General features: G+C 60.9%; 47 protein-coding genes and 2 rRNA genes (2 of these 49 cut by a window edge). 23 read left to right on the top strand and 26 right to left on the bottom strand.

What is annotated here, in order from left to right; genetic code table 11:
* The 5 genes from ACA065_RS10615 to ACA065_RS10595 all read right to left on the bottom strand — a co-directional run.
* Positions 1-1,800, bottom strand: partial view of a lipase family protein gene (locus tag ACA065_RS10615; RefSeq protein ID WP_497694455.1) — the 5' portion only. Its footprint begins 357 nt before the window's first position; only the first 1,800 of its 2,157 coding nucleotides appear in the window; the start codon lies at positions 1,798-1,800; its stop codon lies beyond the left edge, outside the window.
* A gap of 14 nt (positions 1,801-1,814) precedes the next feature.
* Entirely contained in the window at positions 1,815-2,597 is a 783-nt protein-coding gene (locus ACA065_RS10610) for a hypothetical protein (protein ID WP_497694454.1), read from the bottom strand.
* Positions 2,590-3,426, bottom strand: coding sequence for a DUF4123 domain-containing protein (locus ACA065_RS10605; protein ID WP_497694453.1), 837 nt, complete (start codon positions 3,424-3,426; stop codon positions 2,590-2,592). Before ACA065_RS10605 ends, ACA065_RS10610 begins: the two co-directional genes overlap by 8 nt.
* Positions 3,426-5,459, bottom strand: a complete 2,034-nt coding sequence (locus ACA065_RS10600; protein ID WP_497694452.1) for a type VI secretion system Vgr family protein — start codon at positions 5,457-5,459, stop codon at positions 3,426-3,428. Before ACA065_RS10600 ends, ACA065_RS10605 begins: the two co-directional genes overlap by 1 nt.
* Positions 5,460-5,760: 301 nt before the next feature.
* Entirely contained in the window at positions 5,761-6,735 is a 975-nt protein-coding gene (locus ACA065_RS10595; RefSeq protein ID WP_497694451.1) for a diaminopimelate epimerase, read from the bottom strand.
* A 207-nt stretch (positions 6,736-6,942) separates the two neighbouring features.
* Between ACA065_RS10595 and ACA065_RS10590 the strand changes: the two genes are divergently transcribed.
* Together ACA065_RS10590 and ACA065_RS10585 are read left to right on the top strand one after the other, a co-directional pair.
* Positions 6,943-7,605, top strand: coding sequence for a carboxymuconolactone decarboxylase family protein (locus tag ACA065_RS10590; RefSeq protein WP_497694450.1), 663 nt, complete (start codon positions 6,943-6,945; stop codon positions 7,603-7,605).
* Between the two features lie 279 nt (positions 7,606-7,884).
* Positions 7,885-9,036, top strand: coding sequence for an MFS transporter (locus tag ACA065_RS10585; RefSeq protein ID WP_497694449.1), 1,152 nt, complete (start codon positions 7,885-7,887; stop codon positions 9,034-9,036).
* Positions 9,037-9,061: 25 nt separating this feature from the next.
* Here ACA065_RS10585 and ACA065_RS10580 read toward each other — a convergent pair whose 3' ends face one another.
* The 10 genes from ACA065_RS10580 to ACA065_RS10535 all read right to left on the bottom strand — a co-directional run bounded on the left by ACA065_RS10580 (position 9,062) and on the right by ACA065_RS10535 (position 20,803).
* Positions 9,062-9,610 (bottom strand): type III secretion effector protein, encoded by a 549-nt coding sequence (locus tag ACA065_RS10580; RefSeq protein ID WP_497694448.1) that lies wholly within the window; start codon positions 9,608-9,610, stop codon positions 9,062-9,064.
* Between the two features lies 1 nt (position 9,611).
* A complete protein-coding gene (locus tag ACA065_RS10575; protein ID WP_497694447.1) occupies positions 9,612-9,968 on the bottom strand; it encodes a hypothetical protein in 357 nt (118 codons plus the stop codon).
* 670 nt (positions 9,969-10,638) lie between these two features.
* On the bottom strand, positions 10,639-11,592 hold the full coding sequence (locus tag ACA065_RS10570; RefSeq protein ID WP_497694446.1) for a hypothetical protein: 954 nt from the start codon (positions 11,590-11,592) through the stop codon (positions 10,639-10,641).
* Positions 11,593-11,789: 197 nt separating this feature from the next.
* Complete coding sequence (locus ACA065_RS10565) at positions 11,790-14,195, bottom strand: TonB-dependent siderophore receptor (protein ID WP_497694445.1); 2,406 nt, start codon at positions 14,193-14,195, stop codon at positions 11,790-11,792.
* A gap of 97 nt (positions 14,196-14,292) precedes the next feature.
* On the bottom strand, positions 14,293-15,246 hold the full coding sequence (locus ACA065_RS10560; protein WP_497694444.1) for a FecR family protein: 954 nt from the start codon (positions 15,244-15,246) through the stop codon (positions 14,293-14,295).
* A gap of 26 nt (positions 15,247-15,272) precedes the next feature.
* A complete protein-coding gene (locus ACA065_RS10555; RefSeq protein ID WP_497694443.1) occupies positions 15,273-15,773 on the bottom strand; it encodes a sigma-70 family RNA polymerase sigma factor in 501 nt (166 codons plus the stop codon).
* An 86-nt stretch (positions 15,774-15,859) separates the two neighbouring features.
* Positions 15,860-17,380, bottom strand: coding sequence for an MDR family MFS transporter (locus ACA065_RS10550; protein ID WP_497694442.1), 1,521 nt, complete (start codon positions 17,378-17,380; stop codon positions 15,860-15,862).
* Entirely contained in the window at positions 17,370-18,497 is a 1,128-nt protein-coding gene (locus ACA065_RS10545) for an HlyD family secretion protein (protein ID WP_497694441.1), read from the bottom strand. The genes ACA065_RS10550 and ACA065_RS10545 overlap by 11 nt, the downstream gene beginning before the upstream one ends.
* Positions 18,494-19,945: an efflux transporter outer membrane subunit gene (locus ACA065_RS10540; RefSeq protein ID WP_497694440.1), complete on the bottom strand. Its 1,452-nt coding sequence runs from the start codon at positions 19,943-19,945 to the stop codon at positions 18,494-18,496. Before ACA065_RS10540 ends, ACA065_RS10545 begins: the two co-directional genes overlap by 4 nt.
* Positions 19,946-20,053: 108 nt before the next feature.
* A complete protein-coding gene (locus ACA065_RS10535; RefSeq protein ID WP_497694439.1) occupies positions 20,054-20,803 on the bottom strand; it encodes an AraC family transcriptional regulator in 750 nt (249 codons plus the stop codon).
* A 157-nt stretch (positions 20,804-20,960) separates the two neighbouring features.
* Between ACA065_RS10535 and ACA065_RS10530 the strand changes: the two genes are divergently transcribed.
* The 5 genes from ACA065_RS10530 (at position 20,961) to ACA065_RS10510 (ending at position 25,850) form a co-directional block, all read left to right on the top strand.
* Complete coding sequence (locus ACA065_RS10530) at positions 20,961-21,761, top strand: glucose 1-dehydrogenase (protein ID WP_497694438.1); 801 nt, start codon at positions 20,961-20,963, stop codon at positions 21,759-21,761.
* Positions 21,754-23,580: a glycoside hydrolase family 15 protein gene (locus ACA065_RS10525; protein WP_497694437.1), complete on the top strand. Its 1,827-nt coding sequence runs from the start codon at positions 21,754-21,756 to the stop codon at positions 23,578-23,580. The genes ACA065_RS10530 and ACA065_RS10525 overlap by 8 nt, the downstream gene beginning before the upstream one ends.
* Positions 23,581-23,832: 252 nt before the next feature.
* Entirely contained in the window at positions 23,833-24,312 is a 480-nt protein-coding gene (locus ACA065_RS10520; RefSeq protein WP_497694436.1) for a cysteine hydrolase family protein, read from the top strand.
* Entirely contained in the window at positions 24,309-24,860 is a 552-nt protein-coding gene (locus ACA065_RS10515; RefSeq protein ID WP_497694435.1) for a GNAT family N-acetyltransferase, read from the top strand. Before ACA065_RS10520 ends, ACA065_RS10515 begins: the two co-directional genes overlap by 4 nt.
* A gap of 84 nt (positions 24,861-24,944) precedes the next feature.
* Positions 24,945-25,850, top strand: a complete 906-nt coding sequence (locus tag ACA065_RS10510) for an alpha/beta fold hydrolase (protein WP_497694434.1) — start codon at positions 24,945-24,947, stop codon at positions 25,848-25,850.
* 49 nt (positions 25,851-25,899) lie between these two features.
* Here ACA065_RS10510 and ACA065_RS10505 read toward each other — a convergent pair whose 3' ends face one another.
* Complete coding sequence (locus ACA065_RS10505) at positions 25,900-26,868, bottom strand: GlxA family transcriptional regulator (RefSeq protein ID WP_497694433.1); 969 nt, start codon at positions 26,866-26,868, stop codon at positions 25,900-25,902.
* 90 nt (positions 26,869-26,958) lie between these two features.
* Between ACA065_RS10505 and inhA the strand changes: the two genes are divergently transcribed.
* Positions 26,959-27,642: an isonitrile hydratase gene (gene inhA / locus ACA065_RS10500; protein WP_497694432.1), complete on the top strand. Its 684-nt coding sequence runs from the start codon at positions 26,959-26,961 to the stop codon at positions 27,640-27,642.
* 54 nt (positions 27,643-27,696) lie between these two features.
* Here inhA and ACA065_RS10495 read toward each other — a convergent pair whose 3' ends face one another.
* Positions 27,697-28,326: a LysE family translocator gene (locus ACA065_RS10495; protein ID WP_497694431.1), complete on the bottom strand. Its 630-nt coding sequence runs from the start codon at positions 28,324-28,326 to the stop codon at positions 27,697-27,699.
* A gap of 508 nt (positions 28,327-28,834) precedes the next feature.
* On the opposite strand from ACA065_RS10495, the gene ACA065_RS10490 reads away from it, so the two are divergent.
* From ACA065_RS10490 to ACA065_RS10435, 12 genes are read left to right on the top strand one after another with little or no spacing between them, the layout of a single operon-like run.
* Positions 28,835-30,274, top strand: coding sequence for an undecaprenyl-phosphate glucose phosphotransferase (locus ACA065_RS10490; protein ID WP_497694430.1), 1,440 nt, complete (start codon positions 28,835-28,837; stop codon positions 30,272-30,274).
* Positions 30,274-31,737, top strand: coding sequence for a mannose-1-phosphate guanylyltransferase/mannose-6-phosphate isomerase (locus ACA065_RS10485; RefSeq protein WP_497694429.1), 1,464 nt, complete (start codon positions 30,274-30,276; stop codon positions 31,735-31,737). The genes ACA065_RS10490 and ACA065_RS10485 overlap by 1 nt, the downstream gene beginning before the upstream one ends.
* Position 31,738: 1 nt before the next feature.
* Positions 31,739-32,650 (top strand): glycosyltransferase family 2 protein, encoded by a 912-nt coding sequence (locus ACA065_RS10480; RefSeq protein WP_497694428.1) that lies wholly within the window; start codon positions 31,739-31,741, stop codon positions 32,648-32,650.
* A gap of 29 nt (positions 32,651-32,679) precedes the next feature.
* Positions 32,680-33,456, top strand: a complete 777-nt coding sequence (locus ACA065_RS10475) for a polysaccharide biosynthesis/export family protein (protein ID WP_497694427.1) — start codon at positions 32,680-32,682, stop codon at positions 33,454-33,456.
* 14 nt (positions 33,457-33,470) lie between these two features.
* Positions 33,471-35,462 (top strand): GumC family protein, encoded by a 1,992-nt coding sequence (locus ACA065_RS10470; protein ID WP_497694426.1) that lies wholly within the window; start codon positions 33,471-33,473, stop codon positions 35,460-35,462.
* Positions 35,462-36,652, top strand: coding sequence for a glycosyltransferase (locus tag ACA065_RS10465; protein WP_497694425.1), 1,191 nt, complete (start codon positions 35,462-35,464; stop codon positions 36,650-36,652). The genes ACA065_RS10470 and ACA065_RS10465 overlap by 1 nt, the downstream gene beginning before the upstream one ends.
* Entirely contained in the window at positions 36,642-37,970 is a 1,329-nt protein-coding gene (locus ACA065_RS10460; RefSeq protein WP_497694424.1) for a GH39 family glycosyl hydrolase, read from the top strand. Before ACA065_RS10465 ends, ACA065_RS10460 begins: the two co-directional genes overlap by 11 nt.
* A gap of 8 nt (positions 37,971-37,978) precedes the next feature.
* The gene (locus ACA065_RS10455; protein WP_497694423.1) at positions 37,979-39,196 is read left to right on the top strand and encodes a glycosyltransferase family 4 protein; all 1,218 of its coding nucleotides are present in this window, start codon (positions 37,979-37,981) and stop codon (positions 39,194-39,196) included.
* Complete coding sequence (locus ACA065_RS10450; protein WP_497694422.1) at positions 39,187-40,290, top strand: glycosyltransferase family 4 protein; 1,104 nt, start codon at positions 39,187-39,189, stop codon at positions 40,288-40,290. The genes ACA065_RS10455 and ACA065_RS10450 overlap by 10 nt, the downstream gene beginning before the upstream one ends.
* The gene (locus ACA065_RS10445; RefSeq protein ID WP_497694421.1) at positions 40,287-41,720 is read left to right on the top strand and encodes an O-antigen ligase family protein; all 1,434 of its coding nucleotides are present in this window, start codon (positions 40,287-40,289) and stop codon (positions 41,718-41,720) included. Before ACA065_RS10450 ends, ACA065_RS10445 begins: the two co-directional genes overlap by 4 nt.
* A 2-nt stretch (positions 41,721-41,722) precedes the next feature.
* Positions 41,723-43,132 carry a lipid II flippase MurJ gene (locus tag ACA065_RS10440; protein ID WP_497694420.1) on the top strand — a complete coding sequence of 470 codons (1,410 nt, stop codon included), beginning with the start codon at positions 41,723-41,725 and terminating at the stop codon, positions 43,130-43,132.
* A 22-nt stretch (positions 43,133-43,154) separates the two neighbouring features.
* Positions 43,155-44,210: an acyltransferase family protein gene (locus tag ACA065_RS10435; protein ID WP_497694419.1), complete on the top strand. Its 1,056-nt coding sequence runs from the start codon at positions 43,155-43,157 to the stop codon at positions 44,208-44,210.
* Between the two features lie 166 nt (positions 44,211-44,376).
* On the opposite strand, the gene ACA065_RS10430 is transcribed toward ACA065_RS10435, so the two are convergent.
* The 4 genes from ACA065_RS10430 to ACA065_RS10415 all read right to left on the bottom strand — a co-directional run bounded on the left by ACA065_RS10430 (position 44,377) and on the right by ACA065_RS10415 (position 48,775).
* Entirely contained in the window at positions 44,377-44,955 is a 579-nt protein-coding gene (locus ACA065_RS10430; RefSeq protein ID WP_497694418.1) for a DUF4174 domain-containing protein, read from the bottom strand.
* 164 nt (positions 44,956-45,119) lie between these two features.
* A complete protein-coding gene (locus ACA065_RS10425) occupies positions 45,120-45,752 on the bottom strand; it encodes a glutathione S-transferase N-terminal domain-containing protein (protein ID WP_497694417.1) in 633 nt (210 codons plus the stop codon).
* Positions 45,753-45,765: 13 nt separating this feature from the next.
* Entirely contained in the window at positions 45,766-46,344 is a 579-nt protein-coding gene (locus ACA065_RS10420) for a GNAT family N-acetyltransferase (RefSeq protein ID WP_497694416.1), read from the bottom strand.
* 73 nt (positions 46,345-46,417) lie between these two features.
* A complete protein-coding gene (locus ACA065_RS10415; protein ID WP_497694415.1) occupies positions 46,418-48,775 on the bottom strand; it encodes a DNA polymerase II in 2,358 nt (785 codons plus the stop codon).
* 217 nt (positions 48,776-48,992) lie between these two features.
* Between ACA065_RS10415 and ACA065_RS10410 the strand changes: the two genes are divergently transcribed.
* Complete coding sequence (locus tag ACA065_RS10410) at positions 48,993-51,227, top strand: TonB-dependent receptor (protein WP_497694414.1); 2,235 nt, start codon at positions 48,993-48,995, stop codon at positions 51,225-51,227.
* A gap of 69 nt (positions 51,228-51,296) precedes the next feature.
* On the opposite strand, the gene ACA065_RS10405 is transcribed toward ACA065_RS10410, so the two are convergent.
* Positions 51,297-51,764, bottom strand: a complete 468-nt coding sequence (locus tag ACA065_RS10405) for an SRPBCC family protein (RefSeq protein ID WP_497694413.1) — start codon at positions 51,762-51,764, stop codon at positions 51,297-51,299.
* Between the two features lie 96 nt (positions 51,765-51,860).
* On the opposite strand from ACA065_RS10405, the gene ACA065_RS10400 reads away from it, so the two are divergent.
* Positions 51,861-52,262: a GFA family protein gene (locus tag ACA065_RS10400; protein WP_497694412.1), complete on the top strand. Its 402-nt coding sequence runs from the start codon at positions 51,861-51,863 to the stop codon at positions 52,260-52,262.
* 1 nt (position 52,263) lies between these two features.
* Here the strand turns inward: ACA065_RS10400 and mrdA are convergent, their stop codons facing one another.
* Positions 52,264-54,156, bottom strand: a complete 1,893-nt coding sequence (gene mrdA / locus ACA065_RS10395) for a penicillin-binding protein 2 (protein ID WP_497694411.1) — start codon at positions 54,154-54,156, stop codon at positions 52,264-52,266.
* Positions 54,157-54,290: 134 nt separating this feature from the next.
* Entirely contained in the window at positions 54,291-55,706 is a 1,416-nt protein-coding gene (locus ACA065_RS10390) for an aldehyde dehydrogenase family protein (RefSeq protein ID WP_497694410.1), read from the bottom strand.
* A gap of 102 nt (positions 55,707-55,808) precedes the next feature.
* Here ACA065_RS10390 and ACA065_RS10385 point away from each other — a divergent pair, with 102 nt between their 5' ends.
* On the top strand, positions 55,809-56,699 hold the full coding sequence (locus tag ACA065_RS10385) for a LysR family transcriptional regulator (RefSeq protein ID WP_497694409.1): 891 nt from the start codon (positions 55,809-55,811) through the stop codon (positions 56,697-56,699).
* A 125-nt stretch (positions 56,700-56,824) separates the two neighbouring features.
* On the opposite strand, the gene rrf is transcribed toward ACA065_RS10385, so the two are convergent.
* Together rrf and ACA065_RS10375 are read right to left on the bottom strand one after the other, a co-directional pair.
* Positions 56,825-56,940, bottom strand: a 5S ribosomal RNA gene (rrf, locus tag ACA065_RS10380).
* Between the two features lie 154 nt (positions 56,941-57,094).
* A 23S ribosomal RNA gene (locus tag ACA065_RS10375) occupies positions 57,095-57,671 on the bottom strand; it runs 2,315 nt beyond the window's last position.

The following is a 57,671-nucleotide window of genomic DNA, read 5'->3' as shown; positions in this document are numbered from 1 at the left end:
CTCAAACTCCCTTGGCGTGACCAAAGGCCCTTGGCTATCGACGGTCTGTTGCCAACGACGCAACGTGGCCCACGCCGCCGGGATGTAGCTGGCGGTCATGAAGTGCTGGTTGGCCTGGAACAGTTGCTTCAGCAGGTTGGCGCGGTCGGGCATATCACCATGGAGTTGCAGCGCGCGGTTGCATCCGGCCTCGAGGATGGACTCACAACCGGGCTGCCATAAAACCGAGGACAGTGCGCCGTCCGGGAGCTTGATCGGCATGAAGTGCTGTTGCTCACCGTGATGCCGGTAAGGATTGCCACCGACGCGCACCAGGCCGGCGGCGAATAACAAGCCACCCGGAGCAGGCGCGCTGAATAACACTACAGCCCCCGGAACCCAGAGTTTGGCGGTGGTATTCATCCACGGGGCGGGAACGCTGGGCACCGGGTCGTTGTGATTGACGATGCGGTGGTGGACCAGAGACGCGGCACCTTCAGTGAACTCGGAATCGGCGGCGCGCGGGGCACCGTAGGTGTAAAGGAGGATGTTGTAGTCGGCACCGGGGACTCGGCGCAGCCCTTCTGCCAGAAGCAAGGCGATGGCGCCGCCGAGACTGTGGCCGCAAATCACAATGCGCTGACCGTCGTGGAATTGACCGAGGTACTGCAGAACGAAATCGCGCATCGCTCGATACGCCTTATAAAAGCCCTCGTGGGCTTTACCTACGCCGCCGTCAAAGGGCACCTGATGGGCATTGGCGTCGCGCAGTGCATCGGCACCACTGGCGGTGCCTCGCACCGCAATCAGGATGATTTGATCATGATGAGTGATAAACGCCTGCGTATCAGTGCCGAACTGTTCATCGTCGAAAAAGTGCACACGCGCAGGATGCTCCTGCTCATCTCCAAGCTCTGAACGGTTCTGCGGATACAACTCAGGATCGAAGGGCACAATTTCAAAGCGCTGGGAGTAGGGAACGTCCTCATAGAGCGGGTAAAAGCGTTGAACCTGATCACGGTCGACCTTCCAGGCTTCCTGGTACCCCGAAAGTTTTTCGGCGAACACATTCCCTACGCTTGGATCCAGGGGGAAGCTGACTTTATCCACGGGTCGCGTCGGAGGTTCCTGGCCAAAGTCGCAGTAACTCAATGTGGACATCAACGCCAGTTGATACAGGTTCAAGGCACAAAACCGATCATCGCCGCAGAGCATCGGGCGCAGAGCACGCAACGGTCGTACTTCGAGTACCGTGTGCAGATTAGGAAACAACACAACGCCGGACAACGCCGGCTGAGGCGGGCCGAACCCCAGCTCAGCCATCATTCTTAGCGCGTGCCGTTGAGGTTGATACGCCCGAGGCGCCAAGGGCGGCAAGTGAGCAACATGTCGGACCAGGTCGCGTACTTCTACCTGATAAAAACGGTCCGCCTGGTGCTGGGCAGCATACCCTTCAAGACGTTGACCCTCTGCGGTAGAAAAGCGGGTTTTTTCTGCGCGAACTTGAAGGTCGGTGATAGGTAACTTGTAAGTCCGGCGCTTTCTTAATCCGAAATACGGCTCCTCACTACCAGAATACAAAGCTTCCAATGTTAGAACGACGGGACCGCAGTAAAACCCTTGTAGCTTGGCGAATCCCTCTCCATTCAACCTTCCGGTGTATTGATGCCCCGTACTGTCGTGAATGGTGTACGTAAGCCCACCGTACGCCTCCCCACTGCCTGTTTCATCAACCAGACAAAAGCTCGCCCAATGCCCTTTCAACGCGCAAGCAGGCATCTTGCTACTGAAAAAAGGTTGCTTCCATGCTTCCTGCTTCATGATTCAGCTCCTTGTTATTTGCACGTGGGATAGACATCACACACGCGCCCATCCGGCATCGTGATAGGTTTAAAGTCTGTGGTATTGCTGCCGCAAGCTCCCTGTAGATCTTCAAAGCTTTTACCGAAGCAGCGCTTCCAACCGCCAGGCACAGCTATCCAACTTTCGTAAAAAGCCGGTTCCTCCTCATCGGTAAGTGCCAGCACCAGCCTGAGTGTCTTTCCAGGCAGCAGATCTCTTTGTGCAACCCCACCCGCTCGCACTTTTTGCCGCTTCCCCGTCGCGTCCAACGCCTTGCATTCCAGAAGTTTCCTGATCGTATGTGCCGACCCGACCGTCCGAAACAACCACATACATTGGCCAGGTAATTCCTGAACACCCGAATCTGGCATCCCCGCTACACCCTCAGACTCAATAGGATCTGTAAAGTAGATACCCCCACGATCCCCACCGACATCAGTGTCGCGCTCGCCCCACTTCGCATAAAAGTCGAACGCCACACTGCGCAGTACCGTAGGGCAGCCTTCAATGGTTTCAGTCAACGGCAGGTCATAGCTCACCCGCCCGGCTACGGGCTTGTAATCAGCAATAATTATTTTTCGTTCAGGCCTTTTGCCGCGTCGCCGCGGCAACTTGCAGAGTTGTTCTCTGGCGGGACTGTAATTAGCCGCGCCAACAAATCGAAATTGCGCCGGCAAATCCACCTCCAACGTAAAGTGGTCAGTCGGCCCTACCGTACACCCCGAAAGCCACCCCAACCCAAGCACAACTAAAGCGCCACGCATGCACCTATTCATGCTTTTCCCCCAATCTTCGCCACTGCTCCAGCACCCGTTCAAAATGATCGCCGGGCGCTTCCTCTTGCATCGGTTGCCATCGAATCACGCTGGCTTGCGTCGCCTCCTCCAACCTGCGTACCACCAGGAATTCGAGTTGCTGCGGCCCACGCCATCGCCAGGCTCGGGCTTGTTCCAACACCTGGGTCAGCCAGATCCTGGGGTCTTGAAACTCGACTAAAGCGGCGAGGCCTTCGCTGTGTTCGCTCAGCAGGTAGCGCAGGATGTTGGCGTGCAGGATGGCGTCGGCCTGGGGGTTGGGTGTGTTCAGCCAAGGTGCCGGCACAGGCAGCGGATACTCGCCAGGGGCTGGGTTTTCGCCCTCGCACCAGCGGCCCTCATACCAGTAGTACACGCTGATCAGCGGGCCGAGAAAGACCGGCCAGTGATCGATCGACAGGTGAGCCAACGCGCGAGCCAGGGTACGGTTATCGTGAATGCGATACAGCGCCTGGCTGCCTGCCGGCCCTACCAACAGACGCTCGCGCCAGTGCCGAGCCAGGCCTTCCAGATCGTCGTCGGGCAGGCTGCCCAACCAGCCCCAGTTCGTCTGCGGGTGTTGCAGCAACTCGACCAGCGCGGGTTCCCCTATCTGGTCCAGTAGCAGGATCATCGGGCCGGCAGTTGCCAGCTCGGCCACGGCAGTCTCAGCGTAGAGAAAGCAATACTGCGGCAGGTGGCGGACCTTCAACAACGGCTCCCGGGCAACATGATTTCCATCAAGAATCAAACACAGTCGGCGTCCCGCCTGATGTTGTCGAGCCATCCAGCGGCCGGGCATACTCGCCATCAAGCAGCCCTCCCCGCGATGTTGCACAGGCCTTCGCGACATTGCTCACACACCGGGCAGTAGTCAGCACCCAACTGGCGGGCAACACCCATGATGGCGACCTGCGTCGCTGCTATGTTCGGGGCGCTCATAGCAGAAAAAGAGCCCGTCGACCTGCGTGCAGGCGGTAAGCCACCCACCGTAATTGGTCGGCTGCTGAAAATACCACCCGCCTGGATCAGCAAATGCTCTCCGCCAGCCTGGAGGCTCAGCTGCGCGCCCGCATCAATGACCAGGCTGGCACCGGCCTTGAGGTAGAGTTGTTGCCCCGCCTCGATGACTACAGTTTGACGAACATGGGTCTCGCTGCTGCCTTGCACATCGAGGCGATCGTTGGCTTTGAGCAAGACGTTGCGGTCACCCGTAGTGTGACGGTGTTCTGTGCTTTCCAGATGTACCGTGCTTGAACCCCGAATGATTTCCTGGCGCTCCCCGGCGACCTCCAAACGACTGTCGCGACCCACCTGTTGTTCCAGGTCCCGTTGGGCGCGCAGATAGATGAGTTCTTCGCCGCCGCGGTCTTCAATGTGCAGTTCGTTGGCCCCGCCGCCGCCCATGGAACTGCGGCTGCGCAATACACTGCGCGTCTTGTGGTGCGGCAAAGGATAAGCAGGCATGTGCAGTGCATTGGGCAGGCAGCCATTGATCAAGGGCTGGTCGGGGTCACCTTCCAGAAACGTCACCAGCACTTCCATGCCCACCCGAGGAATCAGCATCGCGCCAAAGCCATCGCCCGCCCAACCGGACGCCACGCGCACCCAGCAACTGCTTGTGTCATCGGTTGTGTCCAGGCGGTCCCAGTGAAAACGAACTTTCACCCGACCGTAGGCATCGCAATGCACCTCTTCGCCCGCTGGCCCCGTCACCGTGGCGGTCTGGCTGCCATTGATGGTTGGCTTGGGGTGTTTGAGGGGCGGCCGATGCGCTGCGCGCCATGGCGTTGCGGTGAATCGGTTGCGATAGCCCTGCAATACATCTGCCTCAAACCCCGCCTCCTCCAGCACTTGCGGTTGATACCCCTCATGACGCACGGATTTGATCAACCATAGGTCGTTGCAGGCTGGATCCGGGTGATCACGCAGTTCTAGAAAATGGCCGCTGCTTAACGCCGGCTGATCACTTTTACCCAATGCACGAAGACAATCGCTTTGGTGGCGTTCCAAGCCCCGGCGCGCCAATTGCTTGCCGCGTGCGGCGTGGCTGAAACCGGCGGGGTAGCAATAATCTTCAAAGTGTTGAACGGATGAGGCACTGGCCTTTTCTTGCAGGCGCAGCGAAGGGTGTTCGAAGTCATGATCGCGGTGCACGGTTTGCCGGCTGCGGATTTGCAGGCGCACGTCGAAACGCCGGATCGCTCTCGTATCAGCCGCCAGGTCCCCCACCGCGCGGTAACGCTGCGCAGGCAAGCGTCGAAACACCGTCTGGTCATCACCAAATACGAGTAGGTGATTATCTGGGCTGTGGCGAAAGTGATAGTGAATCCCCTCCTCCTCACACAGCCGTTGAATAAAGTGCAGGTCGCTTTCTGCGTACTGCACGCAGAACGCACGTGGCGGATAGACCACAGGGCCAAGTTCAAAGGCATAGGCGTCGCCAAGAATGCCATGCTGTGCAAGTACTGCAGCGATGATCTGCGGCACGCTGCGCCGCTGGAAAATCCGCTGGTCACGCCGATGGGCAAGGCATGCCAGGCGGGGGGCCAGGGTGAGATGATAGCGAGTGAGCCGACCACCTGGGTCATCCCGGCCAATGGCGTAGACCTGCCCATGCAGGCCCGCATCCGCTTCGCCAAAATCCAGATAGGCTGGCTGGTGCAGCAATGCCTCCAGATCCAGGGAGGGGTTTTCACTGACTAACTGCAGGTGAATGAAGTAAGGCTGATCAAGACACTCGCTGCCTTTGAAAGCCAGCACCTGAAAGTCTCGGGTTAACTCTGAAAAAGTTGATTCGCAAAACATCAACTTGAAACGCGGCAAAACAAAAACGCCAACCATCCGTAGTTACCCGTCATCAATTATTTGACTGAAAGGCTTTCTCCCGCCGGACGTTGATTGAGCTGCCGGGATAAAGCGCCTGAACCCACTGAAGCTTAGCGATTTCAGGCGAAATTCGGGCCTTCAAAAATAATAAAGAAGATTCGTACGGCGTGGCCGGAAGTGTCTTTTACAAAACAAGACAAGGCATTATTTTTATAATGAACAACAACAAGAAAAGTCCTACGTTAATCTGACAAGCATAATTACTCGATAAAGAATCGGCTGACACTTATTCAGGATACCAGCCGCATTCACATGTTCAGGTTTGCGGTCGTGCAGCCCCGAATAAACTGACGCTCAGCAATACTTCGCCCTGAGCCTGCAACCGTACCGGCGCCGTGCCACCTGGCATGACCACGGCCACTTCTCCAGCCTCAACCCAACCTGCCCGCCACGCCGCGCATGCCACTGCACTGGCGCTGGTCCCGGAGGACGCGGTAGGGCCTTCGCCCCGCTCAAACACCCGCGCGATAACCCGATTACCCGAAAAGCGGGCAGCCCATTGCAGATTGACCCCGGCAATGCAGGGTTGGCCGCGCCCTAGAGGTGGCGCAAAGGCGATTGCCTGCAACGCCTCGAACAGGGCGCGCTGGTGCATCGACTGATTGTCAGGTAATGCCCAGGCTTGCTCGACGAGCGTCACGCAGTGCGGATTGCCGACACGGACAAACTGGCTGTGCGCCCATTGCGGGTTGATCGCAGCCAGGGAAGGTATGTGACTGAAGTGACGCCCCTCATCAACGCCTTCAGCGCCAACCGCTGAAGGCCCGAACGCTGGTCGCCCCAAGGCCAGCCAGAACCCCGCCGCCTGTTCGTAGACTGCAGGTTCCACGGGCGTTGCAACGGGCGACGCGGTATCGGCTTTGTTGTGATGTACCCGCAACTCACAGCCTTGAGTCATCAGCCCCTGATCGGTCAGCGCCTGAGCAAAGATCGTCAAACCGTTGCCGCTGCGTTCGGCGAGTGAGCCATCTGTATTGACGATCAGCAGGTCAAACGGCGGCGCGCGCTCGAACGGCCCGACCAACAAACCATCGCAGCGGTGCGCCTTCGCACCCGCCGGACGCGGCAATGTGCCCCACCCACATTCGGATGCAATTGCCGACGATGCCCAGGCCTGTGCAGTACTCGCGGCCTGGGCGGCGTTGTCCGGTACGTCAATGCCCTTGCGCCTTAACAAGGCCGGGCTGATCACGCCATAGATATTGCCGCGGGCATCGTAGAACTGGGTCATGGGGTCATCCACATCCGGTGTCGCTGAGCGTCAAAAAGAAAAACACTGTGCGATTGTGTGGGATAGCGTCGCTTGAAACCACCCACTAGCCATAGCGAAATCCGTGGCGCGCCCTACACTCCTATTTCCCTTGGATGACGTTTTCATCAGGCCGAAGTCCGTGCGCAGTCGAGCTAACGCCGTCCTCTCTCCATGGAGGATGCAATCATGAAGACACTCGTGCCGCAAAACCCCATTGAAACGCTGTACCGCAAAGGCCGTAAGACGTTTATTGAATTGGTGCCTGATGGTGGCGCACGCCTGGATGCGTTGTTCCACACGGCGCCAGCCCTGGGTGAATTGGCGGTTGGCGTCGTGTATGGCTACCTGCATGATCGGCCCGGTCTGGACCCGCGCCTGCAAGAGGCGGCGATCTTTGCCGCCATTGTCGCCGCAGGTATGGTCGGACCGCCGTTGAGCGTGCATTTCAAGACCAGCCTGGCGGAAGGCCTGGCGCCGGGGGAGCTGACCGAGTTGTTGTTGGTCGCATCGGCGTTTACCGGTTTTCCGCGTGCGGTGGCCACAGCCGACCAGCTCAACCAGTTATTCAGCAGTGCCGGTCTGCCCTCGCCCCCGCCTCCGACGCCTCGAGCCGTGGCCATAACGTTCTGCGACAGTGTGCGCAGAGGCCAGCCGTCATTTCAGGTCGACGCTAATAGCGAAAAGCTCCTGCGCGCACCTCATCGGTTATCACTGCATGCCACTGCGGCGGACCGGGTGATTGTCGAGAGTTACATCGGCAAGGAAACGACGCCTCGCGGTGTGGTGCTGGTTCGAGTAAAGGACGCCGATGTGATCGACGTGCGGGCCTATTTGCCGACGTCAACCTGAGGGTTGCTCAGAAGTGGCCTGGAAAGTGAGCAATCCACCGCAAGAAGCCCGGGGTTCACCAGTTCTCACGGGGACAGCTCACTTTCCAGAACACCTCCAGCAAACACGACAATGTCTATGTGGCCACCCAGCGCCAGCACGTTCCGTGTTTGTAAAATAAAATGCCCGACCTGCACGCGAGTTCCCATTACCCAGGGAACCCAACTCGCTCGACAGGGCCTGATGTGCAAGGATGTCGCATCGGACATCGTTCGTTGAACGCTAAACCAAGGATTTTTGATGACTGCCATCTCCACCCCAGCGCCCGTGGTTCCCGGGCGGCTGGAACAAATGTCGACCCGTATCGCTTTTTTCATCGCCGGTTTCGGTATCGCAGCCTGGGCACCGCTGGTGCCGTACGCTAAAGCTCGCGCGCAACTCAATGAGGGCACGCTCGGCCTGTTGCTGTTGTGCCTGGGGGTGGGCTCGATGATTGCCATGCCTGTGGCCGGGGCATTGGCGTCACGTTATGGCTGCCGCCGTGTACTGACGGCCGGCACGATCATGATCTGCCTGGCCTTGCCGATGCTCGCCACGGTCAGTTCGATTCCGTTGCTGATGGCTGGGTTGTTCCTGTTTGGCGCAGGCCTGGGCACCGTGGATTCGACGGTTAACCTGCAAGCGGTGATTGTGGAGCGCGCCAGTGGCAAAACCATGATGTCGGGCTTTCATGGTTTGTTCAGCCTGGGCGGCATCGTCGGCGCGGCAGGTGTTGCCGGGCTGCTGGGGCTGGGCTTGTCGCCGTTGCAGGCGACCCTGGTGGTGATTGTCATCATGGCCGCGGCGCTGCTCAAGGCCGGGCCACACCTGTTGCCCTACGGCAGTGAAAGCTCGGGCCCGGCGTTTGCCGTGCCTCACGGCGTGGTGCTGTTTATTGGCTGCCTGTGCTGCATCGTGTTTCTGGCTGAAGGTGCCGTGCTGGATTGGAGCGCGGTGTTCCTGAGTGCCGAGCGTGGCCTCGACGAGGCTTACGCCGGCCTTGGCTACGCAGCGTTCGCCCTGACCATGACCGCTGGCCGCCTGACAGGCGATGCCATTGTCCGTCGCCTGGGCGCTACCCGGGTTATCGTGATCGGTGGCGCACTGGCCACCGCCGGCATGTTGCTCGCTACCCTGTTCCCAGCCTGGGAAACCGCACTGCTTGGGTATGCATTGGTAGGGGCCGGTTGTTCGAATATCGTGCCGGTGCTGTACACCGCCGTGGGTAAGCAAACGGTTATGCCGGAACATATCGCGGTGCCCGCCATCACTACCCTGGGTTATGCCGGCATTCTTGCAGGGCCCGCAGTGATCGGTTTTATCGCCCACGGCAGCAGTTTGAGCACCGCCTTTGTACTGATTGCGATATTGCTGGCCGGTGTGGCCATCAGCGGCAAAATTCTCAAAGTGTAAACCGCTCATCTCGTAGGCCAGGGCATTACCTGGCTTTGTGCATCTCGTGCTGTTCCAGCCAGCGCTCCAGGCTTCTATTACATAGCCACCCCTCGTGCTTGGGGCGCCCAAGCAGGCGCGAGTTATTCGCACGCTCTAATGCGCGTAGTAAACCGGGGCGCTCAATAATGTTTTTTGCCGTGTATACGCAGTGCTCAGCGTACTGCTTCCTGGGTAACCCAGTGGTGGGCTCCAGAATCGGCATGCCCTGTGAGTCGGCGGCGTCGGGGTCACTCATCACGGTTTTAAGCAGCGCTATCTCCACGTACTCAAGTGCTCCAAAAAAAACCGTGCGATCCTTGGGCTTATCCCTCAATTGCTTGAAATAACCTTGCAGGGCCTGAACGACTTCGGCATTGCCCTGACCATGAAAGGGGTCCTGGCTGAAGGCGCCGGGGGAGCTGTTACCCCGCAAGGTTGATGCGGCTGCGCCCAGGCTGTCGCGGGTTATATACCCTTCGCCATCGATGATCGAATCGTTCAGTAGCGGGCGCTTGAGAATCTCCCTGGCCACCCGAATGATACGGTCCCGCACGTTACTCTTCCCCCAACGCTTGTGCCGCAATTAGCCGCAGGGACGACTGCGTCAAGCGACCGTCCTTGACGAACGCGTGCAGCTCGCCAAAGTTTTTCTGCAATTCGTCAGCCAATTGGCTGTCGGTGGAGTTAGGGCCCGGCGGTGTCGTGTTCGCACGCGCAGTCGGCGCGTTCTGCAATGTCTGGTAGCGCAACGACGTTCCGCGCAGCAGAGCGGACCGCCGCGGCGCAGCATCCGGCGGGGCAAATGGGTCATCGCGAGGCGTCGCAACATTGGGTGCAGGCGCAGCCCAACGTGCCTCTGTCGCGCCCATCGCCGTTGGTTGTCCATGCGGTACTACACGCTCAATTTTCATGTGTCATCTCCCACCTTTTCCAGATCTACGCTTGCCTGACAGCTACCACCGAGGCACCCCGGATCTTCGAATCGATGCCAGGGCGGCAAGCATCCGATATGTGGTCAACTGAACGCAGTAGTTCCGGACAACCGTTGAATACCAATGACAGCATGTAAAAAAGTGCGGCGCCGGTTCAAACAGACCTGTGCCCACGCCACCTGGCTGTAAGGCCATTGATCAATGCGGCCCACACGCCATGGGAGCGTCTCGGTGACGGGGTGTGCGTGTCGCCGGCATGACCTGGGGCAAGCATGCCACGGGCGAAATCATCGGCAACCGGCGCCTGGAATTTACGCTGGCCAGCAAAGGCTTTCATTCGCTGCGTGTCTGCGGCGTATCCGTTCGACAGGGCTGCATAGAAGACGTTATTCGATGCATCTTCGCCTTTTACCGATGCTGAGCGATCAGCCTCAGGGCCGGTGGGAAAGCCATCACGGCTGCGGGTTTGGCAGGATTGAAACGAAGTTGAAGTCATGTCTTGGCCCTGATTCAGTGTCTGAAAAGGCGACCGGCTCCGGTAAAGCCGCTGGATGTGTATGCCCTGAGTGGCAAATGTGTGGAAATAGTTCCTTGCACAATTCGACGCACGAGGCGCCGCAAGGTGTTCGCGGCACCTGATTGCTCTGCGTTACGCCATCATGTAGGACGCCAACATCAGCCCCGCCTGGCTGATTCGGTTGTCTTCGGACTTACTCGCAACGTTATCCAGTATGTCCAGCAAATCCTGGCGATTGGTGGCCGTTTTACTCACATTAAGTAAGTGGTCCAGTGAAGAGATCCCCGTCTGTTGCAGACCGGCCAAATATTCAAGGTCGCGGATATTGATTTGGCGGCCACCGAAGTACTCGGTGAGTTGATCGAAATGGCTGTTCAGCTCCTGAACTACTTGCTTATCAGTGCTGTATTTCAAGGGGTTTTGGTCGCGATTGAACGCACTGAAATTGCTGATTGAGACCTGATTGCCAATCGCACCTGTACCCGGCTGCCGGAAGATGGCATCCATTACCTCGCGACGCCTCGTAAGCTCGCCGGCCAGCCGAATGTTTTGATTCATCAGAGGGTTTCGACCTGGTTTTTGTTGCGCCATGTCTTCAATAGCGCGCTTGCTGATAGTTGAACGGTTACCCGGTGTGGTAAACGCGCGGGCGTTTCTCAGCAGATCGTTCGCCAGTTGATCGTTGCTTTTTTTCGCGTAAATCGGGTCTGGTTTACCCAGCGTGATCGGGTACGGGCCATGCGCGTTAATGGGTGGGTTGGGTCTGCCTATCCAAGGGTTCCCCCATTGCTGGGGCTGCTGCGTGCCCCCGTGGTGTGAGGCATGGTGCATCATCGTAGAAAAATCTTGGGAATTGCCTGGGGGATTGAAGTAACTGTGATGACTCGCTGCCTGCGGTTGCTGGCCAAACACCGGCCCACCCTGACTTTGCGCTGCATGAAAATTCACGCTTCCGGTGTTGTGGCTGTGGTACGACGCCGTCGTCGATGCCGCAACACTGGCCTGGGCTCCGAAGTTGGAATTAACCTGCGTAGTGTCCGCGTTGGATGAAACAGATACAGATACAGTGGTAGTCGAAACCGACATAAGTGCCTCCAGGGCAAGGGGTGCGATGATCAACCTGTCGCTGCACGCTCACGTAATAAGTCGACCAGGTCTGCCCCCTATGTGGCTTAACTGTCGGAATAGGTTCCTCGTCAAGCAGAACGTTACGTGAAAGGCCGTAGGAAACAGGCAAAAAAAATCGCAGCCCTTGGGCTGCGATTTTTCTTATCAACGACCGGTCAGAACCCGACGCTTGCTTGTACGAAGAACGTACGTGGTTCCCCCAGATACAACCCGGCATTATTGTCACTGGAGCGCGTGTAGTGTTGTTGGTCAAAGACGTTTTTCACCCCCACACCCAGTTTCAGATTCGACAGTTGCGCACCGAAGTCATACCCGCTGCGCACGTTGACCGAGACATAACCGGGAATATCACCGTACTGGCCGTCGGCAGTGCCTTGGGTGATGTAGGTAGTGCCAGTGCCTGGCGCACGCTGGCCGGATTGGGCATAGACATCCAGGTTATGGGTCCAGTGGTTGATGTCGTAACGCAGGCCCGCCGTCGCCACTTCACGGGAGTACAGCGGCAAGTCACGGCCCTTGAACGGCACATCGCCTTCTGAGGTGGCTTTGGTGTAGGTGAAACCGGCACTGGCGGTCAGGCCATCAAGGCGTGGGTCGAGGTTCGACAGGTCATAGTGGGCCGAGGCCTCGATACCCTGGTGCTTGGTAGCGCCCAGGTTGGTCCAGCCCACGTCGTTGCTCAAATATTGCAACTCATCCGAGAAGTCGATGTAGAACAACGTCACTTCGCCGCCCCAGACGCTGTCGTTGTAGCGCGTACCGACCTCGTAGGTCTTGGCTTTTTCCGGGTTCAGGCCGTTGGCCGTCTGGTCGCCGTTACCGCCCTGACCGAGTTGGAAATACTGCAGGCTGCCGAAAGATGTTTCGTAGTTGGCGAACACTTTCCAGGCATCCGAGACGTGGTACATCACGCTCAGGGCCGGCAGCGGCTCGTTGTTGTTGACCTCGCGGCGCTTCTCCTGGGTACGGGTGCCGTTCAGGGCCACAACCGGGCGGTCGTGCCATTGGGTGCGAATGTCTTCAAAGCGAATGCCCGGGGTGACGGTCCACTTGCCGATATCAATCTTGTTATCGATATAGAAGGCATTGGCCTCAGTACCACCGGTACGGTCCTGGTAGACGTGACCGTCGCTCTGGCCGCCCGGCGTTGGCACGTTGTTGACCAGGTTCAGGCTGGTGGCCTGCTCATGCATGCCTTCCTTGAGGTAGCGGTAACCGAGGCTGACCTCCTGAGTGCTCGGGCCCACGTCAAACACATGCGACACCCGCGGCTCGATGCCGAAGGTGTAGTAGGTGCGCGGGTAGGAGCCGAGGGTTTTCAGGTCACGGTTAGCGATGTTGCTGCCGCGGAAACTGTCGGAATAATAGGTCAGCACTTCGGCCTGGGTACGGTCGTCGATCTGGCGGATGTACTTGAAGGACACGTCCTTGCGGCGCCCACTGAAATTGTCCCAGTCACGTACCGATTGGTACGGGTTGGCGCTGAACTGCTTCTGAGTCAGGCCGCCGGGCATATCCGCGCTGGCGTCGTAGTAGTGGAAGTTCAGCGAGAAGTCGTCTTGATCGGTCGGCGCCCAGTGGGTCTTGAAGATCACGTCGTCAATGTCGTTGGAGTTGTTGCTGTTGCGATAACCATCGCCCTTGACCCCGGAATACAGCAACGCCGCGCCGATACCGTTATCCGCCGTGCCGCCGACAAAGGCGTTTTCGATGTGTTTCCAACCGCCGTGGGCGGAGGTTTGCAGGGTAGTGCCGACCTCACCGGAAAATTTCTCGGGGATGGCGCGGGTCACGAAGTTGATCACACCGCCGACGTTCTGCGGCCCATAACGCACGGAACCGGCACCGCGCACCACGTCGATGCTCTCAAGGTTGCCGGCGGAAATTGGCGCCATCGACAATTGTGGTTGGCCATACGGCGCAAACGCCGCAGGCACACCGTCGATCAGTACGGTGGAGCGTGGCGACAGGCGCGAAGTCAGGCCGCGAACGCCCACGTTCAGGGAAATATCACTGCCACCGGTGCCGTTGGATTCCTGTACCTGTACGCCAGGGACGCGGCGCAACACATCGCCCACGTTCATCGCGCCCTGCTCCACCATGGCTTCGCGGCGGATGACCGTACGCGCACCCGCGTGGTTCTGCACCACTTCGGCGTTGGCATCGCCCAGCCAGTCGCCAACCACCTTGATGTCGGTGACGCCCAGTTCCAGCGGCGAGCCGGCTTCACCGGTGCCGTTACTTAGCGGGCGCAGAGTCACGGAGCCGGCGTCGATCTGGTAGTCCAGGCCGCTGCCTTGCAGGAGTTGGCGCAGGGCTTGTTCGGGTGAAAGGTTGCCGTCCACCGCAGGCGCTTGTTTGCCTGCGACCATGTCCGGGCTGAAAAACACCTGCAGGGAAGTCTGCTGGCCCAGCTGGCTCAATGCCGCGCCCAAAGCCTGGGCGCGGATATGAATACCGTCGTCAGCATAGGCCGCAGGCACTGCGGCACTGACAGCAAGCGCCAGGGCCAAGGGCGCCCAGCGGGAGATTTTGTTGTTGTAGACGGTCAGTTTTTTCACGTCGAACTTAGTCCTGTGATCGCAAAAGTGTGCGGCTGTTAATGCAAACCAGTTGCAGTTGCAGGAGAAGACGAAGAACTCGAAAAAAACCTGAACCTCAGCGTGAAATAATTTCCTGGCTGCCGTCCGGCAACGTGCGCAACGCGACCGGCAAGATACGCGGCAAGGCTTTGAGCAAGGCGTCGGTGTCGGTGGACTTGAACACGCTGGTCAAGCGCAGGTTGCTCACCGCAGCGGTACTGACGCGCAATGGTCGCTCGCGGTAGCGCGACACTTCCCGGGCCACTTCACCGAGGCTGGCGTTGTTGAACACCAGCTTGCCGCTGCGCCAGGCCGTCAACTCATCGGTATTCACCGCGTACGCAGCGGCAACCTGCCCCAGGGCATCGACTTGCGTGCCCAGGCCCGCCGTCAGCGTGACGATCTGATCCGACGCACGCCCCTGCACCTTGACCGTGCCGGCCTCGACCACCACGCGGGTCTGGTCGTCATCACGGCGCACATCAAACCGTGTGCCGGTGACCGTCACCTGCCCCGCCCCGGCGGCTACGACAAAGGGTCGGCTGGTGTCGTGCTCGACGCTGAACATGGCTTCGCCCTGCTTGATTTCTACGCCGCGCCGACCTTTTTCATAGTGCACCGCGACCACGCTGCGGCTGTTCAGGTCCATCACCGAACCGTCGGGCAACGCCACTTGGCGACGCTCACCCAGGCGCGTGCTGAACTCGGCACTGTAGGGTTTTGGATGATCAAGCCCGCTGAACAACCCCAGCCCCAGGGCCACTGCCACCACACTCGCCGCGACGGCGTAACGCAAAATGGCCCGGCGCTTGGGCCGCTCCACCGGCGCATCACACAAGGCCTGCAAACGGGCCTTGGGCAACAAGTCAGTGGCGCTCCACAGCCCTTGCAGCACGTCGAATTCGTATGAGTGCTCAGGCCGCTCTGCGCGCCAGGCATCGAAACGCTGGCGCTCTTCGATGCTCAACTCGGCGTCTTGCAGGCGTACAAACCAATGCGCGGCTTCGTCACGAGCACGGCTATCGATCATGGAAGATCCTGTTTCATCAAAGCGGGTCATGGGGCCATCGCATCCAGGCGGTCACGCAGATGCCGCAAGGTGCGGATCATATACTTTTCCACCATGTTTTTAGACAGACCCAGGCGCACGGCGATTTCCTGCTGGGTCAGCCCCTCGATTTTCTGCCAGATAAATATCTTGCGACAGTTGAGCGGCAGCTCGGCCAAGGCTCGTTCAATGGAGTCCGCCAACTGGATCGCGTGCATGAAATGCTCCGGGTCGCCACTGTGGGGCGCACTTTGATCAAAGGCTTCCAGCGCCAGCGCCTCACGCCGGTCTTCACGCCGGTAGGCATCAACGGCGATGTTGCGCGCCGTTTGATGCAGATAGGCGCGCGGTTGCTCAACCTCGCTCGAACGCGACTCAAGCACCCGTACGAAGGTGTCGTGGGCCAGGTCTTCGGCCTGCTGACGGTTTCTCAGGCGGCGTGTCCAGGTGCCGATCAACTCTTCGTAATGCTCGAAAAAGCCTGTTCTGCGGGGCGGCTGAGGGATCATCGCGTGAGCACTGGGGAGGCGGGGCGTGAATAGTAATGCTTCCTATTAAGTGGGGCAATTGCTTCCCGTCGCCCCACCACCGCACCTCACCCGCGCCGCAGCATCAACGCCGCCACCGCACACAACGCTAACGCTACACAGGCCAGGTAAAACGCATCGCTATAGGCCATCAGGAACGCCTGGTGATGAATGCTCTGGTCAAGCCTCTGCAATGCCGCTTGATGGTCCGGCAACTGCGCTTGCAACACACCGGCGCCGGGCAGGCGTTGTTGCAGCGCCGAGTCGAACACCGTCACCGACTCATTGATCCGCCCTGAATGCACACGCTCGCGCACCACCACCAGTTGCGCCAGCAGCGCCGTGCCGATGGCACCGCCCAGGTTGCGCAGCATCGAAAACACCGCCGAGGCCGACCCCGCCTCGGCCTTCGCCAGCCCCTGCACCGCCAGCACCGACAGCGCCACCATGATCAACGGCTGACCGATCCCACGCACCACAATCGAGGGGACGATCACATTGCTGGCGCTCTCGGCGGATAAGTGCGCGCCCATCCAGCACCCCAAGGCCATGATTGCAAAGCCCGAGGCCACCAGCAGCTTGGCGCTCAACCACTTCATCAAGCGCGGCAAAAACGGCGCCATCACCAGTTGCACCAGCCCGTAGAGAATCAGGCTCAGGCCAATCTCGCGGGCGTTGTAGCCCTGCAGTTGCGACAGGTAATTGGGCACCAGAAACACCAGGCCAAACGTGCTCGCGCCGAACACGAACATCGCCACACTGGCCACGCCGAAGTTGTAATGCCCCAGCAGACGCAGGTTGATAAAGGCGTGCGCGCCCCACAGCTGGCGGGCGGTAAACCCGATCAACCCAACCACGGCCAATACACTCATCCACACAATAAACGGCGAACCGAACCAGTCCTTGCGGCCGCCCTCCTCCAGCACGATTTGCAGCGCCCCCAGGCCCAGCACCATGCAGGCGATGCCCCACCAATCGCCCTGGCGCAGCAGTTTCAGGTGCATGGGTTGGCGATCAATCGACCATGCCACCGCGGCGAGCAACGCAATACCTGGGAACAATTGCAGGTAGAAGATCCAGCGCCAGGAATACACGTCCGTCAGCCAGCCGCCCATCGACGGGCCCGCGGCCTGGGCCACGCTGTTGGCCAGGCTGAACAAGGCCATGCCCAGCGGCACCTTGCTGGGCGGCAGTTCGGTGATGATCAGCTGGAATGACAGCGGGATCAGCACGGCGCCGGCCGCGCCCTGTATCACCCGAATGATGATCATGGTTTGCAGGTTCGGCGCCAGCGAGCACGCCACCGACGCCACCAGAAACACGCCCGAGCCCAGCAGCATCACCCGGCGCAACGAGAACACCTGCACCAGCCACGCCGTGAGCGGGATCATGATGATTTCCGCCACCAGGTAAGCGGTGGAAATCCAGGAACCTTCCTCAAACGTCGCGCCCAAAGCGCCTTCGATTTCCGGCAGTGCGGCGCTGGTGACGTGCACGTTCATCCCGGCCATGAAGCAGCCGAACAGCCCCCCAATCACCGCCACCCAGGCGCGCAACGACACCTGGGGTGAACGCGCATCAACCGCCATGAGCAGGCTCCCCACGAGTGTCGACGGTGGCGATCACCGACATGCCCGGCAGGATGCGTGGGCCGTCACCTTCCTGCGGCAGCAGCCGGATCCGCACGGGAAAACGCTGGACGATCTTGGTGAAGTTGCCGGTAGCGTTGTCGGGCGGCAGCAGCGCAAATACCGCGCCGGAGCCTGGGGCGATGCTTTCCACTTCGCCACGCCAGTGCCGACCGGAGAAGCTGTCCACCGCTATCGTCACCGACTGGCCGGGCACGATGCGCTGCAACTGAGTTTCCTTGAAGTTGGCACTGACATACGCCTGCGCAACCGGCACCACGGCCAGCAGCGGTAAACCGGGCGTCGCGTATTGCTGGCGGCGCACTTTGCGCTGGCCGACCACGCCATCGAAGGGCGCGCGAATGGCGGTGTCCTCCAGCGCATTACGCGCCAAGGCCAAGGCAGCCTGGGCTTCGCCGATATGAGCCTGGCGTGCTTGCAATTGCGCCTGGGCCTGTTGCCGACGCGCCTTCAGCACCTGCAATTGCGCCTGCTGACGCAGTACTTGGGCACGCGCTTGGGCCAGCGTCGCTTGGGCCTGGGCCTGGCTGGCGCTCACTGTTTCCAGGTGCTGGGCACTGGCGACCTGCTGCGCCACCAGGTCGCGATAGCGCTGGTAATCGAGGCGGGCCCGTTGCGCTTCGGCCTCGCCGCTGGCCAGCGCCGCCTGGGCCTGAATAATGCGTTGCTGTTGCTCACCGGATTGCGCGTCGAGGGACTGCAGTTTGGCCTGCTGCGCGTTGACCGCCGCTTCAGCTTGCTGCAACTGTGCCTGGGCACTGTTCAGGCGCTCGATGAAGTCGCGATCATCGATACGCACCAATACATCCCCCGCCTTGACCCACTGGTTATCGTCCACCAGCACCTGGCTTACATAGCCGGCAACCCGTGGGCTGACGGCAACCCAATCGGCACGCACATAGGCATCGTCAGTTTCTTCAAGGAACTGGCCGAGTTTCCACCAATAGCTGCCAAACACAGCGATCCCTAGCAGCGCAGCCAGCGACGATGCCGTCACGAGTGCGCGGCGGTGACGTTGCATCAACGTGGGAGGAATGACTTCAACGGCCTGGTTCATCGGCGGGCTCCAAGGGTGGCGACGGGTAAGGAAGGTGATTGATCAGTGCGCTGCCAACCGCCACCCAGCGCCTGGAACAGGTCGATCTGGCGGTTGATCAGTTGCAGGTCGGCCTGGGCCACGCGTGCTTCGAGGTTGACGCGATTGCGTTCGCTGTCTAGCCGTTGCAGGGCATCCAGGCCTCCGGCGAGGAAGCCACGGTTAGCCAAGTCGAACGCGCGGCGGCTTTGCTCCAGGGCTGCAACCAGGGCTTGGCGACGCTGCTGTTCGCCTTGATAAAGCACCAGCGCTTGCTCGACCTGCTTCAGCGCGTCGAGCACGGTGGCGTCGAATTGGGCCAGTGCCTGATGCGCTTCGGCCTGCCGCTGGGTAACCCGCGCCTGGGCGATTTGCCGGTTGGGAAACTGCCAGGACAGCAACGGGCCAATGCCATACACCACGGCGTCCGCGTCCCCCAACTTGCCCAGGCTGGCGGCTGACGAGCCGAGCATCGCGCCGAAGGTAATACGTGGATACAGCTGCGCGCGGGCCAGGCCGATGGACACGGTGGCTGAACGCACCTGCGCCTGGGCGCGGCGAATATCGGGGCGACGCTGCACCAATGCCCAGCCCTCGCCGACCGGCAATGGCGCGTGTAATTGCGGGCCCTGTGCACAGCTATGCGCGCTCACCTGCTCCGGCGGTTGGCCACTGAGCACCGCCAGCTCATACAACGCGCTTTGGCGCCGCGCGTTGAACAGGGGCAACGGCGCGCGGGTTTCCTCCAACAGGCCTTGCAGGCGCGCAACTTCCAGTTCGTTGGCGGCGCCAGCCTTTTGCAGGCGCTGGGTGACGTCGAGGCTTTGCTCCAGCAGCCGCACCGAATGGCGCTGCACCTGCGCCTGGTGTGTATAGATGCAGGCCTGGGCATAGGCCCGCGCGGTCTGCGCCGCTATGGTCACGCGCACTTCATCCTCCACCGCGCGTGCCACTTGCGCATCGGCACGGGCCGCGGCAATGCGGTAACGCACCGCGCCCCACAGGTCCAGCGTATAGCTCAAGGAAAATTCAGGGGTGTGGCTCCACTGCCCGCCAGCCGATTGGCCCGTCGCCTGGGCCAAGGTCTGGTCATCGCGGCTGCGACCATACGCCAGCCCATAGGCCAACGCCGTCGACGGTCGGCGCTCGCCATCAACCTGCTGCAACAACGCCAGCATCGCCTCGACATGCGCGCCAGCCGCCTCCAGGTGCTTGTTCTCGCGCAATGCCCGTTCCACCAGGGCATCGAGTTGCGGGTCGCGATACAACTGCCACCAACGTGCAGGCAGCGGCTCGGCTGTTTGCACCGATAAATGGGCGACGGGTTGCGCCGTAATCAGCGTCGAAGGCGCGTGGCTGCAACCGGCCAACGCGCTGATCACGCCGACGATAGCCACACGGTTGAAGGCGTCAAAGACAGAGCTGGGCATCACAAGGCTCGTTCAAGAAAGGGCCTTGCAGAGTAAGCAGCTCACCGCGCGGATTCGCCCGCGCCCAAGCCATCTATCGTCGCTGAACGGACAACCGCGCAGCGTGGCTCAAGCGCCCGGCCGGAAATGGCTCGGCGGGTAACCCATGGCACGGCGAAACATTGCACTGAACGCGCTCGGGCTCTGGTAACCGTGCTCCAACGCCACTTCCAGAATAGACACGCCCTGGGCCAGCAGCTTGAGGCTCAGGGCGAGCCGCGCACGTTGGCGCCACTCGCCAAAGCTCATGCCCAGTTCACGCTGAAAAATCCGACTCAGCGTGCGTGCGCTCATGTTCAGCAGGCCCGCCCAGGACTCCAGGCTACTGTCATCGGCAGGGTTGCGGATAAAGTGCGTACACAGCTTGGCCAGGCGCGCCTCTGCCGGGACCGGCACATGCATCGCCACCACGGGAGCGCTGAGCAATTCCATACGGATCAGCTCGATCATCGCCAGCATGCGCGGGGTGTTCTGCCCTGCGATCAAAGCGGCGGCGACGATCAATTCGCGCAGCAGCGCCGACACTTCGATCACCTGGCACACACGGCCCAGCCCGGGCTCCGCATCCGGCGCCAGGAACAGCGTGCGCATATGCACCTCACCGGCCATGCGGATTTCATGCGGCGTACCGGCCGGCACCCACAGCGCATGCCCGGACGGCACCAGCCAACTGCCTTGCGCGGTACTGACCACCATCACCCCCGACACCCCATGAATCAGTTGGGCTTGGGCGTGGCAATGCGGGAGGACCACCTCATCATTACGGTAATTGTCGGCGTAGGCTTCAAGCCACGGCCTGGGCGGCGATTGGGCAGTCATAGGCGGTTCTCGCATCAACAGGCCTTGAGTCTAGCGAAAAGCGCGCTGGCGAAAACGATTGAAATAGACAGCTATCGTCGCATTTGAGACAACCGGTGAACTTCCACCACGCGCCGCCAGTCAGCTGCAAAGACTCTCAGAAAACGGTGGGTGGGCAATGCAGATCTCGTTGCAGCAACAAGTGGCCCTGGTCACCGGCGCCAGTTCCGGCATTGGCGCAGGCGCCGCCAAGGCCCTGGCCGAAGCCGGTGCCGCCGTGGTGCTCAATTACAACTCGCAGGCGGCGCCGGCCGAAGCCCTGGCTGCGCAGATCAACGCCAACGGCGGCCGAGCGATTGCCATCGGCGGTGATGTGTCCAAGGAAGCCGACGTAGAACGCCTGTTCGCCCAAACCCTCGACGCCTTCGGCCACCTGGATATTCTGGTGGCCAACTCCGGTCTGCAAAAAGACGCCAACCTGGTTGACATGACCCTCGACGACTGGAACACCGTGATCGGCGTGAACCTTACCGGCCAGTTCCTGTGTGCCCGCGCCGCCGTGCGAATTTTCAATCGCCAGGGCGTGCGCGAGGGCGTATCGCGCGCGGCCGGCAAAATCATTCATATGAGCTCGGTGCATCAGATTATTCCGTGGGCCGGGCATGTGAACTACGCGGCCTCCAAGGGCGGCGTGGAGATGCTGATGCGCACGCTTGCCCAGGAAGTCAGCGAGCAGCGCATCCGCATCAACGGCATTGCGCCGGGGGCGATTCGTACGGCGATCAACCGTGCGGCAACCGAAGGCGCGGCGAAGAAAGAGCTGTTGAAGTTGATTCCCTACGGCCGCGTGGGCGATGTCGAAGACGTGGCCAACGCAGTGGTGTGGCTGGCCAGCGATGCCTCCGACTATGTGGTCGGCAGCACCCTGTTTATTGATGGCGGCATGAGCCTTTATCCGGAGTTTCGTGGCAATGGTTGATTTCAAGAACGAACCCCAAAGCGCCATCGATGCCCACGGCATTATCGGCGATATGCGCAGTGCGGCACTGGTCAATGATCGCGGCAGCATCGACTTTTTCTGCTGGCCGGAATTCGACAGCCCGTCGATCTTCTGCTCGCTGCTCGACACACCTGAGGCCGGTGTTTTCCAACTGACCCCCGACCTGACTAACGCCCGCCGTGAACAAATCTACCTGCCCGACACCAACGTGCTGCAAACCCGTTGGCTGAGCGATGAGGCCGTGGTGGAAATCACCGATCTGCTGGTGATCAGTGAAGAAATCGACGACCTGCCGCTGCTGATTCGCCGCGTGCGCGTGGTCAGCGGCAGCGCGAAAATTCACCTGCGCTGCGCTGTGCGCCATGACTATGCACGTACTGCGACCCACGCCAGCCTCGACGACGGCATGGTCTATTTTGCCGCCGACGGCCAGCCCGGCCTGCGCCTGGCGAGCAGCCACGCGATGCAGGTCGAAGACGATGCCGCCGTGGCGAGCTTCACCCTGGCCCAGGAAGAAGGTGCCGAGTTCGTGCTGGGCGGCCAGGACGACCCACGCGTTAACAGTGGCTGCACTGACTTGGCCCTGGCGCACACCTTGAAGTTCTGGCGCGGCTGGATCGCGCAGTCGAATTACCGCGGGCGCTGGCGCGAAATGGTCAACCGTTCGGCCCTGGCGTTGAAGCTTCTGACCTCACGCAAGCACGGCGCAATCATCGCCGCCGCAACCTTCGGCCTGCCGGAAACCCCTGGCGGTGAGCGCAATTGGGACTACCGCTATACCTGGATCCGCGACGCTTCGTTCACCGTCTACGCGTTCATGCGCCTGGGCTTTATCGAAGAAGCCAACGCCTACATGCGCTGGCTTAAAGGCCGCGTCAGCGACTGCTGCGGCCAGCCGACCAAAATCAATATCCTCTACGGCATCGACGGTCGCCAGGAACTGCCAGAGGCCGAGCTTGATCACCTCAGCGGTCATGGCGGTGCCAAACCGGTGCGCATCGGCAATGAGGCCTTCGACCAGATCCAGCTGGATATCTACGGCGAGCTGATGGATGCGGTGTACCTGGTTAACAAATACGGTGAAGCCATCTCCCACGAGGGCTGGAAACACACTGTTGAAGTGGCGGACCAGGTCTGCGAGATCTGGAACAGCAAGGACGTGGGCATCTGGGAAATGCGTGGCGAAGAGCATCACTTCCTGCACTCACGGTTGATGTGCTGGGTGGCGTTGGACCGCGCGATCCGCCTGGCCTCCAAACGCTCGCTGCCCGCTCCATTCGCGCGCTGGGACCAGACCCGCCAGGCGATCTACGCGGACATCTGGAGCAACTTCTGGAATGAAGAGCGCGGGCATTTTGTGCAGCATATCGGCAGCACCGCGCTGGATGGTTCGATGCTGTTGATGCCGCTGGTGCGCTTCGTTGCGGCCACCGACCCGCGCTGGCTGTCGACCCTGGAAGCGATTCAGAAAAGCCTGGTGCGCGACGGCATGGTCTACCGCTACCGCAACGACGACAGCCAGATCGACGGCCTGCAAGGCACCGAGGGCGCATTCGCCGCCTGTTCGTTCTGGTACGTCGAATGCCTGGCGCGCGCCGGCCAAGTGGAGAAAGCCCACCTGGAGTTCGAACAACTGCTGCGCTACGCCAACCCGCTGGGGTTGTACGCCGAAGAGTTCGACAGCCAAGCGCATCACTTGGGCAACACGCCTCAAGCGTTGAGCCATCTGGCATTGATCAGCGCGGCAACCTTTCTGGACCGCAAGCTCAGCGGGGAGAAAACTACCTGGCAACCCTGAGCAGGCCTGAAAGCACAAATCCACCTGCTGTATTGAGATCCAAATGTGGGAGCGGGCTTGCTCGCGAAGGCGGTGTTTCAGTCTCTACATGTATCGACTGACACGCCCTCTTCGCGAGCAAGCCCGCTCCCCCATGTGATTGTGGTTGAGCTTCCAAGACGCGGTGCCCTGCTTCTGATTTTGATCTGAAGCGCCCCGCTAAACCACACAGCGTGCACAATGGGCAGCCCCCGATCTGCCATCAGGAACCCCATGCGCCAAGTACTGCTGATCATCGATGTGCAACCCAGCTTCAATCCGCCCGCGTGGCTGGTCGACGGCATCAACACCCTGCTCGGGCACCTGCCGTCGGTGGCCACCGTAGAGCGCCACGACGAAAGCATCACTCCCTTTGCCCGCCAACTGGGCTGGCAACCTGCGCCGGATGACGACAGCCTGATTGCAGCCCAGCGCATCTTCATCAAACACGGCTATGCCCCCACGCCCGAAACCATCGACTACCTGAAAAGCCTGGCGCCAGACCGTGTGCTGGTGTGTGGCATCCAGGCCGACACCTGCGTCCTGGCGGCCGGCTTCGCATTGTTTGATGCGGGCTTGCAGCCGACATTGATCAGCGATTTGACCGTGGGCTCATCGTTGGATCGATCGGGAAAATTGGGCGTAGACCTGTGGCGGCATCACTTCGGCAAAGTCGTAGATCGCGCCCAAGTGATCGCGACGACCGCCCCATGACCACATTCCCGACACTTGCCACCCAGCGCCTGCGCCTGCGCCTGCGCGAATTACGCGCAACCGACGCCCCGGCGTTGTTTGCCATCCACGGCGACACCACCCACATGCGCTGGTTTGGCGCCGACCCGATGACCGACCTGGCCCAGGCCCACGCCTTGATCGACACGTTCGCCCAATGGCGCACCCAGCCCAACCCAGGCACACGCTGGGCGATTGAACAGGATGGCCAACTGGTCGGCAGCTGCGGCCTGTTCAAATGGAACCGCGGCTGGAACAGTTGCGCTCTATCCTGCGAACTGGCACCCGCAGCCCGTGGCCAAGGTTTAATGAGCGAAGCCTTGCGGGCGATGCTCGATTGGGGCTTTGCGCACATGCAATTGCATCGAGTTGAAGCCATGGTCCATCCGCACAACACAGCGTCATTGGCGTTGTTGGAGCGTTTGGGCTTTAACACCGAAGGTATATTGCGCGAGGCCGGGTTCTGGAATGGCCAGCGGCATGATCTTGTGGTGTTGGGGCTGTTGGCGCGGGAGTGGCTAGACAAGTAAGACCATTGCCTTCGAATTTCGCCTATCCCGTCACGGCGTTCGACTAGAGTTCAAACACTTTTGGCCAGCCCCGAGGAGCCCATCATGACCACTGTCGCCCCACTGCTCTATGTGCGTACATCCATGCTCGATGTGGCCTATGAAGCCCACGGCCCGGAAAGCGGCGAACCGGTGATTCTGCTGCACGGTTTCCCCTACGACCCGCGCGGCTACGATGAAATCGTGCCGGGCCTGGTCGAGCGTGGGTGCCGGGTGTTGGTGCCGTATCTGCGGGGCTATGGCCCGACGCGGTTTATCAATGAACAGGTGATGCGCTCCGGCCAACAGGCGGCGTTGGCCAAGGATCTGCTGGATTTCATGGATGCACTTGGCATCCCGCAGGCCACGCTCGCCGGTTACGACTGGGGTGGGCGCGCCGCGTGTATCGTGGCCGCATTATGGCCGCAGCGGGTGCGCGGGTTGGTGACCGGGGATGGCTATAACATTCAGGACATTGCCAAGTCGCTAAAGCCCCGTGCGCCTGAAGATGAGCACCGGTTGTGGTATCAGTTCTACTTTCACACCCAGCGCGGGGTGGACGGGTTGACCACCCATCGCCGTGAGTTTTGCGAGTTGTTGTGGAAACTGTGGTCACCGACCTGGGCTGAAGGGCCAACCCTGTACGGCGACACCGCGCCATCGTTTGATAACCCGGATTTCGTCGAGGTGGTGATTCACTCCTATCGCCACCGATTCATGTACGCGCCGGGCGACCCGGCCCTGGAGGCCATCGAGCGGGCGCTGGCGCCGCAACCGCCGATTTGCGTGCCGACGATTTCGCTGTGCGGCGCCGATGATGGCGTGGGCCCGGCCCCGGCGGTGGATGACGATGTGGAAAACTTCAGCGGGTTTTATCGGCGCGACGTCTTGGCGGGTGTGGGCCACAACATTCCTCAGGAAGCGCCACAGGCGACCCTCGAGGCGATCTGCGAGTTGCTGGATCGAGGCTGAACGTCACCCCGCCAACACAACAAATTGATACAACCGTGTACGTTTTCGTTCAAGCCGGGTCGCAGAAGCGCTCACGGTAGGCCTGGGGCGTGACCTCCACGACCCGCAGAAAACTACGCCGCAGGGTCTCTTCACAGCCAAAACCGCATTGCACGGCGATGCGTTTGATTGACGCCGTACTGTCGGCCAGTTGCCGGCGCGCGGTTTCCACGCGGATCAGCTCGACGGCCCGCGCAGGCGTTTGGCCGGTTTCGGCGCGGTAGTGGCGCACAAAGCTGCGCTCGCTCATGCCGGCCTGGGCGGCCAATGTGGGAATGTTCAGGTCGAGGGTGAGGTTTTCGGCCATCCAGGCATGCAAGTCGGCAAAGCGGCTGTCGCCCTTTTGCAGGGACAAGGCCACGCTGAATTGCGATTGGCCGCCCGGGCGCTTGAGGAACACCACCAGGTGGCGCGCGGCTTCCAGGGCCACCGCGCGGCCCAGGTCTTCCTCCACCAGGGCCAGGCACAGGTCGATGCCGGCCGTCACGCCGGCGGACGTCCACACCGAGCCTTGCTGGATGAAAATCGGGTTGGATTCCACAGTCAGCGCGGGGAATTTGCGCGCCAGCTCTTCGCAGCGTGTCCAGTGCGTGGCCACCCGGCAGCCGTCGAGCAAGCCACTGGCGGCGAGCAGGAAAGCGCCGGTGCACACCGAGGTCATGCGCCGGGTGTGCTGGGCCTTTTGCTTCACCCACTCGATCAATTCAACGTCTTCGGCGGCGCCGTAAACGCCCCAGCCGCCGGCGATGACCAGCGTGTCGCACAGCGCGTCGGCAGCGGGCAGCGGCTCGGCCACCAGCGCCAGGCCGGCAGAGGTCATGACCGGCTCGTTCTGCGCGGTAATCACCGAAACCGCGTAAGGCAACGGCAGGCCACGCTGGCGGGCCAGGTCATTGGTCGTGGCGAACACCTGCAAAGGCCCGGTTACGTCGAGCACCTGTGCATTAGGGAAAGCGAGTACGTGAATGATCCGGGTCATGTTTGGCGTAATGTGTGGGTTCAATGGCGTATTCGCCAAAGCCTAGGCCTCTAGAGTGAAGCCGTCCACCCCTTTATCGGAGCTTCATTCATGACCCTGCAGATCGGCTTTCTGTTGTTTCCCGGCATTCAGCAACTGGACCTCACCGGCCCGTATGACGTATTGGGTTCGCTGCCGGACGTGAAACTGCACTTGGTGTGGAAAGACCTGGCGCCGGTCACCTCCAGCACCGGCCTGGTATTCACCCCGACCATGACCTATGCCGACTGCCCGCGCCTGGACGTGATGTGCGTGCCCGGTGGTTCCGGCGTTGGCGCATTGATGGAAGACCCGCACACCCTGGACTTCCTCAAGGCCCAGGCACAGACCGCGCGCTACGTGACGTCGGTGTGCACCGGCTCGCTGGTACTCGGCGCGGCGGGGTTGCTGCGCGGCCGCAAGGCCACTACCCACTGGGCCTATCACGACCTGCTCGCCCCGCTGGGTGCGAGCCCGGTGCAGGCGCGTGTGGTGCGCGACGGCAACCTGTTCACCGGTGGCGGGATTACTGCCGGGATCGACTTTGCGCTGACCTTGGCAGCCGAGTTGTACAGCGAGGCTGCCGCGCAACTGGTGCAGTTGCAGATCGAATACGCGCCGGCACCGCCGTTCGACTCGGGCAGCCCGCAGACCGCGCCCACGCATGTGCTGGAAGAAGCCCGCAAGCGCACAGCGGAATCGCGTCGGGTGCGCGGCGAGATCGTGGCACGCGCGGCGGCTCGGTTGGGCGAGTGAGCGCGTTTGCGGTGAGCGGGATAGCCACAACCACTACAAGCCCGCTCGTTTGCATTACGCTGGCCGCGACATCAACGCAAGCCGCACCGCCAATAGCATCAGCATGCTCGCCAGGCCCCATTTCTGGAGCCTGGCGCTGTGGGCACGTCCGGCAAAAAACCGGCTGAGGGCACCGCCAAAAATCCCCAACAGCGCGTGAAATACGCCGGCGATCAGGGTCAGAACACAGCCCAACACCAGCAGTTGCAACGCGATGGCCCCAGCGCCGGGCGTGACGAATTGCGGTAAAAACACCAGGAAAAACAGCAGCGCCTTGGGGTTGAGCAAACTGTTGAGCATCGCCTGCACAAACACACGGCTCAGGCGCACGCGCTTGACCTGGGCAGGGTCCAGGCCAGCGCTCTGCTGCAAGGTCTTGAACACCAGCCATAACAGGTAAACCACCCCGGCATAGCGAATCACATCAAATGACGGCGGCCAGCTGGCGACCAGCGCCGTTACCCCGGTGGCGGTCAGCGCAGTCAGCAGCAAGTCGGCCACGCAGATCCCCAGGCTTGAGGCCACGCCACCGCGCCAGCCATAACTCACGCCATGGCTGATAACAAACGCCATGTTCGGCCCCGGCGATAACAGCAACAACAGGACAGCACCGCAGAACATCAGCAAGGTTGTGAAATCGATCATGCTCAAACCGCCCGCCAGATAAGAACCGACAGGTTAAATGGCCGTCAAAAAACCCACAAAAAATTGTTCTGGATACATTTTCGCTTGCCGCTTAACAACAACTTCCGTCGCCGTTAAAGCCTTACTTTCGGGCACTTAGCGTGCGTTCTTTGTCCCCATTTCCTACCGCCGTTCAAAAAAGGTTTCCGCATGCGGGAGGAAAATTCTCACATTTGTTCCTACACTCAAAAACACACCCCACCACCGAGTGTTACGACAAGGAAAGTCAATAAAATGCCACAAAAAAGATCAGTTAACGTGTCTAGAACGCTACCTCCGCACCACTGTCAATTAGCTGACAAAGAAACTCAAAGGAACACTCCCTAATTCACTGCCCACGCAAATACCTTCATCTGGATAGCCTTAGTTGAAGGAGCTGTTGCGTTTTACCCAGAGTAGCCGTCGTTCATCTTGCTCACTAAGTAAGCAAGTCGAACAGTAAGTCTGGAGTGCAATGAGGGATGTTTTTATGCGAGAAAAGTCGTCAGTCGACAGCCTGTTTCTGACCCGCGCCGGATTTGTTGAGTTCTTTGTTGTTTTCGTCAAGTTGATCCATGGCCTGACCGCCATATTGCCGCCCCTGATTCTGGTGTTGTTCCTCGACCCGCTGGCCCCTGAGCTGCGCTCCCACTTTCTCGGCCTGCTGCTGTTTTTCGCGGTCCTGACCATTATTCTGTTCCAGGCCCTGGGCATCTATTCCGAAGAACTGTTCAGCAACCGCCTGCGCCTGCGGGCCAAGACAGTCGCCTGGTCGGCGGCGTTCTGCATCTTGCTGTTCATGTACCAGATTTTGCAGTTTTTCCCGCAATTGACCCCGCGCAACCTGGTGACGTGGTACTTCGCCAGCCTGGGGCTGTTCTGCCTTGAGCGCCTGTTGATGCTGCGCCTGTATCGCAACCTGATGCGCAAGGGCAAATACCTGCAACGCACGGTAATCCTGGGCTTCACCGACACCGCGATGCATGTCGCCGACCACCTGCAACGCAATGGCGATATCCGTTCCGGCCTGATCGGTTTTATCGACGACCGCACCGAACGCATTCCAAAGGAGTTGAGCAACCTGCCCTTGCTGGGTAATACCCGTGACCTGGAAAAACTGATCCGCGCCGAGCAAGTCAACCAAGTCATGATCTGCCTGCCGTGGGCGGCCGAGCAACGCATTCACGGGTTGGTCAATCGCCTGCGCCAGATGTCGGTGAACGTGATGCTGGTGCCCGACATGGCTGCCCTGCGCTACGGCCACAGCCGCATCACCGACGTGGGCGGCATCCTGATGTTCAACACCTCGCAGTTGCCGCTGCGCGGTTGGTCGCCGGTGATCAAGCGCTGTGAAGATTTTGTGCTGGCAAGCATGGCGCTGGTGGCGCTGTCACCGGTGATGCTGGTGACGGCGATTGCGATCAAGCTCGACTCCAAAGGCCCGGTGCTGTTTCGCCAGAACCGCTTTGGCTACAACGACAACGAAATCCGCGTGTTCAAGTTCCGCTCGATGTTCACCGACCAGAGCGACTTCACTGCCGAGCAACAAACCACCCGCAAAGACCCGCGCATCACACGCGTGGGCCGCATCATCCGCAAAACCAGCATCGACGAGCTGCCGCAGCTGTTCAACGTGCTGCTGGGCAACATGTCCATGGTCGGCCCACGCCCTCACGCCACGGCGACCAAGGCGGCCGGCATCCCGTTTGAAGTGGCGGTGAGCGAATACAGCTCGCGGCACCGGGTCAAGCCAGGCATCACCGGCTGGGCGCAGATCAATGGCTACCGGGGCGAGACCGACACCCTGTTCAAGATCCAGAAGCGCGTCGAATACGACCTGGAATACATCTCGAAGTGGTCGGTGTGGTTCGACCTGTACATCGTCTTCATGACGGTTCCAGCCGTCCTCTCTACCAAGGAGGTCTATTGATGAATACCCTCAACGGCTTGATTCCGTGCATTATTTCCGGTGGTTCGGGCACACGGTTGTGGCCGGTGTCGCGGCAGAACATGCCCAAACCGTTCATGCGCATGCGTGACGGCCAGAGCCTGCTGCAAAAGACCTTCCAACGCGCCGCGCGCCTGCCTGGCGTGGAAAGCGTGCTGACGGTGACCAACCGCGACCTGCTGTTTCGTACCCTGGATGACTACCGTGTGGTCAACAAGGCGCACCTGCCCCTGGACTTGCTGTTGGAGCCATTCGGGCGCAACACGGCGGCGGCCATCGCGGTGGCGGCGCTGCATGTGCAGGAACATTTCGGCGATCAGGCGCAGTTGCTGGTGATGCCCGCCGACCATTTGATCACCGATGAAACCGCGTTCGCCGCCGCCGTGAGCCAGGCCCGCGACCTGGCCGAAGCCGGCTACCTGGTGACCTTCGGCATCCAGCCCGACCATCCCGAAACCGGCTTCGGTTACATTGAAAAAGGCGAAGCGCTGGGCACCGGTAACCGGGTCAAACGCTTCGTCGAAAAACCCGACCTGGCCACCGCGCAAAGCTACCTCGACGGCGGCAAACACCTGTGGAATGCAGGGATGTTCTGCTTTAAGGCCAGCACGTTGGTGGACGAACTCGCCGTTCATGCCCCCGACGTACTGGCCGCCGCAAAAGCCGCCTTGGAGCACAGCCAGGACCTACAGAATAAAACCTCACGCCAGCGTGAATTGAGCGCCGAAGGCTTTGGCGCCGCGCCGGATATTTCCATCGACGTGGCCTTGATGGAGAAGTCCAAGCAAGTCGCCGTGGTGCCCTGCAACATCGGCTGGAGCGACATCGGTTCCTGGGAAGCCCTGCGCCAGCTCACCCCCAGCGACGCCAATGGCAACCAGGTCAACGGCGAAGCAATTTTGCATGACGTGCACAACTGCTACATCGACTCGCCCAAACGCGTGCTCGGCGCTGTCGGCGTGCGTGACCTGATCATCGTCGACACCCCCGACGCGCTGCTGATCGCCGACGCCCATCGCAGCCAGGATGTGCGTTACATCGTCGCCGAGCTCAAGCGCCAGGACCATCCGGCGTTCAGCCTGCACCGTACCGTCACCCGGCCGTGGGGCACCTACACCGTGCTGGAGGAAAGCAGCCGGTTCAAGATCAAGCGCATCGTGGTCAAGCCCCAGGCGTCGTTGTCGTTGCAAATGCACCACCACCGCAGCGAGCACTGGGTGGTGGTCAGCGGTGCGGCGCAGATTACCAATGGCGACCGCGAATTCCTGATCAACGCCAACGAGTCCACCTACATTCCGGCCGGGCACAAACACCGCCTGACCAACCCCGGCATCATCGACCTGGTGATGATCGAGGTGCAGAGCGGCGAGTACCTGGGCGAAGACGACATCGTGCGCTTTGACGACATCTACGGGCGTGCGCCCGCCACAGAAGTGAAAAAGTGATATGCGCACCTCGTTGATCATCCCGACCCGCAACGCGTCCAGCCACCTGGCGCGGCTGCTGCCCGCGCTGAACATGCAGCGCGTACAACCGGACGAAGTGCTGGTGGTGGACAGCGCCTCGAGCGATGACACCGTGGCGCGCTTTCGCGAATTCGGTGCCCGGGTCGAGGTGATCGACGCCCGCGACTTCAACCACGGCGGCACGCGGCGTTGGGCCAGCGAACACGTCAGCGGTGACGCGTTGATCGTGATGACCCAGGACGCGATCCCGGCCGACGCCGAGACCTTCGCCAACCTGCTCGATGAACTGCAGCAAGACCCGCTCAACGGCGTGGCTTACGGCCGCCAACTGCCGCACCCCGGCGCTGGCGTACTGGGCGCGCAGTCGCGGCACTTCAATTACCCGGCACACAGCCGCAGCAAAAGCCTGGCCGATGCGCCGGAGCTTGGGATCAAGACCTGCTTCAGTTCCGACTCTTTCAGCGTGTACCGACGCAGCGCGTTGCAGGCGGTCGGCGGCTTCCCCGCCGATGTGATCGGTAGCGAAGACGCCTACGTCGCGGCGCGCATGCTGCTCGAAGGCTACAAGGTGCGCTACGCCGCGTCGGCGCGGGTGTACCACTCCCACGATTACCGACTCATGGATGAGTTTCACCGCTACTTCGACATTGGCGTGTTTTACGGTCGCGAGCCGTGGATTCGCCAGGCCTTTGGCGATGCCGGCGGTGAAGGTAAACGCTATGTACTGGCTGAGCTCGCGGCATTGCGCGCAGCCGGTGCATTGCACCGCGTACCCGAAGTACTGGTGCGCAGCGCGTTCAAGCTGCTCGGCTATCGGCTGGGCCATCTGGAACGCCGGCTCCCCCTCGCCCTCAAGCGGCGCATCAGCATGTTCCCCGGTTATTGGAGGTGAGCAGCATGACCCACAGGAAGTCCCCCTTTATGAAAAAAACCGTGCTCCTCCTGGCCATGATGGCCTTGGCCGCCTGCAATACGCCAGCGCGCATCGTCCCGCCGGACGACCAGACCGTGGAAGACGGCAAGCGCGCCCTCGACCAGCTGGCGCAATTGCCGCCGGCGGTGGAACGCATCCGCATCGGCGACCAGTTGCGTATCGTGCGCGATGCCGGGGAGATGCCGACGCTGTCGGCGTTTAACGTCAGCACCATCTACGAGCTCACGCTGTACACAGTGCAGACTGACGGCAAGATCAACTACCCGTTCCTGGGCCCGATCCAGGTCGCCGGGCGCCAGCCATCGGACCTCGCGACCGAGCTGAGCAACAAGCTCGCGCCGGTGTACCGCGAACCACGGGTCACCGTGAATATCAACCAGGCGCCGGGCAACTCGGTGATCGTCGGCGGCGCGGTGAATAACCCGACGGCAGTGCAACTGGGCACGGCCAACACCCTGGAGCAAGCCATTGTCGGCGCCGGCGGCGTGAACCCGTCGGGCAATGCCAGCATGGTCGCGCTGCTGCGCGAAGATGCCCAGGGCGCCTATCACGCCTACTTCCTGGACTTCAGCCAATACCTCAAACCCGGTCCGAATGGGCGAAAACCGGTGCGCCTGCAACGCGGTGACGTGGTGTTCGTACCCAAATCCAATGTGGGCGAGCGCATCCAAGGGGTGGATACCTACTTGAACCAACTGATCCCGTTCACCAAGTCCATTGGGGTTGGCTACAACTACACCAGAACCAGCGGCGGCAATAACTAAAGGAGCGACATCCCATGATCGAGATCCGTTCTTTTCGTGATCTTCTGCGCCTGTTTTTCATCTTCCGGCACGAGTTCAAACTGGCGGCCATCGCGGCGTTGGTGATCATTTTGCTGGGCGCCTTTTTGCTGCCGGCCAAGTACGAATCCACCGCGCGCCTGCTGGTCAAGCCAGGGCGCGATTCGACCTTGCCCATCGAGATCAGCAACCGCCAGGCGCTGGTGATGCCCAGCACCCAACGCGACCCGATTGTCGACGAGGAACGCTTGCTGACCGGTCGCCCGATTGTGCGCGCAGTGGCTGAGCATTACCTGGAAATGATCGACAACGCGCCGCCGCCGGAAGGCTTCTGGAAGCGCACCAAGCACTACATCAAGGCCGGTGTCGGCGCGGTGTTCGAGGGTATCCGCGTGGTGCTGGAAACCGTCGGCATCGTCGAAAAAACCACGCCGGTGGAGCGTCTCGCCGCCAACCTGGAGAAAAGCTTTGAGGTCAGCCACGCCGTCGGCTCTACGGTGATGGATATCAGCTTCAAGTGGGGCGACCCGGAAATTGCCCAGGCGGTGGTCAAGGACTGGGTCGAGACATACATCAACGAACGCACACAGGCGCTGGGCCGCAAGAGCCTCTACGCGTTCTATGAAGGCCAGGTCAACACCAGCGCCAATGAGATCAAGCGCTACAAGCAGCAGATCCTCACACACCTGAATGAAATCGGCGCGGCGAGCATTACCGATCGCCTGGAGGACTTGTCCGAGCGCATCAACGTGCTGCGCGGCGAGACGTTCAACACCACCCGCCTGATCGCTTCGTCCGACAGTGCCATCGACAGCACGCGCAACCAGCTCAAGACCCAGCCCAAGGAAGTGACCACGGTTCGCCAGATTGCGCTGAACCCGCAGCAGCAGGACTTGCGTCGCCTGCTTAACCAGAAGCTGCTGGAAAAAGCCGACATGATGCGCACCTACACCGACAACGCGCCGCCGGTCAAAGCCCTGGACGCGTCTATCCGTGCGATGCAGGCCCAGGTCGCGGGTGAAAGCAATACGGTGCAAAGCTCGGAAAACCGCGCGCCGAACACCCTGGAAATCCACTTGCAGCGCGTGCTGCTGGATGAGTCGAGCAACAACCTGGCCTTGCGTACTCAGTTGGTGCAACAACACAAGCAACTGGTGAACCTCGAAGCGCAACGCAAGCAAGCCCTGGAGATTGAACCGGAGTTGGCGCGCCTTTCCCGCGAGCTGAGCACCACCGAGCGCAACTACGCGCTGTATGTGGACAACCTGGAGAAATCGCGCATCGACCGTGAGCTGGATAACAGCCAGATCAGCAACATTGCCGTGATTGAAGAAGCCACCCTGAACCCAGGCCGCATCTTCCCCAAAACCCTGGTGATGCTGGTATTGGCGATCCCGTTCGCGATCGTCGTCGGCTTGCTGGTGATCTACCTGTGCTACTTGCTGGACCAGCGCATTCACGATGGCGGCCTGGTGGAACGCAAGTTCGGCCTGCCGCTGTGGACCACCTTGCCGGAGTTGGACACCAGCACCGCCCAGGGCACCAACGCCTTTAATGCGAGTATTTACCGGCTGTACGGTTTGCTGCAGCTGGACCGCGTTGCCGCACAAGGCCTGACTCTCGGGTTGACCTCGGCGCGCCACGGCGAAGGCGTGACCTTTGTGGTCGAGCAACTGCGCCAACTGCTGCAAGAAAACGGCACCACCGTGCGGGTCGGCGGCGCTGAACCTGCCGCCCCGGGCGAAGTGGTGCTGCTGGATGCGTCGGCGCTGCTGGACAACCGCGATGCGTTTATCAACCTGCGCCGCGCCGACCTGATCGCGCTGGTGGTGGAAGCGCAAAAAAGTACGGTGCCGGTGGTGGAACACGCGCTGTCGATCCTCAACACTGCGTTCGGCAAGGTGGACGGCATCATCATTAACCGGCGCAAATTCGAAGTGCCGGCCAAGGTGCTTAAAACCATCGCCAAGTACCGGGGGGCGTTCTGATGCGCATCGCCCTGCTCGCGCCTTTGCCGCCAGAGAAAAACGGGATCGCCGACTATGCGAACCATTTCAAGACGGCCTTGGAGCAGCTGGGCGTGACGGTGGCGACACCGTTGAGCGGCGTGCAAGGCAGCACCGAAGCGATCAAGCAGGCGATCACCGGGTTTGACTGGCACAGCGTGGACCTGGTCCACGCCGAGCTGGGCGGTGGGCGGCTGGGGGAATTCCTGGCCCTGCGCGAGTTGCGCAAGGCGCACCCCACGCTGCCGCTGACAGCCACCGTGCATGACCCGGAACGCATCGTCTGGCGGCGCGAACACCTGCCCTTTCCGCTTAACCTGCTGGAACGCTTGCCCAGCCCGCTACCCCAGGCCGCGGTGGTGTTGGCCGACCCGCTGACATTGCGCGAAGAGCGTCACGTCGCCCAAGGCCTGACCCGGCTGATCACCCTCACCCGCCTGGGTGCCGAGTGCCTCAGCCAACGCATGCAACTGCCGGCCGGCAAAGTGGCGGTGATCAACCACGCCAACCTGGCCATTCCTCCCGCGCCACTACCGGCGCTGGGCACCTTGCACCTGCTGTATTTCGGTTTTATCTACCGTGGCAAAGGCATTGAAGACCTGTTGCAGGCGTTGGCCGACGTCTTCAGGCAAGCCCCCGAATTGCGTGACCGTGTACGCCTGACCCTGGCCGGTGGCACTGCCGCCGAAATGGCGTTTGGTGCGGGCGGCAATTACCTCGAGCAGTTGAACAGCCAGATCGCGGAACTCGGCCTGGCAGGCGTTATCGACTGGCGGCTGAACCTGCCAGCCAGCGAGATTGCACAGACGATCCAGGCACACCATGTGATGGTGCTGCCGTACCGCGAATCGAAAAAACTCGGCCTGCTGGGGCGTCAGCGCGGCACCAGCGGCGCGCTGTCCTGGGCCGCTGCGTGCGGGCGCGGGGCGATCACTTCGGACGCGCGTGCGTTTGCCGAAGAAGTCGCCAGCGGCAATGGCGCGATCTATCCACAAGGCGATGTAGCAGCCTTGAGCGAACAACTGCTGCGCCTGGCGCGCACCCCATTGTTGGTCCGGGACTGGGCCGAACGCGCCGGGGAAATTGGTCGCGAACGCCTGTGGCCGTTGACCGCGCAGAAGTTCAAGCAACTCTTTGAAGAGGCGATTGCAGGAGCTCCCCATGGCACGTAAACGGACCTGGTTTGCCACGCTTGCGGTAGTCGCGGCGCTTGGCCTGACGGCTTTCCTGTGGGGCCGTCAGGCCGACGCCGAGAACCACGTGCTCAAGGGCAACAAGGTGGTGGTATGGAAGGACTTTCTGGGGGTGAACGCGCAGTTTCTGTGGTTCAGCCCCGCGCTCTATCAACTGCAGATCAACCACCTCAAGGCGCTGGGCCTGGAATGGGTACGCCTGGATTTGCATTGGGATCAGCTGGAACCTGCGCAGAACCAGTACCAGATCGCCACACTGGATCAATTGGTCGGCAACCTGCAAACCAACCAGCTCAAGTCGGTGTTCTACCTGGTCGGCTCGGCGCCCTTCGCCACCACGGCGCCGGCCGGTGCGCCGTATCAGGACCAGTACCCGCCCAAAGACCCGAACGTGTTCGCCAACCGCATGGCGCTGTTGTCGCAGCGCTACCCCAGCGTCAATGCCTGGCAGGTGTGGAACGAACCTAACCTGCTAGGCTTTTGGCGCCCGGTGGCCGACCCGGCCGGCTATGCCAGCCTGCTGACCACCACCGCTGGCGCGTTGCGCGCGGTGGACCCGAACAAACCGGTGGTCGCGGCCGGCATGGCTTTTTTCAGCGAAATGCCGAATGGCCAAACCATGTTCGACGCCCTTGGCGCCCTCGGTGTGGCCAGCCTGAACACCACCATTTCCTACCACCCTTACACCCAATTGCCCGAAGGCAACGACCCTTCCAACCTGGACTTTATTGCCAAGACCACCGCCCTCAACAAGGCACTGCGCAACGGTGGCGTACAAACGCTGTGGAGCACCGAGTGGGGCTGGTCCACTTACCCAGGGCCAAAAGACGCCCAGGATTTGATCACCCTGCAGGGCCAGGCCGATTACGTGGTGCGCCGCGTGGCCCTGATGAGCGCGATGGATTACGACAAGATCTTCCTGTTCACCTTGAGCGACCTCGACCAGCGCGCCAGCGTGCGTGACCAGTTCTATGGCTTGCTCGACATCGACGCCAACCCCAAGCCGGTCTACACCGCCTTGAAGAACTTTCTCGACGTCAGTGGGCCGCAACTCACACCCGGCGACCCGCCCACCGCCGACCAATTGCCCGACGGCCTGTTCAGCATCGGCTGGACCCGCGCCGACGGCCACAAATTGTGGTTCTTCTGGTCGGCCGAAGGCGGTAACGCGCACTTGCCGGGCCTGGCCAGCGCCACCCTGTACGACCCGCTGCGCGGCACGCAAACCCCGGTCAGCGGCACCAATGGGCTGACCGTGCCGGTCAAGTCGAACCTGCAAATTCTGTTATGGGATTGAAGCCCGCCATGCGCATTTTATGGATACTGCCCTATTCGCCCTGGCCCGCCACCAGCGGCGGCAAGACGCGCCAATTCCATTTGCTGCGCAGCCTGGCCGCGCGCGGGCATCGCATCACCTTGCTGTTGCATGACAAGCACCCGGTGTCGTTGACCGATCGCCAGGTGCTGGAGGCCTTTGTTGAGCAACTGATCATCCTGCCACGCCGCCCGCTGCGCAGCCTGAAAACCCTGGTGGCCGGGCTGTTTGCGCCCTACCCGCTGCTGGCCAGCGTCAACGGCCTGTCGGGGGCGCTGCAGGACACCTTCAATCAATTGCTCAAAGAACATTGGGACGTGGTGCAGATCGAGCACACCTACACGTTCCAGCCGTACGAAGACGCGCTGGCGCGCCAATCCCAGCCGTTCGTGCTGACCGAACACAACGTTGAATCGGCGCTGGGCGCGGCCACTTATGATCGCCTGCCACGCTGGGCGCTGCCGTTCATTCGCTACGATCAATGGCGCTACGCTCGCTGGGAACACCGTGTGATGCGCCAAGCGGCGCAGGTGGTGGCGGTCACCGACAGCGACGCGCAGGTGCTGGCAAAGATCGCCGGCAAACCGGTACCGGTGGTGGTCAATGGGGTGGACTGCGATCACTTCGCCGCCGCCCATCCCGACCCGTCAACACGCCGTGTGTTGTTTCTCGGCAACTATGAATACGCGCCCAACGTGGACGCCATCGAGTGGGCCCTGGATGAAATCCTGCCCAAAGTCTGGGAGCGCTGCCCCGAGGCGCGCATGAGCGTGTGCGGCTTCGGCATGCCCGCCAGTTGGCGTGAACGCTGGCAAGACCCGCGCATTGAGTGGCAAGGGTTTGTGCCGAACCTGTTGAGTCTGCAATCGAGCTGCTCGGTGTTTCTGGCGCCGCTGCGCCATGGTGGCGGCTCAAAATTGAAAGTGCTCGAAGCGCTGGCGGCCGGGCTGCCCTTGGCGAGTACCGAGCAAGGTGTGTCAGGCCTGGACCTGATTGAAGGCCTGGACTATCTCGGCGGGCAAACCGCCGCCAGCCTGGCGGACGCCGTGGTGCGCCTGCTGCAATTTCCCGAAGCTGCCGCGCCCATGGGCGAAGCGGGCCGCGCGTATGTGCGCCGCGCCCATGACTGGAGCGTCGCGGCCAGCCAGCTCGAAAGGGTGTATGCGACGCTCGCGCCGCTCAATCAAAAGGAGCCCGCATGCGTATAGGCCTGGATTACCGCACCGTCGGCACCTCGCCGCAATCGGGGATCAGCCGCCAGGTGTACGCGCTGGAAAGTGCCCTGCGCACCCTGCCAAATGTGGAGCTCACGCGGTTTACCGTGGCGCCCCTGGGTGACGAAACCCGCTTGCAGGCGCAGTGCCCGGCCTGGGGTTGTGCGAAAACCGCGATGCACCAGCCGCAGAATCGCCTGCGTTTTGAAGCGGGGTTTTTACCGCGCGCATTGCGTGAGCAACAGATCGACCTGTACATCAGCACCTTCAACATGGGCCTGCCGCTGCCGCCCAAACCCAAAGGGTTGCGCACCGTGGTGCTGTTGCACGACCTGTTCCAGATCACCCTGGACAACTACCACGCCAACCGTTTGAAAGCGCTGATCTACAAGACCAGTGATCGGCTGTCGATTGCTTACGCGGTAAACAGCGCCGACCGGGTGTGGACGCCTTCGCAGTTCAGCTTTGATGAAACCGCGCGGCTGTTTCCCAAGGCGGCGGGCAAGATTCGGGTGCTGCCCAACCAGGTGGATGGGTTTATCGAACTGGCGGCGGACCTCAGCGCACGCCAACTGCCCGAGCGCTATTGGTTGTTGGTAGGCACCCGTGAGTTGCGCAAGAACGTGCCGTTCCTGGTGGACGCCTGGCAGCAGGCGCGCAGCCTGTCACCCAGCGTGCCGGAGCTGGTGCTGGTGGGCAGCCTTGAGCATTTGCCCGAAGCCCAGCGCGGCCTGCCGGGGGTTCGTGCCTTGAGTGGCGTGTCGGATGCCGAGCTTCACGCGTTGTACCGCCAGGCCTCGCGCCTGTGGCAGCCCTCTTATGCCGAGGGGTTTGGTTTGCCGGTGATCGAAGCCCTGAGTGTCGGCACGCCGGTCGCCGTGGCCAGCGGCACCTCGCTGGATGAAATCACCCCGCCGTCGGCTCCGCGTTTTTCGCCCACCGATGGCCCGGCACTGGTGCAATTGATGCTCGATCTGGTGGGTCGCCCAACGGAAGAATCACCCGAGCAACGCAAGCTATGGGCGCAACGCTTTAACCATCAAGCCTATCGCCACCGCCTGGCCGAACTGATCGAGGAACTTAAATGAGACTTTCCCTGGCCAGCCTCGTCGCGATCCTCTTCGGCCTGTTATTTGGAGCACTCGCCTTGCTGCTGTCACCGGCCAAGGCATTCCTCGCCGTGATCGGCCTGGCCGCCGCGGTAACCATTCTGCGCTTCCCGCTCTGGGGCTTGCTGCTGTTCGCCGGGATCGCGACCTTCATGCCCTACTCGACCGTCAACCTGGGCATTCGCAGCACGGTGAGTGAAGCCATCCTCGCGCTGACCTGGGGCGCCGTGCTGTGGCACAGCTTTCTGGCGCGCGTGCCCGACACACCGAGCCTTTCACGCCGCCCCACCGACCAGATGCTGCTATGGCTGATGCTGTTCAGCGCGTTCCCGTTTATTGTCGGCCAAGTCACCATCCACGCCGACACCAGCGGCGTGGCCAACTGGCTGCGCTGGTTGCTGAGCCTGTCGGCGGTGTTCCTGTGTGCCAAGTTGCTGACCGACTACAAGCAACGCGAAGCGCTGGTGGTCGCTTTGCTGCTGGGCACCCTGGCAATGCTGGTGCTGTCGATTGCGGTGTTTGTGCGCACCCGTTCGGGGGCCGGCATTGCACCGATCCTGGCCGTGTTCAATTACGGCAACTTTGACATGTTGAAATTCGGCCTGGAGGCGATGTCCTCGCGCATGGGCTCGCCGTGGATGCACCCGAATGCCATCGGCGGGATCATGGCGCTGCTGCTGCCGTTGGCGTTCTGCTACGGCATGACCGAGCAAGGCTGGAAGCGCGCGTTGGGCCTGGGCGTAGCGTGCCTGGGCGCTGCCGCGTTGCTGTTGGCCAGTAGCCGTGGCGCGATGGTGAGCCTGGCGCTGGTGCTGATCTGGATGGCCACGCGGCGTGTGCCGTACACCGGGCGGCTGTTGATGATCGGCGCGGCGCTGACCGTGGCGCTGGTGATGGCCTACCCACCGTTGCAGGACCGCCTGGCGACGATTTTTTCGTCGGACAACGCCAGCACCGAAGTGCGCTTCGATGAATACCGCATGTTCCCGCAGGCCATGGCGGCGTACCCGTTCGGTATCGGCTTCAAGGTCGACCCACCGGTGCCGGGCACGCACTTCCTGGGGATCTCCAATTTGTGGCTGAACTTCATCTACAAGACCGGCCTCGTCGGCATGTTGCTGTTTGTTGCCGTCACCGTGCGCTGGTGGCGTGAAGCGCGCCCGGAAAAAGGCCCGATCCGCCTGACCAAGGACAACGCGTTGTGGCTGGGCACCACCGCCGGGATTCTCGCGGCATTGGTGAGCGGGCTGTTTGACCACTACTTCAGCTTTGCCGTGGTGATGGTGGCGCTGTTTTGGTTGATGGTTGGCCTCAATGTGCTGGAGGCACGGCGGCTGTTTGCGGCGCGCCTGCCGCAGGTCAAGGCCGTGGCTTTTCGCAAGCCGATCCTTGACGGCGCACGGCCTTAACCATGCTCGGCTCCGCCGTCTGGCTGACCCTGGCAACCTTGCTCGGCCTGTGCCTGGGGTTTGCCCGTGAGTGGTTGCTGGTGGCGGCCTGGGGCGCGGGTGAGCGCAGTGACGCGTTCCTGATCGCGTTGTTTTTGCCCGAAGCGTTGCGCATGTCGTTGGCCGGTGGCGTACTCAGCGCCGCCGCGCTGCCGCTGTACCTGCAACGCAAAGGCGGTGAGCGCCTGGACTGGTTGGCGGTGTTGTTCCCGGCGTTGCTGCTGATCGCGCTGGTCACCAGCCTGTTGCTGACGCTGTTGGCCCCGTGGCTGGTGCAGTTGCTCGGCCCAGGCCTGGCGGCCAACGCCACGGCGCTTGCCAGTAGCAACTTGCAGATTGTCGCCTGGTGCGTGCCGGGGCTGATGCTGCATGCGCTGTTCAGCATCCCGCTGCAGGCCAGTGAGCGTTTTGTGCTGGCGGGGCTGGGTTCGCTGCTGTTCAACCTGCCGCCAGTGACCTATCTGGCGCTGGCCGGCACCGCGACCCAGCCACATTCCCTCGCCCTGGCGTGCCTCGCCGGCAGCCTGTTGATGCCGCTGGCGTTGCTGCCGTCGATCTGGCGCCAGGGCTGGCGGCCGTGGCGCTGGCAGCTGACGTTCACACCGCTGCGCGAACTTGGCCAGCGCATCGGCCCCCTGCTGTTGAGCAACGGCGCCAGCCAAGGGCTGGCATTGATCGAGCGGCTGGTGGCGTCGCTGCTGGGTGAAGGCGCGGTGACCTGGGTCAACCTCGCCCGCAAGCTGATGAATCTGCCGCTGATTGCGCTGATGAGCCTCAACCAGGTGCTGCTGGGCATGATGAGCCGCCGCCAGGGCGATGAGCGCCTGGCGCTACTCAAGCGCGGCCTGGAAACCGCCAGCGTACTGACCTTGCCGGCCGGTGTCGGGCTGGTGGCAGCCGCACCGAGTTTGGTGGCATTGCTGCTGCCCAAACAATCGGCAGACTCGCCGTTGCCATTGCTGCTGGCCTGGTTTGCCGTGCCGTTGGTGTTCGGCGCCTGGAACGCGTTGCTCGCGCGCTATGCCTACGCGGCTGGCGACACGCGCCAGCCGCTGCGTTGTGAACTGCTCGGCAGCCTGGTCAATGTGCTGTTGCTGGGCGCCCTGCCCTTTGTGTTTGGCCTGGCGGGTATTCCACTGGCCGCGCTGGCGGGGGTTATCTGCACAGCGTTGCTGCTGATGCAGCGCCAACAGTTGCTCGCTGCCCTGCCGTGGGCGCGGCAGTGGCTGCTCAGTGCGATGGTCATGGGGTTGGCGGCGCTGGTGCTGTTTCGAATTCAAGGCGTTTGGCTGCAATTGGGGCTGAGCACCCTGGCCGGCGCCGTGGTGTTGCTGGGCATGGGGCTGTGGCTGAAGCCGTGGCGCAAGGCATGAACGATCGATCGGGAACCGTCAGATGAAACATCGTTGGATTCAAATGGACATCGCCAAAGGCATCGGCATTCTGGTGATCGTGTTTGCCCACAGTTGGTTCGTCGCCACCTCGCCGGACCTGCTGTATCCGATCCTCGCTTCGTTCATCCTGCCGTTGTTCTTTTTCCTCTCCGGGGTGTTTTTCAAACCCGAGCAACCGTTTGTAGAAATGGCGATACGCAAGGCCGACGGCCTGCTCAAGCCGTTTTTCTTCACCTTGCTGGTGTACGTGAGCGTGCGCGCCGTGCTGCGCGGGCAGCCGCTGCTGCCGGACATCGGCGGCGTGCTGTATGCCTCGGTGGACACCATTCCATGGCAGGCCATGTGGTTCCTGCCACACTTTTGGGTCGCGATTGCGTTCAGTTGGGTGATGCTGCGGTTGATCCAGCGCCTGAAGCTGTCGCTGTGGGTGAGCGGCCTGCTGATAGCGGGGCAATTGCTGCTCGGGATTTGGCTGCTGCCGCTGTTCTGGCAATTGCCGGTGACGGTCGGCGGGCGCACTTGGGTTCTGCCAGGCCTGCCGTTCAGCCTGGATATCACCTTGATCAGCAGCACCTACTTCATTGTCGGCTACCTGATGCGCGATTGGCTGCGCACTCACTCAGGATCGTGGCTGACGTGCCTGGTCGCGATCCTGTTATTTGCGGCGGTGTTCATTCCCACCTGGGACACCATGGATCTGGCGCAACGCCGCTACGACGGCTGGCTGTGGACCAGCCTGCTGGCGGTGATCGGCGTATACGCGTGCTGGGCACTGGCACGGGTGCTGATGGTGTCCGCACGACTCACCCGAGTGATGACCTACATCGGCCAGTCGACCCTGATCCTGTTGATTTTCCATGGGGAAATCCAGCACAAGAGCGTTGACTTGATGGAGCGCCTGGGCTTGCATCCATTCGTGGCGGCGTGTGTGGGGCTGGTGATCGCGGTGGTGGTGCCGCTGCTGATCGGGGAAGTGATCAAGCGGGTGGCGGTTTTGCGGTTTTTCTACTTTCCGTTTCCGGTGCGTAAAGCGCCCAAAACTTCAGAGCAACGCTAAACCTTTTGTGGGAACGGGCTTGCTGTGGCGAGGGAGCTTGGCGAATCGTCGCACCGTCCCGTTCGACAGCGAAGCTGGAGCCGGCTTTTTGGTGGGGCGCTTCGCACCCCAGCGCAAGCCAGCTTGCTCGCCACAGCAAGCCCGCTCCCACAGGGGTTACGTATGTTCAATCATCGAGTTGCGCAGGGGCTGCCTTGCTGCCGGCTTTTGCAGGCTTGGCCGCTTTAGCACCTTTGGCTGGCGCGGCAGGCTCCGGCTCCGCAGGGGCGGCGAGTTCTTTTTCAGCCATGGGCATCTGGTCGATGGCACTGAAAAAATCCTTCAGGTCGAGGGTATCCGGTGGCACGGTCTTCTCGACTTTCTTCTCGCCATCCTTGCCCACCAGGATCACCTTGGTGCCGCTGCCGGCGCCTAACTTCAGGGCACGGATCAACGCGTTGGTTTCGGGCGGCGTGAGCTTCTTGTTGTCTTTTGCGTCCTTGGCGAACTTCTCCCCTTCGGCACCGATGCTGCCGAACCTCACGGTGTAGAACACCATGTTGCGCTCTTCAAAGGACTGCTTGTTGGCAGGCTCGTCCAGCTGTTTCTTGAGGGTCGCCAATGTTTCGTTGCCGGAATCAAGTTCCACCACTACCAGCGGGCGGGATTTGCCAAAATCCTGCTTGAGTGGGTTGATATCATCCGCGGCCAACAGCGGCCCCGTAAAAGCCATCAAGGTAGCCAGGGTCAGCGACCGGATGAGCATGCGCACCTCCTTTGAATTCCATGCAGGGTTCTTGAGTTTCATGTCTGCGACAGTCAATTTCAAGGATGATTCCTACACCTCGTTAAGAAGCGTAGGTCAGGAAGCCTGCTACGCAAGGGGTTGGACACGCACTACGGTGATTGTTTCTTCTGATTGCAGAAACATTACCCGACGCCCCACTCCGGCCAATGCCGAGCAAACACAGGGGCCACGACAGGGTCGGCATCCACCTGCGCCAGGGTCTGGGCAAACCCTGGCGCCAGGTCGTTCAACACGTCCCGCGCCGCGTCCCAGCGCGACACCGCCGCGGCCATGATGCCCAGTGCATTCGGCACATCATTCGGGGCGAACAACTGGTCAGCGAACTGCTGGGCGAACACCACCCAGGCATGATGCAGATAGCGCCGCGTACCGGTGGTCAATTGCGTTTGCACCGCTTCATCCGCGTTGCCCAGCCAGCGTTGCGGGTAGTCGATGATGCCGATGGCCGAGTAGCAGTTGGCGGCGATGTACACCAGGCCGCGCAGGATCTGTGCACGGTTGCCGGCCAGCAGCGCCGAGGCGGGAAACTCCAGGCCCAGGTGGATCAGAATCGCGGCGCTCTCGGTCAGCACCTGGCCGTCGGGCGTGACCAGCGTGGGAATCTGTTTGAGTGGGTTGATGCGCGCCAACGCTTCGCTGCCCTCGCTGTCTTCCCAGGAACTGGCGTCTATGCGCCGCCACGGCACCGCGCAACGCTGCAGGGCGATTTCGATCATGCAAGAGCCGGATTCATCAATACCGTAAAGCGTGTACATGGGCGTTGCCTCCTTATCGCAGCAATTTGGCCTGCAAGTTGGCCTTCACCTGCGGCCACTCTGAATCGATGATGCTGAAGCGCACCGAGTTGCGCTTGCGCCCGTCAGGCATGATGCGTTCGTGGCGCACGGTGCCTTCTTGCACGGCGCCGAGGCGCAGGATGGCGGCGCGGGATTTGTCGTTGAGTTCGTCGGTGGTGAATTGCACACGCACACAGTCGAGGACTTCGAAGGCGTAGGTCAGCAGCAACAGCTTGGCTTCAGTGTTGATCGCAGATTTTTGTGTGGATTGCGCCAACCAGGTGTGGCCGATTTCCAGTTTGCGATTGACCCGGTCGACCTTCCAGAAGCGCGTACTGCCGACCACCTGACCGCTGCCTTTGCGCACGATGGTAAACGGGATGACGCTGCCGGCGTCGCGCCCTGCCAATGCAGTGTCGATGTAGGTGTCGACGGTGTCCGGGCCTGGCACGTGGGTGACTTTGAGGTTCCACAGTTCGCCGTCGGCGGCGGCGGTGAGCAAGGCGCTCGCGTGCTCTCGCTGCAGGGGTTGGAGTTCGACTTGCGTACCGGTCAAAATGATCTGAGTCATGGAGAGCTGCGCCGTCTGAGGGTGGTCATCAGAGGCCAAGAGTGCAGGCTCGCATCCCCTCCAGGCAAGCGTTTTAGAACAGGCCCATTTGCCCGCCAACCAGGGTGGCGAAATCATCATTGACGAAGGGCAGAATCGCATCGGCCACTGGTTGCAGTTGCCGCGTCACGTAGTGGTCGTAGTCGATCGGCGCCTGCCGCACTTCCAGCGGCTCCGGGCCGTTGAGGCTGATCACGTAGCTGATCCAGCCGCCGCGCTGGTACTGGCGCGGGCGTCCCAGGCGGTCGTTGTATTCATCCGCCAGGCGCGCGGCGCGCACATGTGGCGGCACGTTGCGTTCGTAGTCGTCCAGTTGGCGGCGCAGGCGTTTGCGGTAGATCAGCAGGTCGTCGAGTTCACCACTTAAGGTTCTGCGCACGTAGTCGCGCACATAGTCCTGATGGGGCTGGCGATGGAAGATACGCTGGTAGAGTTCCTGCTGGAACTGCCGGGCCAGCGGCGACCAGTCGCTGCGCACGGTTTCCAGGCCTTTGTAGATCATGTCTTCGCTGCCATCGGCGCGCACGACCAAGCCGGCGTAACGCTTTTTGCTGCCCTCCTCCGCACCACGGATGGTCGGCATCAGGAAGCGGCTGAAGTGGGTTTCGTATTGCAGTTCCAGGGCGCTTTGCAGGCCGTACTCGCTGTGCAAATGCGCGCGCCACCAGTCGTTGACGTGCTGCACCAGTTCACGGCCGATACGGCTCGCGTCATCTGCAGAATGTGCGCTGCCGAGCCAGACGAAGGTGGAGTCGGTGTCGCCGTAGATCACCTGATACCCCTTGGCCTCAACCAACTCGCGGGTCTGGCGCATGATCTGGTGCCCACGCATCGTGATTGAGGACGCCAGCCGCGTGTCGAAAAACCGGCAACCGCTGGAGCCGAGCACGCCGTAGAAGGCGTTCATGATGATTTTCAGGGCCTGGGACAGGGGCGCGTTGTGGTCGCGCTTGGCGGCTTCGCGGCCTTCGGAGACACGCGTAACGATGGACGGCAGGCAGTGCCGGGTTCGCGAGAAACGCGCGCCGCGAAAGCCTTCGACGGAGTCGCTGTCATCGGGGTGTTTGAGGCCTTCGATCAGCCCTACGGGGTCGATCAGGAAACTGCGGATGATCGACGGGTAAAGGCTTTTGTAATCGAGCACCAACACCGATTCGTAGAGACCGGGACGCGAGTCCATCACAAAACCGCCGGGGCTGGCCTGGGGCGGTTTGTCGCCCAGGTTCGGCGCGACGAAACCCTGACGGTGCATCAGCGGCATGTACAGGTGGGTAAACGCCGCGACAGAGCCGCCGTTGCGATCAGCCGGCAGCCCGGTGACGCTGGCCCGTTCGAGCAGGAACTTAAGCAGCTCGGTCTTCTCGAAAATCCGCGTGACCAGCTCGCAATCCTTGAGGTTATAGCGCGCCAGGGCGGGCTTGTCCTCGGCGAACATACGGTTGATTTCGTCCATGCGCTGGTACGGCGTGGAGATGTCCTTGCCTTCGCCGAGCAGGGTTTGCGCGACGTTTTCCAGGCTGAAGGATTCGAAGCTCCAGGTCGCCGAGCGCAGGGCTTCGATGCCGTCGATAATCAGGCGCCCCGCCGCCGCCGCGAAGTAGTGATTGCGGCTGCCGTGTTCACGCCAGGCCATGGCTTCACCGCCACGGCCCAACAGCAGCGGCACGTTGAGGCGCTGGGCGTGTTCGTGGAGAACACGCAGGTCGAACTGCACCACATTCCAGCCGATGATCGCGTCGGGGTCATGGGTGGCTAGCCATTGGTTGAGGCGCTCGAGCAGTTGCGCGCGGGTGTCGCAATAGTCGAGCTTGAAATCCACCGCGCAGGTTTTGTTCGGAGGGCCGAGCATGTACACCTGACGCTCGCCGCAGCCTTCCAGGGCGATGGAGTACAGATCGCCCTGGGCGGTGGTCTCGATGTCCAGGGACACCAGCTTCAGCGGCGGGCGGTAGTCGGGCGCGGGTTTCATCTGCGCGTCGATCAAGGTCCCGCTGGCATCGGCGGTGCCGCCAAACCAGACTGGGGCGGTGATAAAACGCTCCATCATGTAGCGCTCGGGCGGGCGCACGTCGCCTTCATAGACATCAACACCGGCGGCGCGCAGGCGCTTTTCCAGGTCCATCAACTGACGGTGCTGGCGGGTGTAGAGGCCCATCACCGGGCGGTGATGGAAATCGCACAGCTGCAGCGTGCGCAGTTCGATATCGCGTTCGCCCTTGAGTAGCCAGCCCAGCGGCTTGCGATAGACCTCGGGAATAAACATCACCGAGGTTTGCACAGGTAGGCGCACACACCTTGGGCCTTGGTCGGTCGCCAGCCAGAAACTGACTTCCGTACCCGTCGCCGTGTCGCGCCAATGCCGGGTCAGGACAAAACCCTGCTGTAAATCCACCGTGCCACACCTCAGGAATCGCTTTCAGGGCGCGATTCTACTCGGCATCCGGGCAAACGCGGCACGTTAAGGCGCACGCAGACCACAATCTCACAAAATTGTTGCAGAATATTAATAACAATCACTATCATTCGCGCCGGAGTCGTATCCGCGCAGTGAGGACGCGCAACGTTGTTGCCCTTTTCCTCACATTGACGGTTCGCCGTCTGGATCGACCATGCCCACCTGCACCCGACTGTCTGTGCCGTTTCGCCCGACCCTGCTCGCCCTTTGCTGCTCCCTGAGCCTTGCCGCTCACGCCGCAACCCCAGCCACCCCGCAGGATGCGAATAACCGTCAAGACGGCAGCACACTGCAATTGGGTGCCACTAGTATCAACGCCGAAGCGCCCGCGCCGAACGCCCTGCCCCCGGTGTACGCCGGCGGCCAGGTTGCACGCGGCGGGCAATTGGGTGTGCTGGGTAACCAGGACATCATGGATGTGCCGTTCAGCATGTCCTCCTACACCGAAAAATTGATTCGCGACCAGCAGGCGGAAAACGTCGGCGATGTGCTGCTCAATGATTCATCCGTGCGCCAGGCATCGGGCTACGGCAACCAAGCTCAAGCCTTTGTGATTCGTGGTCTGCCGCTCAATGGCGACGATATTTCATTCAACGGTTTGTACGGCATCCTGCCGCGTCAGATCATGTCCACCGACGCTCTGGAACGGGTTGAAGTGTTCAAGGGCCCCAACGCGTTTATCAACGGTGTAACGCCTGGCGGCTCGGGCATTGGTGGCGGCGTGAACCTGCAACCCAAACGCGCCGATGATGTGCCGCTGCGCCGCTTCAGCACGGATATCAGCAGTGATGGCCGGGTTGGCGAACACCTCGACATCGGCCAGCGGTTTGGTGAAGACAACCAATTTGGCGCACGGGTGAACCTGTCCCAACGCGAAGGTGATACTGCGGTCGACGATGAAAACCAGCGCTCCAAGCTGTTTGCAGTCGGCCTGGATTATCGCGGTGATGCGCTGCGTTTGTCCGGTGATTTTGTTTATCAGAAACAACAGGTCAACGGCGGGCGCAATACGGTATTGCTCGGCAATGGGCTGACCCATCTTCCCAGCGCTCCGTCCGCCGACACCAACTACGCGCCGAACTGGGGCACCACCAGCCTTGAAGACACCTTCGGCATGTTGCGCGGCGAGTACGACCTCAATGATAACTGGACCGCCTATATCGCTGGCGGCGCAAAGCACACCAATGAAATCGGGCGTTATTCGTCGGTTACCTTGATCGACTCGCTGGGCAATGCCACGGTCAGCGGCTCGAATATCGCGCATCAGGAAGATAACACCAGCCTTATGGCCGGCCTCAACGGTAATTTCCAGACCGGCGCTGTCAGCCACAGGTTGAACCTGGGCCTGACCGGCATCTGGACCCAAACCCGCAACGCCTTTGACTTTGCTTCCGGCAGCCAGCCGACGAATATCTATAACCCGGCAGATGTGAGCGCACCGGCCAAGGGAGGCTTCACTTCCGGCAGCGACCTGAACGACCCAGGCATCACCGCCAAGACCATCGCCCGCAGCGCCGCGATCTCGGACACCTTCGGGTTCATGGATGATCGGTTGCTGTTCACGGCCGGCCTGCGTCGTCAGGAACTGGTCGTTCAGGGTTATGCATACGGAACCGGTGAACGTACCGCCAACTATGCCAAGGGCATCACCACGCCGGCGTATGGGCTGGTATTCAAGCCGTGGGACCATGTGTCGTTCTACGCCAACCACATTGAAGGCCTCGCCTCCGGGCCGACCGCACCAACCTTCCTCGGCAGCGCCAAAGTCACCAACGCCAATCAGACCTTCGCACCGGCGCGCTCGAAACAGACCGAGGCGGGCGTGAAGCTTGATATGGGCAGCTACGGGGCAACGTTGGGCGTGTACCGAATCGAGCAACCGACTCAGGGCTTCTCGCAACTGAACGCCGATCAAAGCGCAACCTTTGTATTCCAGGGTGAGCAAGTCAACAAAGGCGTGGAGCTGAACGTGTTCGGTGAGCCGATTGTCGGCCTGCGTCTGCTGGGCGGCGCGACGATCATTCACACCGAGGTCAACGGCACCCAAAACGGCGCCAACGACGGCAACCGCGCCATCGGCGTACCTTCATTCCAACTCAACGCCGGCGTGGATTGGGATGTGCCGGGTCTACAAGGCGTGACCCTCAACGGGCGCATGTTGCGCACTGGCGGCCAGTACGCCGATGCCGCCAACAACCTGAGCCTGCCGGCCTGGAACCGCTTCGATGTGGGCGCACGCTACAACTTCAAGGTCGCCCAGCGGGATGTAACCTTGGGCGCCACGGTGGAGAACGTCGCCAACACCCAGTACTGGCAATCGGCGCTGGGTGGCTACCTGACCCAAGGCGATCCTCGTGTGGCGAAGCTGTCGGCGACGGTGGATTTCTAAAGACGTCATCGACCAGCAATAGACGACTGAGTATTTTGATAACGGGCATCATCAAGATGCCCGTTTGGCTCAGGCGCGACGGGCCTCGCCCAGATAGGTTTCGATGTTGCTCATTTGCTCATCCCAGCCTCGGGAATTCATCTTGAAGGCTTTCTGGCGTCGGGCCACAGGCACCCCGTCAAAACCGGACTCAACCACCCGCAGCAGAATGCCTGGCGCGCGATCCTCAATGGTGAACTCCACCAGGGTCGGGGTTTCGCTGTCGTAGTCGCCACCCTCTTCGACCGCATAAGGATGCCACCAGAAAGAGAACAGCGTCTGCGGCAGGATGCGTTCAATCTTGGCGTTCCACACCACATGTTCGTAGCCTGGGTAGGTAATCTGCGCCTTGATGGTTTCGCCTGCAGCAAAGTGTTTGCCCTTGAGGGCGATGCCGAACCATGTGCCGAATTGCTCGGCATCAGTGAGTGCTTCCCACACCTGTTTACGTGAAGCATTGAGCAAGACTTTTCGTTCGATGCGATCTAATACGTGCATAAGTCACCTCCTCCATTGACAGTAGGCGACATCGACCAATGCGCAACCTTGGGTTGTGCGCGATGATGAGCCCATCCTTGATCAGGCAATACTTTTATGACTGACCCGTTGAATGGAAGTTGCTTGTGCAAAGCCGTGCGTTACCAAGTGGACAGCCTGGACATGCCCATCAGCCATTGCCACTGCGGCAGCTGCCGCAAAGCGCATGCAGCGGCGTTTGTGAGCACGGCCGGGGTGATGCGTGAGCATTTTCGCTGGACACAGGGCGAGGCGCTGCTGTCATCGTTTGAGTCTTCACCGGGCAAACGCCGACATTTCTGCTCGCGCTGCGGCTCACACCTGATGGCCGAGCGTGGGCATCAACCCCATGTGATTGTGCGGGTGGCGACGCTGGATGATGATCCGGGCGTACGGCCCACCTCGCACATCTGGGTGGCCCACAATGTGCCCTGGCTTGCCTATGAAGGCGTAGAGCACTGGGACGAGTGGAAGGTCTGACTTAGACGTGCGGGTCTCCGGGGGCTTTGGCCGGGGTCGCGTATTGCGGCTTCAGGTGGCCTTCCTGGTCGAGTAGCCAGGCGTCCATGATTTGCCGCACCACGGGGCCTGCCACACGGCCACCGGCCTCGCCGTTTTCGATCATCACCGAGATCACGATTTTGGGGTGTTCAGCCGGCGCGAAGCCGACAAACAGCGCGTTGTCACGATGGCGTTCCAGGGTCTTGTTACGGTTGTAACGCTCGCCCTGCTTGATCGCGACCACTTGCGCCGTACCACTCTTGCCGGCGATGCGGTATTGCGCGCCGAGCGCCGCTGCGCGGGCAATACCACGCGGGTCATGCATCACGAGTTGCATGCCGTGGTTAACCTGTTCCCAATCACGCGGGTCCTTGAGGACCACGTTGGGCATCGGGTTTTCATCTACCGGTGGCACGCCGTTGATGGTCTTGGCCAAGTGCGGCCGGTTCCACACGCCCTTGTTGGCAATCAATGCGGTGGCCTGGGCCAACTGCAACGGCGTGACTTGCATGTAGCCCTGCCCGATGCCGAGGATCACGGTTTCGCCCGGGAACCACGGCTGGCGCCGTGTCGCGCGCTTCCAGGCCTGAGAGGGCATCAGGCCGGCTGACTCTTCGAACATGTCGAGGGAGACTTTCTGGCCCAGCCCAAACTCGGCCAAGTAGTCGTGCAACCTGTCGATGCCCAGCTTGTGGGCCAGGTCGTAGAAGTAGGTGTCGTTGGAACGCATGATGGCGGCGTCCATGTCCACCCAGCCGTCGCCGCTGTGGTTCCAGTTGCGGTACTTGTGGTCAAAATCGGGCAACTGGTAGTAACCGGGGTCGAACACGCGGGTTTGTGCGGTGACCACACCGCTGTCGAGACCGGCGATGGCGACTTCCGGCTTAATGGTCGAACCCGGCGCGTAGAGCCCGCGCAGCACGCGGTTGAACAGCGGACGGTCGATGGAGTCATGCAGCGCCGCGTATTCCTTGAAGCTGATGCCGGTAACGAACAGGTTCGGGTCAAAGCTCGGCTTGCTGACCATCGCCAGTACTTCACCGGTTTGCGGGTCGAGGGCGACGACCGAACCACGGCGATCGCCCAAGGCCTCTTCCGCCGCTTCCTGCAGTTTGACGTCCAGGCTCAGGACGATGTTTTTGCCGGGGATCGGGTCGGTGTGCTTGAGCACGCGCAGTACACGCCCCTGGGCGTTGGTCTCGACCTCTTCATAGCCCACGTGGCCGTGCAACTCCGACTCGTAGAAACGCTCGATGCCGGTCTTGCCGATGGACTGCGTACCGCGATACTCCACGGAGTCTAGGGTCTTGGATTCTTTTTCGTTGATGCGACCGACATAGCCAATCGAGTGGGCGAAGTGCGCGCCCAGCGGGTAATGGCGGACGAATTGCGGCTCGACGTCTACACCGGGCAGGCGGAATTCGTTAACCGCCAGTACGGCGATCTGTTCCTCGGTCAATTCGTAGAACAACGTCACGGGCACGAAAGGATGACGCGCCTGCTTCAGCGCCTTGTCAAACACTGCGCGATCTTCGGCGGGCAGGTGCAACAGGTTGACGATAGCGTCCAGCTCACCCTTGAGATCGGTGGTGCGCTCGCGAGTGATGGTCAGGTTGTAACTGGGACGGTTGTCGGCCAATACCACGCCGTTGCGGTCATAGATCAACCCGCGTGTTGGCGTAATAGGCAGTACATGGACCCGGTTGTTTTCAGAAATTGTGGAGTGGTAGTCGTACTGCACCACTTGCAGGAAATACATACGGCCCACCAGCGCGCAGGTGATGCCGATGACCAACAGCGCACAGGCAAGCAGGCGCTTGTTGACCAGGCGGTTTTCTTTTTCGTGATCCTTGATCGGTATCGGTTCAGGCATTTCTACAGCATCTCGTTGAATAAGGTCGACGCCGCGTCCTGCGGATAAAAGATCAATCCTTGTGAAAATGTGCTGCACCATACCAAAAATGCAGAAACACTTTGCATCGATTTCCCCAGCGGCATGCTGTTTTGTCAGGCGAGGACCGATTTAGGCTCCAGAAAAGCCTCCAATCCGAAAGTGCCGTACTCGCGACCAATGCCTGACTGTTTAAAACCGCCGAAGGGCGCGCGAGGCTCGTGGGCCAACGTGTTGATCAGCACGCGGCCAGCGTCGATGCGTGTGGCGAGTGCGCGGGCCCTGTCTAGATTAGAGCTCAGAATATAAGCCTGGAGACCGTAGGGCGTGTCGTTGGCAATGGCCAGCGCTTCCTCTTCATCGTTGTAGGTGATGATCGACAGAACAGGGCCAAATATTTCCTCGCGGGCGAGGGTCATCTGGTTGGTGACATGGCTGAAGACAGTCGGTTTGACGAACCAACCAGCGCCAACGCCTGCAGGCAAACCGGGGCCACCCGTGAGTAGGTGCGCGCCCTCCTCGGCGCCGATCTGAATGTATCGCTGCACCCGCTGCCACTGCTTGAGGCTGACCATCGGGCCAATGCTGGTGGCAGGGTCATTGGGGTCGCCCGCCAGAATATGGGCGACCTCTTCGACGACCAGCGCTTCTACCTCTGCCAAGCGCTGAGCGGGCACCAACATACGCGTGCCGGCAATACAGGCCTGGCCACTGTTCATGAACCCGGCCTGGAGCGCCATGGGTACGGCCGTTTTCAGGTCAGCATCATCGAGTATCACTACCGGCGACTTGCCGCCTAATTCCAAGGTGATGCGCTTCAACGTTTCTGCGCCGGCGCGCAGGATCTGCTTGCCTACGGCGGTAGAGCCGGTGAATGAGACTTTGGCAATGTCGGGGTGCGTACTTAATACAACACCGACTGTTTCGCCACGCCCGGTAACAATGTTGAAGACTCCAGGTGGCAGTCCTGCTTCGTGAAGAGCGCGTGTGACGATAGAGGTTTGGATGGCACTCATCTCGCTCGGTTTAATCACGGCAGTGCAGCCGGCCGCCAATGCAGCAGCGAGTTTGCCGCAGATAAAGCCAGCGTTGCTGTTCCAGGGCGTGATGAGGCCGGCAACACCGAGGGGCTGCATGGTCACCTCGGCGATACCGACACTTCGTGTGAAGTCGTAGTCACTCAGCACCGTCGCGGCGTCCAGTAGAACACTCGCTGCATGCTTGGCCATCCACAATGCACGGGATACGGGGGCGCCATATTCCTTGATGATGGCCTCAGTGAGTTCTGCTTCCACGGACGCAACGGCGGTGTGCATGCGTTTGAGATAGTCGATACGCACAGATTTTGAAGTGCGCGAAAACTCGGCGAACGCGTATTTTGCGGCGTTGATGGCGTTGATTGCGTCGTGTTCGTCGGCCAGGCGAACCTGACCAATACGCTCGGTAGTCGCGGGGTTGAACAGGTCAAAAAGCTCTTCGCCGTGGGGCGTCACAAATTGGCCATTAATGTAGATCTGGTTGACCTGATGCATGGGGGCTCCGTGGGCATTGAGTTGGTATGCCCTACGGTAAGCCACTATGATTGATCTGATAATCCACACAAAACAACATGACTTGATGAGCGATTCAGGATAATGCACACGTCTGGACTGAACGAGTTGGAAGCGGTGCTGGCCGTGGCGCGACATCGCAGCTTTCGCGCAGCGGCGTCTGAGCTGAATGTGTCGACATCGGCGCTGAGCCACTCGATTGCGGCACTTGAAGCACGAATGGGCGTTCGGTTATTCAATCGTACGACACGTAGTGTTTCACTTTCGGAGATCGGTGCAGAGTTTGTCAGCACCATTACGCCTGCCCTTTCGACTATCCGCGTAGCGCTTGAACACGCAGGCAATAGCCAGGCTGCACCGAGCGGCACGTTACGGCTTAATACCTCAGCAGGGGCCGCCAAGCAGGTGATGCCGTTGTTGTTGGAGTACATGCAGCGCTACCCGCAGATGAAGCTGGATATCGTCACTGAAGGCCGGCTGGTCGACATTGTGGCCCAAGGGTTCGATGCGGGCATTCGTCTTGGCGATAGCGTTCCGCAGGACATGATCGCCATTGATATCAGCCCGCCCCTGCGGTTTGCCGTCCTGGGAAGCCCAGCCTACTTTGCCCGCCACCCTACGCCTTTAAATCCTCTGGATTTGAGCGCCCATGAATGCATCCGCAGCCGAATGCCGAGCGGGTCGATCTATCGTTGGGAATTTGAGCGTCATGGCGAAAGCATTGCAGTGGATGTACAAGGCGCTTTGACACTGGATAACCCAACACTGATGCTTGAAGCAGCCAGGGCGGGGATGGGGCTGACCTATTTGACGCAGTGGAATGCTGCCGCCGACCTGACCACGGGGGCGTTGGTACGCGTGCTTGAAGAGTGGACACCCTCTTTAGACTCATTGCGCCTCTACTACCCTGGAAGGCGCCATGTACCGGCAGGGTTAAGGGCGTTGATTGAGCTGATCAAGGAGCGAGGGTTCTGAGGTAAGTGGCGAGTTTGGGAGCTGCAAACGAGGCGCTCCGGATTAAGCGGTGGCCATAGGCATGTTTTCGACCGCCCAAAACAAAACCCCTGTTTGCGTTAGCAAACAGGGGTTCTGGAATTTAATCTTGACGATGACCTACTCTCACATGGGGAAACCCCACACTACCATCGGCGATGCATCGTTTCACTACTGAGTTCGGGATGGGATCAGGTGGTTCCAATGCTCTATGGTCGTCAAGAAATTCGGGTACTGAGTCGTGACCAGATGGCCTCGCTTCAGCAAATTGGGTATGTGATAGCTTTCGGTGTTTGTAAGAGTCGAACTTTCGGTTCTATCGTCTTCACACACCGCAATCTGGCCTCTTTCGAGTTCACAAATTGCTTGGGTGTTATATGGTCAAGCCTCACGGGCAATTAGTATTGGTTAGCTCAACGCCTCACAGCGCTTACACACCCAACCTATCAACGTCGTAGTCTTCGACGGCCCTTCAGGGGACTCAAGGTCCCAGTGAGATCTCATCTTGAGGCTAGTTTCCCGCTTAGATGCTTTCAGCGGTTATCTATTCCGAACATAGCTACCCGGCAATGCCACTGGCGTGACAACCGGAACACCAGAGGTTCGTCCACTCCGGTCCTCTCGTACTAGGAGCAGCCCCTCTCAAATCTCAAACGTCCACGGCAGATAGGGACCGAACTGTCTCACGACGTTCTAAACCCAGCTCGCGTACCACTTTAAATGGCGAACAGCCATACCCTTGGGACCGGCTTCAGCCCCAGGATGTGATGAGCCGACATCGAGGTGCCAAACACCGCCGTCGATATGAACTCTTGGGCGGTATCAGCCTGTTATCCCCGGAGTACCTTTTATCCGTTGAGCGATGGCCCTTCCATACAGAACCACCGGATCACTAAGACCTACTTTCGTACCTGCTCGACGTGTCTGTCTCGCAGTCAAGCGCGCTTTTGCCTT

The sequence above is a fragment of the Pseudomonas sp. LBUM1640 genome (assembly GCF_059716225.1).
Note: the sequence above shows the minus strand (reverse complement) of the source record. Positions and strands in the feature narration are given on the sequence as shown.

Excerpts from the sequence above, each read along its gene's own strand:
- ACA065_RS10510 (WP_497694434.1), top strand. The coding sequence starts at position 24,945 with ATGACCACTGTCGCCCCACTGCTCTATGTGCGTACATCCATGCTCGAT.
- ACA065_RS10610 (WP_497694454.1), bottom strand. The coding sequence starts at position 2,597 with ATGAATAGGTGCATGCGTGGCGCTTTAGTTGTGCTTGGGTTGGGGTGG.
- ACA065_RS10605 (WP_497694453.1), bottom strand. The coding sequence starts at position 3,426 with ATGGCGAGTATGCCCGGCCGCTGGATGGCTCGACAACATCAGGCGGGA.
- ACA065_RS10550 (WP_497694442.1), bottom strand. The coding sequence starts at position 17,380 with ATGGCGGTTGATGCGCGTTCACCCCAGGTGTCGTTGCGCGCCTGGGTG.
- ACA065_RS10600 (WP_497694452.1), bottom strand. The coding sequence starts at position 5,459 with ATGGTTGGCGTTTTTGTTTTGCCGCGTTTCAAGTTGATGTTTTGCGAA.
- ACA065_RS10470 (WP_497694426.1), top strand. The coding sequence starts at position 33,471 with ATGATCGAGATCCGTTCTTTTCGTGATCTTCTGCGCCTGTTTTTCATC.
- ACA065_RS10520 (WP_497694436.1), top strand. The coding sequence starts at position 23,833 with ATGCGCCAAGTACTGCTGATCATCGATGTGCAACCCAGCTTCAATCCG.
- ACA065_RS10590 (WP_497694450.1), top strand. The coding sequence starts at position 6,943 with ATGAAGACACTCGTGCCGCAAAACCCCATTGAAACGCTGTACCGCAAA.
- ACA065_RS10385 (WP_497694409.1), top strand. The coding sequence starts at position 55,809 with ATGCACACGTCTGGACTGAACGAGTTGGAAGCGGTGCTGGCCGTGGCG.
- ACA065_RS10525 (WP_497694437.1), top strand. The coding sequence starts at position 21,754 with ATGGTTGATTTCAAGAACGAACCCCAAAGCGCCATCGATGCCCACGGC.
- ACA065_RS10435 (WP_497694419.1), top strand. The coding sequence starts at position 43,155 with ATGAAACATCGTTGGATTCAAATGGACATCGCCAAAGGCATCGGCATT.
- ACA065_RS10595 (WP_497694451.1), bottom strand. The coding sequence starts at position 6,735 with ATGACCCAGTTCTACGATGCCCGCGGCAATATCTATGGCGTGATCAGC.
- inhA (WP_497694432.1), top strand. The coding sequence starts at position 26,959 with ATGACCCTGCAGATCGGCTTTCTGTTGTTTCCCGGCATTCAGCAACTG.
- ACA065_RS10465 (WP_497694425.1), top strand. The coding sequence starts at position 35,462 with ATGCGCATCGCCCTGCTCGCGCCTTTGCCGCCAGAGAAAAACGGGATC.
- ACA065_RS10535 (WP_497694439.1), bottom strand. The coding sequence starts at position 20,803 with ATGACTGCCCAATCGCCGCCCAGGCCGTGGCTTGAAGCCTACGCCGAC.
- ACA065_RS10480 (WP_497694428.1), top strand. The coding sequence starts at position 31,739 with ATGCGCACCTCGTTGATCATCCCGACCCGCAACGCGTCCAGCCACCTG.
- ACA065_RS10425 (WP_497694417.1), bottom strand. The coding sequence starts at position 45,752 with ATGTACACGCTTTACGGTATTGATGAATCCGGCTCTTGCATGATCGAA.
- ACA065_RS10540 (WP_497694440.1), bottom strand. The coding sequence starts at position 19,945 with ATGCCCAGCTCTGTCTTTGACGCCTTCAACCGTGTGGCTATCGTCGGC.
- ACA065_RS10515 (WP_497694435.1), top strand. The coding sequence starts at position 24,309 with ATGACCACATTCCCGACACTTGCCACCCAGCGCCTGCGCCTGCGCCTG.
- ACA065_RS10485 (WP_497694429.1), top strand. The coding sequence starts at position 30,274 with ATGAATACCCTCAACGGCTTGATTCCGTGCATTATTTCCGGTGGTTCG.
- ACA065_RS10570 (WP_497694446.1), bottom strand. The coding sequence starts at position 11,592 with ATGTCGGTTTCGACTACCACTGTATCTGTATCTGTTTCATCCAACGCG.
- ACA065_RS10555 (WP_497694443.1), bottom strand. The coding sequence starts at position 15,773 with ATGATCCCTCAGCCGCCCCGCAGAACAGGCTTTTTCGAGCATTACGAA.
- ACA065_RS10505 (WP_497694433.1), bottom strand. The coding sequence starts at position 26,868 with ATGACCCGGATCATTCACGTACTCGCTTTCCCTAATGCACAGGTGCTC.
- mrdA (WP_497694411.1), bottom strand. The coding sequence starts at position 54,156 with ATGCCTGAACCGATACCGATCAAGGATCACGAAAAAGAAAACCGCCTG.
- ACA065_RS10585 (WP_497694449.1), top strand. The coding sequence starts at position 7,885 with ATGACTGCCATCTCCACCCCAGCGCCCGTGGTTCCCGGGCGGCTGGAA.
- ACA065_RS10450 (WP_497694422.1), top strand. The coding sequence starts at position 39,187 with ATGCGTATAGGCCTGGATTACCGCACCGTCGGCACCTCGCCGCAATCG.
- ACA065_RS10410 (WP_497694414.1), top strand. The coding sequence starts at position 48,993 with ATGCCCACCTGCACCCGACTGTCTGTGCCGTTTCGCCCGACCCTGCTC.
- ACA065_RS10530 (WP_497694438.1), top strand. The coding sequence starts at position 20,961 with ATGCAGATCTCGTTGCAGCAACAAGTGGCCCTGGTCACCGGCGCCAGT.
- ACA065_RS10490 (WP_497694430.1), top strand. The coding sequence starts at position 28,835 with ATGCGAGAAAAGTCGTCAGTCGACAGCCTGTTTCTGACCCGCGCCGGA.
- ACA065_RS10455 (WP_497694423.1), top strand. The coding sequence starts at position 37,979 with ATGCGCATTTTATGGATACTGCCCTATTCGCCCTGGCCCGCCACCAGC.
- ACA065_RS10390 (WP_497694410.1), bottom strand. The coding sequence starts at position 55,706 with ATGCATCAGGTCAACCAGATCTACATTAATGGCCAATTTGTGACGCCC.
- ACA065_RS10400 (WP_497694412.1), top strand. The coding sequence starts at position 51,861 with ATGACTGACCCGTTGAATGGAAGTTGCTTGTGCAAAGCCGTGCGTTAC.
- ACA065_RS10545 (WP_497694441.1), bottom strand. The coding sequence starts at position 18,497 with ATGAACCAGGCCGTTGAAGTCATTCCTCCCACGTTGATGCAACGTCAC.
- ACA065_RS10420 (WP_497694416.1), bottom strand. The coding sequence starts at position 46,344 with ATGACTCAGATCATTTTGACCGGTACGCAAGTCGAACTCCAACCCCTG.
- ACA065_RS10440 (WP_497694420.1), top strand. The coding sequence starts at position 41,723 with ATGCTCGGCTCCGCCGTCTGGCTGACCCTGGCAACCTTGCTCGGCCTG.
- ACA065_RS10430 (WP_497694418.1), bottom strand. The coding sequence starts at position 44,955 with ATGCTCATCCGGTCGCTGACCCTGGCTACCTTGATGGCTTTTACGGGG.
- ACA065_RS10475 (WP_497694427.1), top strand. The coding sequence starts at position 32,680 with ATGAAAAAAACCGTGCTCCTCCTGGCCATGATGGCCTTGGCCGCCTGC.
- ACA065_RS10445 (WP_497694421.1), top strand. The coding sequence starts at position 40,287 with ATGAGACTTTCCCTGGCCAGCCTCGTCGCGATCCTCTTCGGCCTGTTA.
- ACA065_RS10405 (WP_497694413.1), bottom strand. The coding sequence starts at position 51,764 with ATGCACGTATTAGATCGCATCGAACGAAAAGTCTTGCTCAATGCTTCA.
- ACA065_RS10575 (WP_497694447.1), bottom strand. The coding sequence starts at position 9,968 with ATGAAAATTGAGCGTGTAGTACCGCATGGACAACCAACGGCGATGGGC.
- ACA065_RS10560 (WP_497694444.1), bottom strand. The coding sequence starts at position 15,246 with ATGATCGATAGCCGTGCTCGTGACGAAGCCGCGCATTGGTTTGTACGC.
- ACA065_RS10495 (WP_497694431.1), bottom strand. The coding sequence starts at position 28,326 with ATGATCGATTTCACAACCTTGCTGATGTTCTGCGGTGCTGTCCTGTTG.
- ACA065_RS10460 (WP_497694424.1), top strand. The coding sequence starts at position 36,642 with ATGGCACGTAAACGGACCTGGTTTGCCACGCTTGCGGTAGTCGCGGCG.